Annotated in this window: 36 protein-coding genes and 4 pseudogenes; 23 read left to right on the forward strand and 17 right to left on the reverse strand. The window is 53.9% G+C overall.

Translation table 11 applies throughout. The features are described from left to right. Positions 1–269 (forward strand): annotated as a pseudogene (locus B157_RS39110) (IS701 family transposase); the annotation flags it as partial. Positions 270–563: 294 nt separating this feature from the next. On the opposite strand, the gene B157_RS0124020 reads toward B157_RS39110, so the two are convergent. From B157_RS0124020 to B157_RS0124035, 4 genes and pseudogenes are all read right to left on the reverse strand, one after another. Next, positions 564–1,580 (reverse strand): DUF1259 domain-containing protein, encoded by a 1,017-nt coding sequence (locus B157_RS0124020; RefSeq protein ID WP_020605860.1) that lies wholly within the window; start codon positions 1,578–1,580, stop codon positions 564–566. Between the two features lie 159 nt (positions 1,581–1,739). Then, a complete protein-coding gene (locus B157_RS0124025; RefSeq protein WP_020605861.1) occupies positions 1,740–2,993 on the reverse strand; it encodes an MFS transporter in 1,254 nt (417 codons plus the stop codon). 52 nt (positions 2,994–3,045) lie between these two features. After that, positions 3,046–6,189 (reverse strand): annotated as a pseudogene (locus B157_RS35940) (efflux RND transporter permease subunit); the annotation flags it as partial. A gap of 78 nt (positions 6,190–6,267) precedes the next feature. Beyond that, positions 6,268–6,693: a hypothetical protein gene (locus B157_RS0124035; protein WP_245565230.1), complete on the reverse strand. Its 426-nt coding sequence runs from the start codon at positions 6,691–6,693 to the stop codon at positions 6,268–6,270. 296 nt (positions 6,694–6,989) lie between these two features. Here B157_RS0124035 and B157_RS0124040 point away from each other — a divergent pair, with 296 nt between their 5' ends. The 4 genes from B157_RS0124040 to B157_RS40685 all read left to right on the forward strand — a co-directional run bounded on the left by B157_RS0124040 (position 6,990) and on the right by B157_RS40685 (position 11,385). After that, positions 6,990–8,042: a sialidase family protein gene (locus B157_RS0124040; protein WP_026308938.1), complete on the forward strand. Its 1,053-nt coding sequence runs from the start codon at positions 6,990–6,992 to the stop codon at positions 8,040–8,042. A 490-nt stretch (positions 8,043–8,532) separates the two neighbouring features. Then, the gene (locus B157_RS0124045; RefSeq protein ID WP_020605865.1) at positions 8,533–8,835 is read left to right on the forward strand and encodes an HU family DNA-binding protein; all 303 of its coding nucleotides are present in this window, start codon (positions 8,533–8,535) and stop codon (positions 8,833–8,835) included. 411 nt (positions 8,836–9,246) lie between these two features. Beyond that, on the forward strand, positions 9,247–10,782 hold the full coding sequence (locus B157_RS0124050) for a hypothetical protein (protein WP_020605866.1): 1,536 nt from the start codon (positions 9,247–9,249) through the stop codon (positions 10,780–10,782). 405 nt (positions 10,783–11,187) lie between these two features. Next, entirely contained in the window at positions 11,188–11,385 is a 198-nt protein-coding gene (locus B157_RS40685; protein WP_342664712.1) for a transposase, read from the forward strand. Between the two features lie 188 nt (positions 11,386–11,573). Here the strand turns inward: B157_RS40685 and B157_RS0124055 are convergent, their stop codons facing one another. From B157_RS0124055 to B157_RS0124070, 4 genes are all read right to left on the reverse strand, one after another. Then, positions 11,574–13,832, reverse strand: coding sequence for a PAS domain-containing sensor histidine kinase (locus B157_RS0124055; protein WP_020605867.1), 2,259 nt, complete (start codon positions 13,830–13,832; stop codon positions 11,574–11,576). Between the two features lie 704 nt (positions 13,833–14,536). After that, positions 14,537–14,725: a hypothetical protein gene (locus B157_RS0124060; RefSeq protein ID WP_020605868.1), complete on the reverse strand. Its 189-nt coding sequence runs from the start codon at positions 14,723–14,725 to the stop codon at positions 14,537–14,539. Between the two features lie 38 nt (positions 14,726–14,763). Further along, on the reverse strand, positions 14,764–15,456 hold the full coding sequence (locus tag B157_RS0124065; RefSeq protein ID WP_026308939.1) for a Crp/Fnr family transcriptional regulator: 693 nt from the start codon (positions 15,454–15,456) through the stop codon (positions 14,764–14,766). Further along, complete coding sequence (locus tag B157_RS0124070) at positions 15,453–16,103, reverse strand: HPP family protein (RefSeq protein WP_020605870.1); 651 nt, start codon at positions 16,101–16,103, stop codon at positions 15,453–15,455. The genes B157_RS0124065 and B157_RS0124070 overlap by 4 nt, the downstream gene beginning before the upstream one ends. A gap of 99 nt (positions 16,104–16,202) precedes the next feature. On the opposite strand from B157_RS0124070, the gene B157_RS0124075 reads away from it, so the two are divergent. From B157_RS0124075 to B157_RS0124090, 4 genes are all read left to right on the forward strand, one after another. Next, entirely contained in the window at positions 16,203–18,065 is a 1,863-nt protein-coding gene (locus B157_RS0124075; RefSeq protein WP_026308940.1) for a chloride channel protein, read from the forward strand. Between the two features lie 254 nt (positions 18,066–18,319). Further along, on the forward strand, positions 18,320–20,080 hold the full coding sequence (locus B157_RS0124080) for a DUF4091 domain-containing protein (RefSeq protein WP_020605872.1): 1,761 nt from the start codon (positions 18,320–18,322) through the stop codon (positions 20,078–20,080). Between the two features lie 454 nt (positions 20,081–20,534). Next, positions 20,535–21,566 (forward strand): metal-dependent hydrolase, encoded by a 1,032-nt coding sequence (locus B157_RS0124085; RefSeq protein ID WP_020605873.1) that lies wholly within the window; start codon positions 20,535–20,537, stop codon positions 21,564–21,566. A gap of 8 nt (positions 21,567–21,574) precedes the next feature. Next, positions 21,575–23,170, forward strand: coding sequence for a phospholipase D-like domain-containing protein (locus B157_RS0124090; RefSeq protein WP_020605874.1), 1,596 nt, complete (start codon positions 21,575–21,577; stop codon positions 23,168–23,170). A gap of 34 nt (positions 23,171–23,204) precedes the next feature. Here the strand turns inward: B157_RS0124090 and B157_RS0124095 are convergent, their stop codons facing one another. The 5 genes and pseudogenes from B157_RS0124095 to B157_RS37675 form a co-directional block, all read right to left on the reverse strand. Further along, positions 23,205–23,432 (reverse strand): hypothetical protein, encoded by a 228-nt coding sequence (locus tag B157_RS0124095; RefSeq protein ID WP_020605875.1) that lies wholly within the window; start codon positions 23,430–23,432, stop codon positions 23,205–23,207. Positions 23,433–23,476: 44 nt separating this feature from the next. Then, positions 23,477–23,623, reverse strand: a complete 147-nt coding sequence (locus B157_RS38510; RefSeq protein ID WP_020605876.1) for a hypothetical protein — start codon at positions 23,621–23,623, stop codon at positions 23,477–23,479. Positions 23,624–23,647: 24 nt separating this feature from the next. Next, positions 23,648–23,986 carry a hypothetical protein gene (locus B157_RS0124105; protein WP_020605877.1) on the reverse strand — a complete coding sequence of 113 codons (339 nt, stop codon included), beginning with the start codon at positions 23,984–23,986 and terminating at the stop codon, positions 23,648–23,650. 81 nt (positions 23,987–24,067) lie between these two features. Beyond that, positions 24,068–24,445: a thioredoxin family protein gene (locus B157_RS0124110; protein WP_084761868.1), complete on the reverse strand. Its 378-nt coding sequence runs from the start codon at positions 24,443–24,445 to the stop codon at positions 24,068–24,070. A 7-nt stretch (positions 24,446–24,452) separates the two neighbouring features. Then, positions 24,453–24,602 (reverse strand): annotated as a pseudogene (locus B157_RS37675) (transposase); the annotation flags it as partial. A 714-nt stretch (positions 24,603–25,316) separates the two neighbouring features. Here B157_RS37675 and parS point away from each other — a divergent pair. Both parS and B157_RS0124120 read left to right on the forward strand, forming a co-directional pair. Then, positions 25,317–25,727: a type II RES/Xre toxin-antitoxin system antitoxin gene (gene parS, locus B157_RS0124115; protein ID WP_020605879.1), complete on the forward strand. Its 411-nt coding sequence runs from the start codon at positions 25,317–25,319 to the stop codon at positions 25,725–25,727. Between the two features lie 16 nt (positions 25,728–25,743). After that, a complete protein-coding gene (locus B157_RS0124120; protein WP_020605880.1) occupies positions 25,744–26,220 on the forward strand; it encodes an RES family NAD+ phosphorylase in 477 nt (158 codons plus the stop codon). Between the two features lie 245 nt (positions 26,221–26,465). Here the strand turns inward: B157_RS0124120 and B157_RS36980 are convergent, their stop codons facing one another. Both B157_RS36980 and B157_RS0124130 read right to left on the reverse strand, forming a co-directional pair. Beyond that, positions 26,466–31,967, reverse strand: coding sequence for a beta strand repeat-containing protein (locus B157_RS36980; protein ID WP_157618568.1), 5,502 nt, complete (start codon positions 31,965–31,967; stop codon positions 26,466–26,468). Between the two features lie 19 nt (positions 31,968–31,986). Next, the gene (locus tag B157_RS0124130; protein WP_020605882.1) at positions 31,987–35,391 is read right to left on the reverse strand and encodes a beta strand repeat-containing protein; all 3,405 of its coding nucleotides are present in this window, start codon (positions 35,389–35,391) and stop codon (positions 31,987–31,989) included. Positions 35,392–35,649: 258 nt separating this feature from the next. Between B157_RS0124130 and B157_RS0124135 the strand changes: the two genes are divergently transcribed. The 11 genes from B157_RS0124135 to B157_RS0124190 all read left to right on the forward strand — a co-directional run bounded on the left by B157_RS0124135 (position 35,650) and on the right by B157_RS0124190 (position 47,060). Beyond that, positions 35,650–36,039: a hypothetical protein gene (locus B157_RS0124135; protein WP_157618569.1), complete on the forward strand. Its 390-nt coding sequence runs from the start codon at positions 35,650–35,652 to the stop codon at positions 36,037–36,039. Between the two features lie 324 nt (positions 36,040–36,363). Further along, positions 36,364–37,101 carry a LytR/AlgR family response regulator transcription factor gene (locus B157_RS0124140; protein WP_020605884.1) on the forward strand — a complete coding sequence of 246 codons (738 nt, stop codon included), beginning with the start codon at positions 36,364–36,366 and terminating at the stop codon, positions 37,099–37,101. Between the two features lie 516 nt (positions 37,102–37,617). Continuing rightward, complete coding sequence (locus B157_RS0124150; protein WP_020605886.1) at positions 37,618–38,559, forward strand: NAD-dependent epimerase/dehydratase family protein; 942 nt, start codon at positions 37,618–37,620, stop codon at positions 38,557–38,559. 80 nt (positions 38,560–38,639) lie between these two features. Beyond that, entirely contained in the window at positions 38,640–39,134 is a 495-nt protein-coding gene (locus tag B157_RS0124155) for a YybH family protein (protein ID WP_020605887.1), read from the forward strand. Positions 39,135–39,190: 56 nt separating this feature from the next. Continuing rightward, positions 39,191–39,730 (forward strand): nuclear transport factor 2 family protein, encoded by a 540-nt coding sequence (locus B157_RS0124160; protein ID WP_026308942.1) that lies wholly within the window; start codon positions 39,191–39,193, stop codon positions 39,728–39,730. 89 nt (positions 39,731–39,819) lie between these two features. Continuing rightward, positions 39,820–40,725 carry an alpha/beta hydrolase gene (locus B157_RS0124165; protein WP_169521784.1) on the forward strand — a complete coding sequence of 302 codons (906 nt, stop codon included), beginning with the start codon at positions 39,820–39,822 and terminating at the stop codon, positions 40,723–40,725. Between the two features lie 130 nt (positions 40,726–40,855). Further along, the gene (locus tag B157_RS0124170) at positions 40,856–42,100 is read left to right on the forward strand and encodes an acetyltransferase domain-containing protein (RefSeq protein ID WP_020605890.1); all 1,245 of its coding nucleotides are present in this window, start codon (positions 40,856–40,858) and stop codon (positions 42,098–42,100) included. Between the two features lie 98 nt (positions 42,101–42,198). Beyond that, entirely contained in the window at positions 42,199–42,735 is a 537-nt protein-coding gene (locus tag B157_RS0124175) for a GNAT family N-acetyltransferase (RefSeq protein WP_020605891.1), read from the forward strand. A 79-nt stretch (positions 42,736–42,814) separates the two neighbouring features. Then, positions 42,815–43,219, forward strand: coding sequence for a hypothetical protein (locus tag B157_RS0124180; RefSeq protein ID WP_020605892.1), 405 nt, complete (start codon positions 42,815–42,817; stop codon positions 43,217–43,219). Positions 43,220–43,237: 18 nt separating this feature from the next. After that, positions 43,238–43,750: a YybH family protein gene (locus tag B157_RS0124185; RefSeq protein ID WP_020605893.1), complete on the forward strand. Its 513-nt coding sequence runs from the start codon at positions 43,238–43,240 to the stop codon at positions 43,748–43,750. Positions 43,751–43,778: 28 nt separating this feature from the next. After that, positions 43,779–47,060 (forward strand): histidine kinase dimerization/phosphoacceptor domain -containing protein, encoded by a 3,282-nt coding sequence (locus B157_RS0124190; RefSeq protein ID WP_020605894.1) that lies wholly within the window; start codon positions 43,779–43,781, stop codon positions 47,058–47,060. Positions 47,061–47,381: 321 nt separating this feature from the next. Here B157_RS0124190 and B157_RS39860 read toward each other — a convergent pair whose 3' ends face one another. Beyond that, positions 47,382–54,356 (reverse strand): putative Ig domain-containing protein, encoded by a 6,975-nt coding sequence (locus B157_RS39860; protein WP_245565236.1) that lies wholly within the window; start codon positions 54,354–54,356, stop codon positions 47,382–47,384. Positions 54,357–54,479: 123 nt separating this feature from the next. Continuing rightward, the gene (locus B157_RS0124200) at positions 54,480–54,800 is read right to left on the reverse strand and encodes a hypothetical protein (RefSeq protein WP_020605896.1); all 321 of its coding nucleotides are present in this window, start codon (positions 54,798–54,800) and stop codon (positions 54,480–54,482) included. Positions 54,801–55,412: 612 nt separating this feature from the next. Between B157_RS0124200 and B157_RS38515 the strand changes: the two are divergent. Then, positions 55,413–55,643: pseudogene (locus B157_RS38515) on the forward strand (IS701 family transposase); the annotation flags it as partial.

Consider the following 55,643-nt stretch of genomic DNA (forward strand, 5'->3'; position numbering starts at 1 on the left):
ATGCCCGCCGTTGGAAGGTCGAGGAATTTCACAAATCCATCAAGTCGAACACGGGCTACGGGGCATCCCCGGCGCACACGGTTCGTAGTCAAAGCAACCATTTGTTTTTGGTGATGCTGGCCTTTGTTAAGTGGGAAGCCTTACGGCTGTCCACATCAAAAAATCATTTTGCTTTAAAGAAATTGCTGACGCTAAATGCAACTAAGTTGGCTTTGCAGGAACTCAACAGCCTCAAAAGTCAATCTACTCTATTGGCCAAGGCTGCGTAACATCAGTTAATTAATAATTTGCATTAAGATTGGTCGCGCATAAAAAGCGTTCAAGAAAACGTCGGTATTCACTTCAAAGGCTGAAATGAAGAAGCAGTGGGTGAGCTCAACAATAAACGAGCCTAAGCACCATAGCTCACTAGCAAACCTATCACGGCGGCTCCGCCAATGATACTTAGTTCTGGTAATTTTTTAAAGCGATAGAGCAGCCTTAGAGTGGCCAGGGCGATCAAGATGGTAGACACCATTCAATGAATAAGAAGCGTGTTGCATTGGTGCAGAGGCCGTTAAAAACTAATGTTTCATAGGGGTAGCTTTCCCCAATTGATCGAGTGCTGCCCAGAAACCTTTGGCCAATTCAGGTGCCGGGCCACGGCCATAATAATGCAGGAAAACGGTTCGCGGCTGTTCGCCCAACATGTGGTGGTGAATAGCGACCACTTCGAGTTTATGGCTTCGCAGGGCACTCACCACGTTGTTCACTTCACCTTCCAGCATGGCGATATCCCCCGCAATGTGCGCGGCATTCTGTTTACCAGCAAAGGAGGCCCAGGAGTTTAACCCAATGGCGGCTGTCATCTCGGCACCCATTGCCACGATCTGCACATCATCCCGCCCAACGGTGTATTTGTAGGTAGGGCCGTTGACGACGCCTTTGTAGTTAACCAGGGCATCGAGCGCGGCTAGGTCGAACAGCTCTTTGCCTGTTTGGGGAGTGCTGGTGGCTGCTGGGGTCACATTGTTGCCCGATTGTGCTGTCGCCGATGCGGTCGGTTGGGGCTGATTGGCCGGAAACAGCTTTGTATTCCCTATGGCCGTGGCATATTTTTTGGCCAGCTCTGCCGTGGTGCCCATGCCGTGCAGATGCATGTAGAAAATGCGGGGCTGTTCGTAGAAAAAATGGTTATGGATGGCCCCCACTTCCAGGCCAGCCGCATGGGTGGCATCAATCAACGGGTTTACTTCGTCTTCGAGTAGCACCGTATCGCTCATCAGGACGGTTTGCTTGCCATCCAATGTCTTCTTGAAGGATACCCAGCCGCCAAAGCCGAACGGAATCGGCACTGGTTCAGGAACGCCTGCTGGACCCTTGATGGTGACTTTCAGATCATTGCGGGGCAGTGGTACAGTGTAAGTAGCTTGGTCTTCGTTATAGGTACCCTTTTTGCCCAAGGCACTGGCAATGCTGTCCTGGTCTTCTACCGGCAGGGCAGGTGTTTTTAGACTGAGTTCGCTCTGGCTCAACGGCCCCCCGCAGAGAGGAATGGTACTAATTGCCGTTGCGGTTTGTATGAAATTTCGTCTTTTCATCGAGTTATTAAAACCGTTTATAGAATGAGCTAACAAGTTAGAAAACAATACCGAACTGAAAGCCAATCGATGCTGAAACGTATCGGAAGAGGCACCACCACAAAATAGGTAAGTGTTTGGCCAGCCGGTCGATTCTTGGGCGTTCTCGCGTGATCCATTTTATAAGGCTAACTTGCTAGTTGGCTTGCCTTTCGGTCGAAAAATTAGGATGGCAGCAAGCAACAAGGCCAGCGTTATCAAGCCCCCATACAGAAAATTGGCATTGGGAAAGTGACTGCCGGTGTAGCCTGCGATAGGGTATGCAATGGCCCACCACAAATGCGAAAATGCGAAATGGGAGCCGTACACTTTGCCTTGTTCGGCATCGGTAATATTTTCACCAATGAGCGTTTCGGAGGGAGTTTCCGCCAGACTTTGCCCTAGCCCGGCGCATAGCCACAGGCCCAACAAGACCGGATAGCTCACCGCGTTTGCGCCCAGAATGGCCACGCCCAGCAAGAGCGCACCAACGATCAGTGACACCCGCCGGGAGGGGGTTTTGTCTAAGCTCCCGGATAGAAACGCGGCCAGTGTCGCCCCAATGCCAAACGCACCCATCACCCAGCCGTAGTAGGTATCGGTCAGATGCAGCCCCTCTTTGACGTGCCCCACGGTATTGACCAGAATTTGCGCCCCCGCCACTGCCGAAACAAATTCAATGGCCAGGGCAAACCGGATCAGCGGCTGACCAAATAGTAATCGCGCCCCCTTGACCACATCGGCCCAGGCAGAGAGTGGTTTGGCGGCTGTGGACTTGGCCGAAGCCTTGTTGAGCAAATCCCCTGGTAACAGCAGGATAAGCACCCCAGCGACGACGAATGAGGCCGCATCCACGAAGAAAATTTCCCGCGCTCCCAGCCATACGGCCAGAATTCCGGCCAGGCCAGGCCCCAGTACCCCCAACAGTTGAAAAGTGGCCGTCGAAAGGCCAATCGCCTGCCGGTAGTAGGCTTTCTCGACCACCTGCGGGATAATGGATTTGTAGGTTGGCGTGAAAAACGCATTGAATATGTTCAGCAGAAAAACCAGGCTGTAAATCTGCCATTCAGCAGTCACAAAGGGCAAACAACCTACAATCGCCATGCGAATGAAGTGGGTTGTATAGGGGATTTTCTTCCGGTCGATCCGGTCGGCCAGCACCCCGGCAAAGGGTGAGAACAGAATAAAGGCCAATACGCGCAGCGTCAGGGCCGCGGATAGAATTACCGCCGATTGCTCCCGGCCAAACTGGTAGGCAAGGAGTGCCAACCCAACCCAGGTAAAAGCATCGCCCAGCAGACTGATGGTTTGGGCAAAATACAGTTTCGCAAAAACCCGGCTGCGTAGGGATTTGAACGGGTCGAGTAGCGCGGATAAGGTGGTTTGAGTTGCCATTTTTGGGGAGTTATAAAGGCTGCGTTTCTGAATTGTCATTCGTACCGGTAGCACGCCTGGGGTCATTTGTCTGAAATCCGCGCTCGAAGTAGGTGTACAGAATTGGCAGCACAAACAGCGTCAACAGGGTAGCTGTTATCAACCCGCCAATGACCACGGTGGCCAGCGGCTTTTGTACTTCGGCCCCAGCGGTGTTGGATAGGGCCATTGGGATGAAACCCAGTGAAGCCACGAGCGCGGTCATGATGACGGGCCGCAACCGCACTTCGGTGCCGCGCCGGATAATTTCCCGAAAATCGGTAATTCCTTCTTCGTGCCGCAATCGGTTGAATTCGGCGATCAGCACAATGCCATTCAGCACCGCCACCCCAAACAGGGCGATGAAGCCCACCCCCGCTGAGATGCTGAAGGGCATTCCCCGCAGCATCAGCGCAAACACCCCGCCGATAGCAGCCATTGGAATGGCCGTAAAAATGAGTAGGCTTTGCCGGATCGAATGGAAGGTAAAATACAGCAGGGCAAAAATCAGACCCAAGGCCACCGGTACTGCAATCGATAGCCGCCGTTTAGCTTCGATCAGATTCTCGAATTGTCCCCCGTAAGTGATCGAATAGCCAGGCGGCAATTTCACCTGCTGCCCTACTTTTTGCTGCAATTCGGCGACAATGCTTTCCACGTCGCGGCCAGACGTGGCACCGCCCCGCACATTGAACCCCAGGGTAATCCGTCGATGGGTGTTATCGCGCTGAATCTGGTTGGGGGCTTGCTCCATCGTTACGTCGGCCAGTTGCTGCAACGGGAGTTGCTGGCCGTTCGGCAGGGGGATAAAGAGACCCTGAATATCGTCCAGGGTCTGCCGATTCTCGGCCGCCAACCGCACCACCAGATCAAACCGCCGTTCCCCCTCATACACTTGCCCGGTGGACTGCCCCGCAAACGCGGTGTTGATAATGCGGTTTACGTCGGTCACATTTAGCCCATATTGGGCGATCCGGTCACGGTTGAGCTTCACCAGAATCTGCGACAACCCTTCCACTTGTTCCACATACAGGTCTTTGGCTCCCTGGATGGTGCGAATCAGATCGGACACGCGATCCGCTTGCCGGGTGAGTTCGCTCAGATCATCCCCGTAAATCTTGACCACCACATCTTGACGCGCCCCGGTCATCAGCTCGTTAAAGCGCATCTGTACGGGTTGCTGAAAACCGAAGGAGACACCCGGAACGACCGACAAGGCCGAGGCCATTTTTTCGGCCAGCTCCTCACGGGTTGTTGCACTGGTCCATTGCTCTTTCGGCTTGAGAATAATCATCAGGTCGGAGGCTTCAATGGGCATTGGGTCGGTGGGAATTTCGCCGGAACCACTTTTGCCAACCACTTGCTCCACTTCGGGGAATTGTTTGAGCAAAATCCGTTGGGCCTTGGTGGTCGCGTCGGTGGATTCGCTCAGCGAACTACCCGTCATGACCCGCGTTTCGACGGCGAAATCGCCTTCGTCCAGGGTTGGTAGAAATTCGCCCCCCATGCCCATGAATAGAAAAACGCTCAGTGCCAACAGTGACACAGCCACCCCCAAGATCAGCACCCGGACACGCAAAGCCCGCATAATAAGCGGCTCGTACTGGCGGTGCAGCCAAGCCATCATCCGGTCGGAAAACGTGTTGCGGTGCTTGATGACTTTGTTGAGCAGCAGAGCCGAAATCATCGGCACATAGGTCAGGGATAGGATGAATGCCCCCCCAATGGCGAAAGCTACGGTGAGGGCCATCGGTCGGAACATTTTGCCCTCAATGCCGCTCAGGGCCAGAATGGGCAGATAAACAATCAAAATAATGATCTCACCGAATGCCGCCGAATTTCGTATCCGACTGGCCGATTCGTACACCTCCTCGTCCATTTGCTTTTGGGAGAGCATCCGGTTTCGATTGCGAAGCAACAAATGATGCAGGGTCGCTTCGACAATAATCACCGCCCCATCCACGATCAGCCCGAAATCAATCGCCCCCAGGCTCATCAGATTACCCGACACGCCAAAGACGTTCATCAGCGAAATGGCGAAAAGCAGGGCCAGCGGAATGACCGAGGCCACAACGAAGCCCGCCCGCCATTCGCCGAGTAACAAAACCAGCACAAAAATGACGATCAACGCCCCTTCCGCCAGGTTGCGGGCGACAGTGCCAATGGCACAATCCACCATTTTTGTCCGATCCAAAAATGGGATGATTTCGACCCCTTCCGGTAGGGTTTTGCGAATCGCCTCAATTTTTGTTTTCACCAGCTTGATGACTTTCGAGGAGTTTTCTCCTTTGAGCATCATCACCAATGCGCCCACGACTTCCCCGTGGCCGTTGCGGGTAACAGCCCCGTAGCGCACCGCGCTGCCGATTCGTACCGTGGCCACGTCCCGAATTAGGATGGGCAGGCCATTGCTGGTCTGACGGATGACCACCTTTTCAATGTCGGCGATGTTGCCGATCAGCCCTTCGCTACGGATGAAATAGGCATAGGGCTTTTTATCAATGTAGGCTCCGCCCGTGTTCTGGTTGTTGCGTTCCAGTGCATTGAATAAATCCGTCGTGGTCAGGTTGGCGGATCGGAGTCGGTTGGGATCGACCGCAATTTCGTATTGCTTGACCAGACCCCCGAAACTGCTCACATCGGCGACCCCAGGGGTTCCCAACAATTGCCGCCGAATGATCCAATCCTGAATGGTGCGCAGTTCGGCCAGTGGGTATTTTTGCTCGTAGCCCTTTTTGGCGACAACGGTGTATTGGAAGATTTCGCCCAGACCCGTGGTGACGGGAGCCATCGTGGGTGTACCCACCCCCGGCGGAATCTGAGCGACGACGTTTTGCAACCGCTCGGTGATTTGTTGCCGCGCCCAATATACGTCCGTCGCGTCCGTGAAAACAACGGTGACAATGGACAACCCAAAGCGCGAAAAGGAGCGCAGTTCGATCAGGCCCGGAACGTTAGCCAGGCTGATTTCAACGGGCACGGTCACCAGTCGCTCAATGTCGGGAGCGGCCAGCGCGGGGCTGGTGGTGATAATTTGTACCTGGTTGTTGGTAATATCAGGAACGGCGTCGATGGGCAGTTGAGTAACCGACCAGCCGCCCCAAACCATTAGGGCCAGCGTAAAAATGCCCACGATGAGTTTGTTCCGAATGGAAAACAGAATAATTTGATTGAGCATTGGGGATCAATTAACGGATAGACAAAGCCGCTCACCCCAGCTCGTCAGGAGCCAGAGGAGTGGAACAAAGCAAAGCCATCAACTGAGTTTGGGCGGTTGCCAGAAGGCAAGCAGCGGCTCCAGGGGAGAGCCTAACGCATAGTGAAATCCCGCTTGCCGAGGGGCCACGGTCAAACCGGGTGTATTTATCCAATACATTTCCCCCAATAGCCAAACTACCTGCCAGCTTGCGCCCGTGCTGGCATGGGGGCATTTAAACGGAATTTTGGTGTGGTCATGTTGCTGGGTATGATGAGTGCCTTCATCCCCATAATGTTCGGCCAAAAAATCGAATAACGAGTGATTCGGCTCCTCATGGCGGTGGCATTGATAATGCTGATAGAGATCAGGTAATTTGGCGCACTCCTCCCATACCATCGTCGGCAGCACGCTGAACAACGACAGATAGAGACTGATTCCAAGAGAGAGCAGGCGCATCACTGAGAACAAAGATAGGCGATTCATGGGCAATCCCTATCTAAGTGTTCTGGTATAAACGAGCGTTTACTTGGGACCACTTGTCAGACTTTGATCTTTATATAAATGGCCTATTAATTTTAGAACATGGCATATGACCGACGTACCGGACCGGTCGGAAATTTGTCGGCACGGCCCACCCGGCTCTTTGTTTAGTTATGCCCTTTAGGCTAAAATCACCTGTTTTGACGTATCTAAAAAGTGACAGTACTGCGTTTCAATTATATACGTAGCTAAATTCGCTTTATCATTTTCATAAACTCAGTTTCTTATTCCTCTCTGTTATGCGCTATCTGTTCTTTGTTCTATTGCAGCTATGGGTTATTTCGGCAAAAGCTCAGTCCTCAACATCTCCTCAAAAAGTCGCGTCTGGGCATTTGCCTGTTGTTATTGCTGATGCTACTGGAACAGTACATTTGGTATATGGTCAGGATTCAACAATCTATTACACTACGGCCAAAAACCAAACTGCGTCTTTTTCCTCACCAAGCAAGGTAGCCATCCTGCCGAATTTGGTGGCCGGGGCTAAACGTGGGCCTCAGATAGCGGTTACTACCCAATTTATTGTCATTACCGCTGTGAATCGACAAGGGGATATAGTTGCTTACTCCCTCAACCGGGCCACCAATCAGTGGTCACCGGCCGTGCGAATCAACGATGTGCCACAAATAGCGAAAGAGGGGTTTCAGGCTGTGGCGGGCACGGGCAGCGGTACCTTCCATGCGGCCTGGCTGGACTTGCGTGACGATAAGAAGAATAAAATTGTCGGAGCTACATCCCGCGATGGCGGGCGTACCTGGTCCACCAATCAGGTTATCTACCACTCACCGGATGGCACGGTTTGCGAATGCTGTAAAGTGTCGATTGCCGCAAGCGACAACAATGTCTATATTCAGTTTCGTAACTGGCTCGATGGATCCCGAAATTTATACCTGGCTCACTCGGCTGATGGGGGCAAGACCTACGCAGCTGCCCAAAAGTTGGGCACGGGTAACTGGAAACTAACGGCTTGCCCAATGGATGGGGGAGCGGTCGTATTGTCGGCAAGCGGTCAGCCCCTAACCACCTGGCGACGCGAAAACACGTTGTACACCTGTTTGCCGGGCGAGACGGAAAAACCCATTACAACGGGTCGTAACGTAACGCTCGCTTCAGGAACAGCCAGACCTGTGCTGGCTTGGGATGAAGGTGGCATCGTTTGGATTAAGTCAGACAAGAATTCAGCCATTTCAGTAGGAAAAGGCCAGATGCCCAGCATCGCCATAACTGGCAAAACGGCGTTATGCGTTTGGGAAATAGACGGGCAGGTTATGATGAATTCTGTTACGATTAATTGAGCCCAGCCAAATTGGACTTGCAACACAATACTGGACGCGGTCCCCGGGACAAATTTTTAAGCAACATGTTTGAGAGCATCAAAAAGTGTAGGGTATTTCTTCCTAACGGGCCGCTCCGGCGTACCGGGATTTATACGGTAAGCAACTATGTAATTAAGTGAAGCTTGATTATCAATGATTTAACTCAACATCTATCAATAAGGATTTCCTTGTTGATAGATTATAATACCCTACTGGATTGGTCAGAATGGCTCTTTTTACGGTAGGTTTTCATGTACCGCCCGGCGGCCCGGCCTTTTTGATAAGGTACTGATTATCAAAAGGTAGTCATTTTGAACTATAAAACCCTTTGCTTACCGTATAAATCCCGGTACGCCGGAGCCGCCCGTTTAGCTAAAGAACCCCTAGTATAAAGCAGTAGGGTGACTGTAACAACTAGTTTCCTCATGGTCCACTTATTCCCAGTCTCCTCAAAACCAGTTAGGTAGGTATGACAAAACAAGATGTAATTAACCAAGTCAGTGAGCGAACCGGTCTTGATAGCCTGACCAGCCGTTCCATCATTGAATCCTTTTTCGAGGTCGTTAAAGAATCGCTCACCGAGGGAGAGCCTATCTACATTCGCACCTTTGGCAGTTTCATTCTGAAACGACGAGCCCCCAAAGTAGGGCGTAATATTAACCAAAACACGGCCGTCACGATTGCGGCTCATGTGGTGCCCTCTTTCAAACCCAGTCGTGATTTTACCGACCAGGTAAGGGCACAAGGAATTACTGTTGAAACGAAAAAGTGAACGAATGACCGCATAAAAAATGGGTGGTGACATCGTATGTCACCACCCATTTTTCTACCCTTTTCACCCCTTTCTTTGCCCCGCTATAAGTTGTACTTTTTGGAGAAATTTTGTATAATTATTCTTATTTTATGTGAATATTCTCAGATCAACCACCCTAGACAAGCCCTAAAAACAGGCCCAATTGCACGTTGGAAAGGGCGGCCGCCGCGCGGGAAGAGAAAGGTCAGTATTATGTTAATGGAAAATGCATAGGTCAAGACTAAACTTACTACCAGTCATAACTAAATGTGCAGCTTCCAGTTAATAGGGCAAGCCCTGCTTGCTGTGCCTACGTAGATACTGACTCCATGGAGAATCGCTTCAGGATAATCTTACCCTATTAAGATGACTAACTCCTATTCCTTGCGTATGCCAGCTCTCCTGCTATCAGGCCTGGTTGTTGTTGCAGCGGCTGGCTGCCAGAGTGAAAGCTCAACCAAGACTACCGCCCAAACCACTACCGACTCGGTGGGTGCTGGCCGTATTGAAGCTGGCCGTGAGATCTACCGCAATGAAACATTTGGCGACGAGGGCTTCTGGACCGACGCTGTGCGCATGCCCCAGGGCATGAAGGCTGCCAAGCTTACCGTGCTCGACGCGCTGAAAGCCGGTGTCAGTTTCGATGTGGATGCCCTGCCCACCGACCTGAAAGCTGCCTTCGTTAGTGAGCTCAAGACCGACCACTCGCCTGCCAAAGCACCCAAGCTTAACGATCCCGCCACACTCGAGGCGCTGTTGAAGAACAACGCCGTTATTGGTATGGTACCCAAAGGGGGCAAAGTTGGCGTGAGCTGTGCGCTCTGTCACGCCATCACCGACAAGTCGATGTTTGAGCTTCCGGGTAAGGGTAGCATTGGCAAGCGGATCGACGGCCCCACCCCGCACAGTCTCAATGTGGGCAAGCTGCTGGCCACCGCTGCCAACTCACGCGCGCTCTTTCCCACCCTACAGTTGCAGCAGCCTGACGGAACTACCATCGGCCGTGCGCCTAAGGGGTTGACGGCCAACTCCTCCGAAGCGGAAGTCGATGCCTATTTGAGTAATCCGAAATACTACCCTATCGGCACATTTGATGACTCACCTGACGGTAACGGTAACTCTATTCACATCACGCCCTTTTTTCGCCAGGATCTGGCCGCGCCCTTCGGCTCATCGGGCCAGAATGACAAGCTGAATGATTTTAACAACACGGTCTACACTGCTTTATTCGACCAGAGTAACCTGCTCTCGCCCGGCGGCAAACAGTTTATTCACCTATTGGGTGCGGCAGGCGGTGACTCAATCTTGGCCGGTTATGCCAAGGTATTGGCCGCTACCGGCGTCACGGGCTACCCCTATGTAACGGCTCCAGAGAAAGGCAAGCCCGGTGAGGTGCCTACCCCCACTGGTAAGCGTGTGGACGAGCAAAAGTTGCGCGACTTGGAGGCCTACGTCCGCAGTCTGCAAGCGCCCAAGGGCGTAGTGACCAACGCCACGCAAGTAGCTAGTGGGCGCGCGCTGTTTGTCGCTCAAAATTGCACGTCTTGCCACAATACCAATCAGGGTGTGCCGGTGTCCACGAAGCTCATTCCAATGAAGACCATCTGGCCAGGCTACGCGCCTAAAGTGCTGGCCCAGCGACAGGCTCCCCTATCGCCCATTCAGAACGCCCCTGGTACATTCGACGATAAGATGGTGGTGGTGGACGCCAGTCCCGGTGGGGGCATTCGTGGCAACGCCCTTCCTTTGCTATTGGACCTGGCTCGTAAGCCAGTATTTCTGCACGATGATTCGGTGAGTAGCCTGGATGAACTGTTCAACCCGAAGCGCGGCAAAACGGCTCCGCACCCCTTCTATATAGTCAGAACTGCCCAGCGAAGCGAGCTGGTTGCTTACCTGAAGAGTTTGGACACGGATAGTAAATAGGGTAGCTGCCGCATCGGCACGGTCCGCCGTTGCGGGAAAATGTGTCATCAAATAGGATAATCTACTTGATAATCAGCTATTTATTTAGAGTCTGACCTTCCTCTTGCTACGAATGTTAGGCACTTTACTATTTTCATTGGATTTGTTCAAGTTAGCTGACTGATTAACCGAATAGACTGAACCTTGATTGCTGAACAAGTTCGATTAACTAGTTTGAGCGCCTAAGGACGAGTCTATTAATCCTAGTCCTGCTTGGGGACTGGTATATTCATACGTTCGTTTCGCTTTACTCCCTCATGACGCTCAGAGAAATCCTGCCCGCCAAACTCCTCCTATAACGTACTTAAATTCAGAGTGTTACTACTGGCTGATGAAGCATTTTCCCGGAATGTTGACGGTCCGCCGATGCGGCAACCTCCCGTGGTTCGTAGCTTTGGACTACGCCGTTCACGTTATGTGGGTCTGGCTAAAACGCATTTAGAGCATATTTTTATCGCGACGGCGATCAATCTGTATCGGATAGTGGATTGGCTGAACAAAGTACCCTTAGCCAAAACTCGTCAGGCTGCCTTTATCCGTTTGATGCCTCAAATAGCGACCTAAACTGAATTCGCCAACAGTATCCGTTTGCACAAAGAACCCCGTAATGTCGTACCAGCTTACAATGGCCTTTAACTATAGTTGAGAATTAGCCATACGCAATCAGGTTAAGAACTATACACCAACCAAGGATATGGACCGTAGCACTGTTACGACTATTAAGACCTATCGAAATCTATAGTTTATTCCGATTAGGGACAAGCAGGCAGGTACAAGGTAAATGTAGCCCCTTCACCCGCAACACTATGCGCCCTCACGGCCCCCAGGTGGTTATCCATTACCTGCCGTACGATAGCCAGGCCGATACCTGATCCACCGTAAGGGCTGCTTTTGCTGTGCAACCGCTCAAAGGCACTGAAAATGCGGTCCTGATATTTTTCATCAAAGCCAATGCCATTATCGGCCACCGTAATCTGCCAGTAAGCGGGTGGGTTAAGATTCCAGCCACTAACAGGAAGGACCATAGGTAAATCTTCCCGATTCACCCATTTACTCATCAGGGTTACGCGGGGCTGCTGGCCGGGCCTGGTAAATTTAAGGGCATTACTTAACAGGTTTTGAAATACCTGCCGCAGTTGCAGTGCGTCGCCCGTTATCGTAGGCAGGTCAACCACCTCCACGACTGCATTTTTTTCGCCTATAGCAATTTCCAGATCAACAAGTACTTCACCCAGGATGCGATTTAAATCAATGGACTGATAGTCAACCGGTGAGCCCATCGACAGCCGCGAGTAGGTTAATAAGTCGCGGATAAGCGTCTGCATTCGGCTGGCGGCTGTTTGCATCCGTATCAACAGATTTAGCCCATCGCCCAGGGCCGGGCCGTACTGGTCGATAAGGATATTGCCGAAGGAATTGATTTTGCGCAGCGGCTCCTGCAGGTCGTGCGAAGCCACGGATGCAAACTGATTCAGACGGGCATTGGAATGCTGAAGCTGATCATTGAGCTGCTCAATCTGCTCCTGCGCTTGTTTAATGGCNGTGATGTNGATAGTNGACGTTATGAGCCCATCAGTCCCAAGGCGCGCAGCGGTAGTCAGAAACCAGCGGTTGCGGAAATACCGTTCGAAAGTGAATGGCTGGCCTGTTTGAATCACCCCTATATAGTCGACAAAGGCAGTATTACTCTCGAGCGCCATGCTTAACTCCAGAAGCGTACGAGCCTGTAATTGGGCATGGGTCAGGCTGAGGATCGATAAGGCGGCCTGGTTAGCCAGTTCAAAGCGGAAATCAATAATCTGCCCCTCCTCACCCCGGAGGGGATAATAGGTAACTACCGCCGTGGAAGTTGTATCAAGAACGCTCTGTAGCAGTTGGGCCTGTTGATGCAACAGTTGTTCGGTTTGCTTGTTAGCCGTCAACNGGGTCAGGGAGGCTACATAGCCATCGCCTAGTTTCGCCACCGCAATGTGATACCATTCATTGACGACTTTGTAATGTAACTCAGCCGTGAACGGTTCGCCCGTCTCCACGACCTGTACGTACCGGTTAAAGAGTGCCGGCTGCTCATTGGCTGGATAAAAGTCAGATAACCGGCGTCCTGCCTCGAGGAATTGGTCAGAAGGCACCATAGCGCGGGCTGCCTGGTTTACCAGCGTCAGTCGAAAATCAACTATCCTTCCCTGCGAATCGCGTAAGGCTTCGCAAGCCAACAAACCACTCAGGGATGTGTCCAGAATCCGGGTCAGCAATTCAGCCTGCTGCTGCTGCTGCTTATGGGCTTCCTTAAGCTGGGTAAGGTCGCGAAACAAGGTGAAAAAACCATCACCCAGCGGCTTACACTGCACTTCAAACCAGCGCTGAAGGCGTGGATTATAATACTCCCAGTCAATCGGTTCCCCCTGCTCGACGAGGGCCTGAAAACTGGCAGCGAGCCGACGTGCATCCGGCTGACGCTCAAAAAGACCTAACTCCCGAAGTTCCGTTTCTTCGTACCCGGTTACGTCCAGGACACGAGCGTTATAAAAGATGGTCTGATAATCTACAATGGCCTGTGTAGCCCCATCACGTTTAGCCCGGTAAACGACGATACCATTGGGAGACTGCTGAATAACACCTGCCATCACATCGAACAAGCTAAACTCCTGACCGACCAGAGGAAACGTCAGCGTTAGTTGTTCATCCTGACAGGCAATAGCTACAGACTGCAGAAACCGGTGATCATTCCGATGTTTGAGCCAGATCGGTAGGAAGTGGGTTGAGTTGGAGGCAGATGAACTCGCTAACGACAATGTATTGACTTGCTGTTGATCGACAAGTAGCGTCAGTGGTCGATCTTTTACTAGCATTCGGTTATAACCCGTTACGCGCTCAGCGGCCGTATTGATTAGACGAATCATGTAAGCAGGATTAGCTCCGGGTACGGCCTGACAAATAATGACCCCACAGGCTACCCCATCCAGGAGGGCATCAGCCGACGGCTCATGAGAGAAAGTCCGTTTCGTAAGCATATCAGGTAAAAATTTATAGCCTCTTTCGGTTTAGGTTCTTATTGATGTCCGCTTACGGGGTTCTTTGTGCAAACGGCCGGATTTATACGCTAAGCAACTATATGTCTTGGTGAAAGTTGATTATTAGTACATTAAAATAGTGCTTATCAATTAGGATTTCCTTTTTGATAAACTGTTCTACCCAGGTAGATTAGTCAGAATGGCGGTTTTTTGGTTCATTTTTCAGATACTTTTTTTGATAAGATGCTGATTATCAATAGCCATATCATTTTAACTATAAAACCCACCGTCCGCGGCTGCGCCAGGCCGCTGGAGCGGTTGCTTACCGTATAAATCCGCCCGTTTGCAACGAGAACCCCAGTGTATGGTCATCGCTGGCTGAAAATGCTTTTTCAAGCCAGCGATGACCATACACTGTTAGGCGATCTTTTATATGTCAGAATAGTCCGTTGGATATAAAAATCGGGTATCGTTTTTCGATACGTTTTTTTGATAGTTTGGCATGGCCGCCTGACGATAAACCGGCGATAGACTTGCGGGTTGATGGCGAGTAGATGAATTTTAAGGTAATAGAGACACTCGTGGGGTTTAGCCGGAACAGGTTCAGGTGTCGGCCGTTTTGTCTTTTTCATGGGGTGACGACAGGCTTACCCTAAAGTACGAAAATCGTCGGTTCACCCGCGCGGCGGACCGTCCAGGCTTTTTTATGCTCTCGTACCTGACCCTTCCCACAGGTACGAGAGCAGGTGAAACGAATGCGCATGCGGCTGGTCAATCGTCTCAATTTGCCGAAAGAGGTCGCGCAGCCGAATCATGTAAAATCCACCCTTCGCCGTCGAATTATCGGAGTACTCCTGAAGCTGGTAGGTATGAAATATCGGTTTTTTCATCATACAACAACGTATCCTGGTTCGGTAAGCAGCATCGGGAATTAAGGGTCCGTATGCGTCAGAATAGCCAGTTTCCCGGCATCCAGAAGGATCAGACTCTTGTCGGTCTGCTGAATCAACCCCTCAGTTCTCAGCTCGTTGAGCGTACGGAAAAATGTTTCGTAGGTGGTGCCGGCATAGGCCGCCATATCCTGCCGGGTCAGGTTCATAACGATCTGCCCCGTTTCGTCCGCTCCAAATTTATGCTGCAGCATCAGCAGCGTTTCGGCCACCCGGCCTTTTACATCCATCAGGGCCAGATTACGCATCCGTTTTTCGGCTTCCTGCAAGGCGTTGGCGTAAAACCTCATCAGTGCGTAGGTAAGCGAATGGTTGGACTGGAGGGAGAGTTCAAAAAAAGGCAGGGCCACAAAGCAGAGGGTAACGTCGTCTAAAGCGGTGGCGGTGATGGGCAGAATCTGGTCGTTGCCCAGGGCCCGATAGCCAATCATGTCGCCTTTTCGGGCAAACTTCAGGATCAGTTCTTTTTGCTGGCTCCACGCCTTGTGGATTTTTACGGTCCCCTCATACACAAAGTAGACCCCCGCAACCTGACTCCCCTCCGAAAAAATCACTTCCTTTTTTTTGAAGGACAGCATCTGTCGATTCCCATCGATCAGGGGAAGCCAGCCTGCCAAACTGTTTCTACAGAGGAGGCAACTGCTTAAATCACAAGGCGTCTTATTTGTTTTCATGACAGGGATCGTGCGCGCGCCCGTTTACGGGAAGCTGCCCGGTGGCGCAGGTTTCTCAGCGGCTTATGCCACCGGCTCAGGCGGCTTGTCAGTCGAATAGGCTGGCTGGGATAGGACCGGTTCGGGGGAATATTATTAACGATCAGTGCCATAACGAGCAAAATCACCACCCCCATCAACACGGGTGTCAGTACGTAGTAAAAACCCAGGGCTTTTATTTTATCGGAGCCAATGTTGGCAATCAGCGCCGTAGCGCCCGCCGGTGGATGCATGGTTTTGGTGATTTGCATACCCACAATGGACAGCGAAACGGCCAGGGCGGCTGATAGCCAGAGCTGATCGGGCAGCAGCTTGTAGATGCTCACCCCAATAACCGAAGCCAGCAAATGCCCCCCTACCAGGTTTCGGGGCTGAGCCAGCGGACTATGAGTGGCCCCAAAGATCAACACGCAGGAGGCCCCGAACGACCCAATCAGAAACACACTGTCCTGGGCAAGCAGTTGCAACTGGTTCAGTAACCCAAACGAAGCAATGGCCGTAAAGGCCCCGACGAATGTCCAGAAATGATCGGCGGGTTCAATTAACGTCTGACGATACACCACATACCGAACGATCCGGTATTGCCTTCGTACTACCAGCTTCAGCATAGGCTTATTTATAGTATTATTCAAATCACAAACTTCGGCAAACTATTTTATACTTTAATGAATTAACTATGATATAAATCATACTAGTAATTTTCGCATATGCATCACCACCATATCGGACAAGAACCCATTCCCATTTCAACTTCATTAAGACAGTTTCTCAATGGGGAACCGCTAATACCGAAGCGAACCGGCTCAAAAAAGCGCATTCTATATATAGCCATGCTGGCCGTAGGGCTGGCGGGTGGTGTAGCGCTGATTGCCCGCCTGCTGGTTGGTCTTATCAATTTGGTTACCAACCTTTCCTTTTTTGGGCGGTGGTCATTGGCCGAGAGCAGCCCGGCTGATGCAACGCTGGGCCTGTGGGTCATTGCCTTGCCGGCGGTGGGCGGGATAATAGTAGGCCTTATGGCTTTTTATGGCTCCAAAGCCATAAGGGGACACGGCATCCCTGAAGCCATGGAACAGATTCTGGTCAATAAAAGCCGGATTAAACCCATTATCGCCTTTTTAAAACCCCTCTCTGCGGCCATCTCAATTGGAACAGGGGGACCTTTTGGGGCAGAAGGTCCCATCATTGCAACGGGTGGCGCCCTGGGGTCCACCATCGGCCAGATTCTTACCATCAGCGACAGCGAGCGAAAAACGTTGCTGGCTGCCGGGGCTACGGCCGGGATGGCCACTATTTTTGGTACGCCCTTAGCCGCTATTTTCCTGGCCATCGAGTTGTTGTTATTCGAGTTCTCGGCCCGGTCGATCATTCCCGTTGCGCTGGCCTGTGTTACAGGAGCCGCCGGTCATCACCTGCTGTTTGGCACCGACCCGGTTTTTGCCGTGTCCGAAATTATTCCCGAAGCCAGCAATGCCGCTTTGCTGGCCTACAGTGCTATTGGCCTGCTGATTGGCGTGCTATCGGTAGCTATTACCAAGCTGGTCTATTTTATCGAAGATGGTTTTGAAAAATTACCCCTTCACTGGATGTGGTGGCCCGCGCTGGGTGGGCTGGCGGTAGGCCTTATTGGCTACGTTTCTCCTAAAACCCTGGGAGTAGGCTACCGTAATATTACCGATATTCTGTCGGGGACAATGCCCGTATCCCTTGTGCTGTCGTTGTGTCTGTTCAAACTCCTCTCGTGGTCCATCTCATTGGGTAGCGGCACATCAGGCGGTACCCTTGCCCCGTTGCTTACCATTGGTGGGGCTATCGGAGCGCTGGCGGGTCATGCCGTCGAACTGGTATTCCCTGGTCTTGATATCAATCTGCCCCTGGCCGCTTTGGTCGGTATGTCGGCTTTGTTTGCCGGGGCCAGCCGGGCGGTGCTGACCTCCATTGTTTTCGCCCTGGAGACAACCCGGCAGACCAACAGTCTGCTGCCCCTGCTGGCTGCCTGTGTCGGCTCGTACAGTATTTCGTTCTTATTGATGGAAAACACCATCATGACCGAGAAGATAGCCCGCCGGGGCACAAAAACGCCTGATTCATACGAGCCCGACTGGCTGGAAAAATGGACCGTTGGGGAAGTGTCCATACCCGGTACCGTTATGCTGACCGCTACCAGTACCCTGCCCGAAGTGTATCAATATCTGCGGGATTTGGCCACCAAAAGTCAGCGGTTTGTGGTGGTTGATAGCCATCAGCAGGTTAGTGGCCTGGTAAGTTTGTCCACGCTTGTTGCTCACCCCGATCAGGAAGCTCTACTAAGCGACGTTCTGGCGGGCAGTCGGTACGCGTCCATTTCGCCCGGTAGTTCGTTACAGGCCGCCGTTGACCTGATGACCAGCCAGCAGGTCGATATGCTGGCCGTTGTATCCGCTGATAATCAGATCGTCAGCATTCTGGATTATGACCAGTTATTCTCGGCGTACCAGGCGGGGCAGGACGAGCAAAACCACCGGAAGAAGCATATTTCAGTACGGAGATCGTTGCGAAAACGGGTTATCGCTTACCGGCGGGCAAATTAGACTAAGTAATTGACTATAAATGTTTTACAATCAAATAAAGTTCAAAAAGGGGGTTGTTTGACGCGTAATAAAGCTAGGTGAAGGTGGGATTTATTGTTGTCCCGTATTTACTTGGCTTTGGCTATTTCTGGCCGGTCCGTCATGGTGAGCCTGATGACCGGTGCAGGTGTAGAATTACAGTAGAAACCGTAAATTTCCAGTTACAGAATTCAGGACTGTGTTCCTTTTTAAGTCAATCTCCCGATAAAACCTTTATGAGAGCCTTAGCAATACCTTTCCTTTTACTTCTGTTCCTGACTGGTAAAGTACTGGCCCAGTCGGTAGATTTAGTTTCGTACCGGGAGCTGCCCGACCCAAAACCAGTCGATAAAACCAGTTGGTCTACCATAAAGGCCGGGCCCCATTTCAGCTTTACCACCGCTGACGTGCGGTACGGGAAACACACCACTCCGGATCCGTCAGGGGTGCAGGCAAGCTGGAAGGCAAACGCCTGGAAAGGGGAGAAAGTACACACGCAGGCTCTGCTCTGGAGTACATCTGCGATGCCCCAGGTGACACTAAGCTGGTCGGAACTGAAAAACGACAAAGGCAGTATTATTCCGGCGAGCCAGGTGTCGGCCCGTTTCATCCGGTTCGTCATGACGGACGGGTTAAATCCGGAGGGCAACAACTGCGACAAGCGGCCGGTTGGTAAATATGATTCGTCCCTGGTGGCTGACCCCATCGACTTCGTTTCCGTGCGGGACGTGCCGCAGCAAACCGCTCAACCAGTCTGGCTGAGTGTTGCGGTTCCGGCAACGGCCACGACCGGGAGTTACGCGGGCACCCTGACCGCTACCAGCCCGTCAATTTCCAAACCGATCGTCTTATCGTATAGCATCGACGTCCAGCATCGCACACTGCCCACCCCAACAGACTGGACGTTTCACCTGGATTTATGGCAGAATCCGTACTCGGTGGCGCGGGTGCATGGCGTGAAGGTATGGTCGAGAGAGCACATGGACCTCATGCGGCCGTATATGAAAATGCTGGCCGACGCCGGGCAAAAGTCCATTACGGCTACGATTATTAACGACCCCTGGCAAAGTCAGACGGAGGATGTGTACGGGTCGATGGTGAACTGGACGAAAAAGAAAGACGGCACCTGGGCCTACGATTACACGATTTTCGACCAGTGGGTACGGTACATGATGGATCTGGGCATCGATAAGTTTATCAACTGCTACAGCATGATTCCCTGGAATCTGAAATTCAGTTACTACGACGAGGCTACTCAACGGGATACGTTCCTGATTGCTAAAACGGGTACGCCCGAATACGAAGCGCACTGGCGACCCATGCTGACCGACTTTGCCCGACACCTGAAACAAAAAGGCTGGTTTGACAAAACAACCATCGCGATGGATGAGCGACCGATGAAGGCCATGCAGCAGGCCCTGGCCCTGATCAAAGGCGTCGATAAAAATTTCCGGGTTTCGCTGGCGGGCAACTACCACCCCGAACTGGCACCGGACTTAATTAACTACTCCGTAGCCACCAACCAGACTATAGATGCTCCCACGCGGCAGCGCCGTCAGCAGGCCGGCTTTACCACGACCTACTATACCTGCTGCGTGGAACGCAACCCGAATACGTTCACGTTTTCTCCCCCGGCCGAAGCGACGTTTATCAGCTGGTATGCGGCCAATAAAGGGTACGACGGCTACCTGCGCTGGGCCTACAATTGCTGGGTAAAAGACCCCCTGCTCGATTCGCGTTTCCGGACCTGGGCCGCTGGTGATACGTACATCGTATATCCGGGTCCGCGAACCTCCATCCGCTTTGAGCGGCTCATTGAAGGGATTCAGGATTACGAAAAAATCCGCATTCTACGCAATGAATTTGCTGCGAAGGGTCAGATTAACAAAGCCCGGCAGCTCGAAAAAGCGTTGAGCCATTTCGATATAGCTACCTTAACCAGCAGATCAGCGGCTGACGTGCTGAATCCCGCCAAAGTGCTTCTCAACTCCCTGTAGCCGATTCCTGACGCGCCTGTTTTCAGCCCCGACACGAGAAGATATTTTGATGGCTTACCCGTATTCAATCGGCCTAATCTCGATCAGGCCTGATTAGCAATGTGTTGTGAAGCTGCGTAGTATGTATCCTAACCAACAGCGCTAGTTTTTTATTTTCGGGCAGTTTCAACAGGCCACATAACAGACCGTCTACCCGACGCATTGACATCTGGATCGAAACCTGAACTCAGGCTTAGTTATTTTCAAAATACAATCTTCGGATACCTATCTTCGGCCCATTAAGCGGCTGTTATCTGAACTGTGCCTGCTTGAATAGGTTAGCCTGTATACGTGATCGACACAAACTGGCAGATAAACGGCGCAAACAATCTGGCTACGCCACAACAGGACTCAGCTCACTAGGCAACGTACGCCGGAGCAGCCGGTCATTATACCTTGATGAACGACTTTCGCTATGGATTCATTGACGCATGCCGCCCTGGGTGCCTGCATAGGTAAACTGATGCTGAGCAAACCACTGGGCAAAAATGCGTTGCTGTGGGGAGCCATAGCCCAAAATCTGCCCGACATCGACGGTGTAGCCAATGTATGGTTGCCGGTTTCTGAAAGCTTACTGGCGCACCGGGGCCTGACGCATTCGCTGCCTGTTGCTCTTGTGGCCGCTGCGGGCCTGGCCTGGATAGCCCACCGCTGGCAACGCAGCAGCGGGGTGTCGGTTTGGCAGTGGTTCGTTTTCTTCGCGGTGCAGCTATGTCTCCATGACCTGCTCGACACGACCAATGCCTACGGCACTGGCTTGCTGGAACCGTTCAGTCACGCCCGGTTTTCGGTACATCTGCTGTACGTCATTGATCCATTGTTTACGCTGCCGCTGCTGGTGAGCACGCTGGTACTGATAGGGTACAACCGTCGGTACACTTGGGGGCGGGCATGGGCCATTGCAGGGCTGTGCTGGGCGTTGGCATATGTAGGAGCTGCTTCCGTGAGCAAAGCCATTGCCAGCCGGGGTATCCGGGAATCGCTGTCAGCGGCCAACCTTTCAGGAACACATTTTTTTGCTACGCCTACCCCGTTCAACAGTCTCTTGTGGTACGTGGTGGCAACAAATGAACCGGGGTATGCTATAGGGTACCGGTCGGCGTTTGAAAAGCCGGAACACCGCACGGCGTTTACGTTTTTCCCGCAGCAGAAATCATTGCTGTCGGGAGTTTATACATCGGCAGAAGTAGCCCGGCTGATCGAGTTTGCGGATGGTTATTACACCGTTGAGCGTGACCGGCTGGGGCTTGGAATCAATGTGCTCCGGTTTGGACAGGTGGGGGGCTGGCAACAGCCGACCGCGCCCTTTACCTTCCGGTATCAGCTGGGCAACGAAATCAACAACCGGCTGGTGGTGCAGCGGGGCCGCTTTGAGGGTTGGAGTCAACCGGTTATTGCTGCCTATGTCAGTCGTATTTTTGGCGACAATCACGTCCCCCCTAACTAACCTCTGCCATGCATTATCTTACTGAACTGAACTGGCTGACGGTTGGCCAGGGACTGTACGTTCTGCTTACCATCATCGTTTGTCTGCGTATCGTTTACGATACCCGCACCACTACTAAAACCCTGGCGTATCTGCTGCTTACCATTTTTCTGCCCGTCGTGGGCATGATCGTATACTTTACGGTGGGTACCAACCTCAGGCTCAGGAGTATGTACAGTAAAAAGCTTACCAGCAACGAAACACTGGCCATGCGAATTGACGAGCATATAGTCAAAAGCAGCCGCGAGCAAATGGAGCAGGCTACCGAAAATGTACAGCAAAACAGCAAACTGGCGCGGCTGATGGTACGCGATAACTCCAGCCCTCTGACGGGTAATAACCGGGTTACCCTGCTGCTTAATGGGGAGACTAAATTTCCTGATTTACTCGATGCACTGCAACAGGCCCGGCACCATATCCACATTGAATATTACATCTACGACGACGATCGGATTGGCAATGCCATCAAAGATATTCTGATTCAGAAAGCGAAGGCCGGGGTGCAGGTGCGTTTTATCTACGATGATTTTGGCAGTCGGGCTATTACCAAAAAGCTGGTGCCTGAACTCCAGACCGCCGGGGTGCAGGCGTATCCATTTTATAAACTGACCCTTCCCAATTTTGCTCAGCGACTCAACTACCGCAACCACCGGAAAATTGTTGTTATCGACGGCTGTACGGCCTATGTGGGGGGAATCAACGTGTCTGACCGCTATATCAACCAGCCCCATCAGCACGGCAGGCGCGTCGATTCGCCGGAGCGGGGCAGGGGGCCAATCGGTTCGCGGGGCCGAACACCGACGAACAAGGAAAAACAGATGTTCTGGCGGGATACGCACCTGCGCATCGACGGCGCGGGCTGTTATTATTTGCAGCACTTGTTTCTATGCGACTGGAATTTCTGCGCCGACGAACCCGTAGCCATCGAATCCTCTTTCTTCGGTAACAGCCTCGCCGACCAGCCCGTCAACGGCGAATCCACGCCGGGCGAACCCATCGGAACGACAAACCGGCCGGGAGCCATGGTGCAGATTGGGGCCAGCGGTCCAGACTCCCGGCATCCGGGGTTGCTGTTCGATTTTTTGCAGGCTATCAACTCTGCCGAGGAGGAAATTCTGCTGACTACGCCCTACTTCATTCCCGGCGACAGCCTGCTTGACGCACTGACGGTGGCCGCACTGAGTGGCGTGCGTGTAAAGCTGCTGGTGCCGGGTATATCTGACTCCCGGCTGGTCAACGCGGCTGCCAGCTCATACTACGGCGATTTGATGAGCGTGGGTGTCGAAATTTACCTGTATCAGAAGGGATTCGTTCATGCCAAAACAATGGTGACCGACGAAAAACTGGCCGTAGTGGGTACTGCCAATATGGACTACCGTAGTTTCGACCTGAACTTCGAAGTAGCCGCATTCGTTTACGACACTGACCTGGCCGACCAGCTCAAGCAGGCGTTTATCGATGACCTGTCTTACTCGGAGCGTATTGATTACGACAGGTGGCGGCAGCGGTCACGCATCCGGCGGCTGGGCCAGAAGATTGCCCGGATGGTGGCCCCGCTACTCTGATTGCACAACCGGTTTCCCGAAAATAAATCGCTTCTCAATTACCCCAATATGTTAAGTAGCCATGAGCCGATAGGGCCGTGGTCTGCCACTCAATTGCTTCCTGCCGACGTCCCAGTTTATACAACAGGTGAGCATAGGTATCCCTATTAGCCGTCTGCGGTTGAATGTCCATTGAACGCTTGGCCCAGGCCAAGGCTTTTTCAAGCACCTTTGGGTCATCAACGACCTCGTAGAAAGCCCACGCTCCCTGGTTCAACTGCATGGCTAAGGCCAAGGAGTAGGCCGATTTGTAGTAAGCCTTAGATTCTAAAACGATTCTATATCACCCAAGTCGCGCTCCCCTCGCAAAAACGGCCCCATCAGCTCCTCGTATTGCGCCTGATCACGCTGCTGAATGTCGGCCAAACTAATGCTCATGGGCGTAGCATCCAGATAAGTGTTGGCTACCTTCATCAGTTTAGGTGCATTACCAAGGTGTCAATAAAAATCCATGCGTAAACCAAACGCTTGTTGTTCGTTTGCTTCTTTGGATCGGCTATCATCCTGGCTGCCTGCATGCTCGATCATCAGCCTTATCGCTTGTTCAAACAAATCGGCATCTTTCTGCTGACAGGCCTGCCTCATGGTTTGCATCACGGCTATCGCGATGGGCGGGGGTTGGTTCTCCGGCATGGAGCCCATGAGCTCATGGACGCGGGCCTGATTTGCCTGATACAATTCGTAGGCCATGCAGTTGAGCACCATCAACTTGGGGTAGTCTAACAAAAGTTTAAGTGTTTCGTCGGCCTGTCGCTGTCCGGCTGGCAGGCTAGCCAAATACTCATTAAATACATCTGCATACGGTGTTCCAGCTGTTTGAGCCGCTTCAGATACGCTTTGATGAAAGCTGCATCGCGATTACCCGACTCGTATTCGACCTGGTAAGCAGCCAACGGCTTTTGCGAACGCAACGTCAGCCAACGCAATAAACGCTTCCACCGGGCGCCCTCCCATTGCCACAAAGACGACCTCCTCATCGGCATTGACGAAAAAGTAGGATGGATAACCCTTAACGTTAAACTTTTTGGCCAGTTCTTGGCCTTCTCCCTGCTGGGCATCGGCCTTGTAATTGACAAAAGCCGCGTTGTACTTCTTGCCAACCCTGGCATCGGGGTACACCTCCTTATTCATCCATTTACATGGACCGAACCAGGTTGTGAACAGGTCGAGAAAAATAAGCTTGTTTTCTCCTCTGGCTTTTACCAGCACCGATTGCCAGTCTGCGCTTCTGAACAGTCACCTAGGCTTTCATCTTGATATGAGTTCGTTCAAAGACCCGATCATTAAGGGCTTGACAAGTGGGTTCATTGAAGCGAACTGCATTAAAAGCAGGCATATGCAGAATACGACGAAGACGACTGTTGCCTTTTTTGGAGATGCGCGTTTTGCCTGAGTGCTTATTTGGTAGTGGCTTTGACGGTTACCCGACCGGTAGAGTCGATTACCGATAGGCAGACTTGAAGGGTGTCCTTGCTGATGTCAAGACCAACACAATAGCGCAGATAAGATGTCATAAACAAAGGGGATAAAAAAGTGAAACATGAACCTAACTACTTTCCTGACTCTGGCACATCGATTGCAGATCACAGTGACAAACTCCGTCTATGGGTACTGTCGGAGCTTGTAGAAAGTGACAAGGGTACCAGCGCAGCCAGCGAGTTCAAGATCGGGCTATTCTCCGTCTCAGCCGCGGACCCGAGGTACTGGTAACCCCTGTCAGGTCTTACTCAAAAATTGCACTTTTTATGACAACCTCAAATCAAAACAAAGATATGAGCGGCGGACCGTCAGATCTCGATGTATTCAAACGTCGCCTGTTTAGCCGCTTCTATAGGTTTAACAATTTGCCCTCAAAAGCCGACTTTACATCAAAGCTATTCAAGCTGCTTTGGCAGAGCTAAGGCTTATGCAACAAACAATCTGTGGGCAAACATAATGCCTGCGTAACTTCAGTTCATATCAACTACTGCTGGAAATCGTCCAGAAAAACCTCCAATAGCTTTCGAAAAAAGGTACTGGTGTATACTGCAAAAGCAACTGTGGGTTGCAAAAATGAACGACTCTTGGCATATTGCAGTTATAGTAATGAAAAAAGGCACTGCTTAATATGGCATACGCAACACTTCCTCCACAGACGGCGGTTTACACCCCCTACACTGTCATTGATAAATCCCGGCAGGGCATGCTTCGTACTGAAGCGGATCAGGTAGCCCAGCTAGCCGGATTGACCGATATTGAACTGGCCCGCATTCTGAACATGTCGATCCGGAACCTACACCGGCTCAAAGCCGATGATAAACTGGCCAGAGACGCTTCTGAGCGGCTGCTGTTACTAACCAATCTGTTACAACATGGGCTGGATGTCTTCGATGAGGATGCTCAAACACTAGCCGAATGGCTTCGTTCACCCATTCGTGAACTCAATACACAATCCCCCTTGTCTCTACTCGACACAACAACCGGGTTTGGGCTAGTGGATGATGTGCTGGGGCGCATCGAACACGGCATTGTCGGCTAGTTATCCTGCTATCTTGATGTTAACCGTTTATCGAACCGTCAAAGCAAAATACATCCATGAGCCATTGGCTACCGAAGGAGCACGGTTATTTGGTGGCCGGTGGAACCCAAAAGGATACCCCCTACTTTATACTACCTCCTCGCCTGCTCTGGCCTTAGTCGAATCGCTAGTGCACCAACCCCGGGTTAAGTACGAGAAGTTGCCTAAACTATTTCTGTTTACTCTAGAGGTGCCTGATGACTCATTAACCACTTTGTCACTGGACGACTTGCCTCCTTATTGGAATGACGAAAGCTACGAACGGACCCAGTGGATTTTACGAGATTGGCTGAATGAGCCTACTACACTAGTGGTGGCTGTTCCCTCTGTAGTAGTGCCGATGTCCTACAATTATTTGTTTCATCCGGCTCATTCGGCTTTTAGCCAAATTCGGGTTCGCCATCAGGAGCCTTTTCCCATCGAACGTCGACTTTGGCAGCAGGACAATCCATAATTCATTCAATTAACAAACCTCTACCTCGTCAAATGAAAGTGGACATAAAATGTAACTTATATTGATTGATTTGTATAGACTAGTTCATTTATGATCGTTCACAAAAAGGGCAGTTATCATTATTAATTGAACGAGTCGTCATAAGATGTCAAAACCGTTCAATTAAACGTCCGGTTCACAAAAGAAGCCGCGCTCCCTGGCAGGAACGCGGCTTCTTTTGTGAACCGGTCTGTCGAATATAAGGGCTACTCCGTTTTGATCAGCTTGAGCGTCTGGCTTTGGGTGGACGTGCTCACCCGCAGCAGCAGCACCCCCGCCGGAAGCTGGCCCAGGCGCAGCGTCAGACGCTCCACTTCCCCGGCCTTTCCAACCGACTGCTCACTCACCCGGTGACCCCGTTCGTCGCTCAGTTGCAGGCGCAGAGCCTGTCCCTGGGCGCCCCGTACCTCCACCTCGATGGTTTCACCCACTACCGGGTTGCCCAGCACGATCACCCGCAGGGGCGCTTCCACCAGGGCCGCCTGACGGGCACCCGGGTTGCAGGCCGCCAGCCAGCCGTAGCGGAACTGACTCACTACCCCGCTCTGCACCGCTTCCAGGGTGATGACCGGGTTGTCGGTGTACAGATTCAGCGTGTAGGGACCCGAAGCGGTGGTGGGCAATGTCTCATTGACCACCCGGAAACGCACCGGCGAGCCGTCCAGGCCCGCGTACCGGGGGCTGAACGTCACCCTCCGCTCACCCGCACTTATTACCTCGCAACTCACCGTGGTGACTCCCGTGATACTGAACGGAGCCGTGGGCGGGTTGGTGGGTGGCTGAGGGCTGGCCGGCAGGACCGTGAAACTAAAGACCGTGCTGGTCGATAAGCCGCCCCCGTCCGTCGCCGTTAGGGTCACGCTGCTTACCCCGCTCATACTCGGTGTACCGCTGATGAACTTGCCGCTCACCGTTAGTCCGGCGGGCAAACCGGCGGCCGACAGGCTGATCTGGTCGGGCGTCTCCTGATCGATGAACGTGTTGGTTAGGTTCAGGCTATACCCCTGACCCACCAGGGCTGTCTGAGATGCCACCGGCTCGTTCAGCCGCGGGGGCGTGTTGTCCTGACCCACGCTCTGACAGGCATTCAGCCAGTTGTAGGCGTAGGTGACCGGTCCGGCGCTGCCCGTTTGCGTGGCCCGCAGGGTGATGACCGGGTTGTCGCGGTACAAAGTCAGCGAATAAGGGCCCGGCTCGGTGGTTGAACCCAGCTCGTTGACCACCTCGAAGGCGACGGGCTGCCCGTTCAGGCCCGCGTAGCGGGGAGTAAAGTTGATGTTGATGCGGTCGGCCACCGGCGTGCAACTGATGGTGGTGACCCCCGTGATGGCAAAGGGTGCCGTAGGCGGGGGGGTGCCCATGGCCGGCTGCACGCTCAGCACCAGCGGGGTGCTGGCCGAGAGCCCGCCCGGATCGGTGGCCGTGATGGTGATGGAGACCGGCGAGCCCACCGTGCTGGAGGGGGTGCCCGACAGGGTCGCCCCCGAGAAGTTCAGCCCGCCGGGTAACCCGCTGGCCGACAGCCGCAGGCTGCCCGGCGTTTCGGTATCGGTGAAGGTGCCCTCGGGGATCACGTAGGAAAAGTACTGACCCACGGTAGCCGTCTGGGAGGGGATGCCCCTCACTACCCGGGGGGGCGTGTTGGGGGTGGTGCTGCTGTTACAGGCCGCCAGCCAGTCGTAGGTGTATTTGGTGGTGGCTCCGCCCTGCCGGGCTTCCAGGGTGATAACCGGGTTATCGGTGTAGAGTTGCAGGGTGTAGGGCCCGGGACTCGTGGTGGGAAACAACTCATTGGTCACCGAGAAGCTGAGGGGCGAGCCGTCCAGGCCGCTGTAGCGGGGGGTGAAGCTGACACTAAACCGGTTGGGCAGGACGGGCGTACAGTCGACGGTGGTGACCCCCGTGATGGCAAAGGGAGCGGTCACCACCGGATTGACCGTCAGGGTGACAGAGGCTGTGCCGGTGCAGCCGTTGGCACTGGTGCCGGTGACCGAGTAGGGTCCGGCGGTGCTAACGACGATGGCGGGGGTGTTGGCCCCGTTGTTCCAGGCGTAAGTGACGGCCGGTTGGCCGGCCCCGCCCGACGCGGTCAGGGTAGCGGACTGCCCCTGGGTGATGGTCAGGCTGGGATTGGCCGTTATGCTAACGGAGGGCGCGGTTTGATCGCCGGTGACGGTGGTCTGGGCCACGGCTGAACAGCCATTACCCGACGTCACCGTCACCGAGTAGGTGCCCGCCGTGTTGAGGGTGGCCGTGTTGCCGCTGCCTACTTGAGTGGCTCCGGCACTGAAGCGGTAGGATTGCCCCTGGGGACTGGCTGTCAGGGTGACTGTTCTCATGGTGCAGCTCAGGGGTCCGTCGTTGGTCAGGCTGACCTCGGGCACCGATTGGTCACCCGTCACGGTGGTCTGGGCCACGGCCGAACAGCCGTTTGCCCCGTTGCTCACAGTCACCGAGTAGGTACCCGATGCATTCACGATGGCCTGATTGCCGTTCTGGCTCACCACCCCCGGCCCCGCGAAGGCATAGCTCAATCCATTGGGACTGGCCGTCAGCGTTACGCTGCTCGTCGCACAGGTTATTAGCCCGCTGCTGGTCAGACTGGCCTGGGGTACCGATTTATCCTGACTGATGGTGATGGTCGTGACCGAGAAACAGCCCGTGCTGCTGTTGGTCACCGTCACCGAGTAAACACCTGCGGTGTTGACCAGCGCCTGACTGCCCTCCTGGCTCACAATACCCGGCCCCGTAAACACATATCGGTCTCCGCCCCCCGCGAACAGGGTTATCTGGGTCTGGGTGCAGGTCAGCGTCGTGGATGGACTGGCACTAAGGGTGGCCACCGGTTTGGTGTTGTCCTGCGACACGCTCACACTGGCCACGCCCGTACAGCCATTACCTGAAATCACCGTTACCGAGTACAAGCCCGGTGCGCTCACTGTCGCCTGATTGGTTGAACCGAGTTGGGTAGCTCCCTGGCTGAACTGATAACTCAGCCCGTTTGGATTGGCCGTCAAGGTGACACTCGTCACCGCGCAACTCAACGTACCACTGCTGGCCAGACTGGCTGAGGGGGTCAAGTTGTCCTGACTGATGCCCACGCTGGCTGTCGCCGAGCAACCGGCTCCACTACTAACCGTTACCGAGTAGATTGCGGATGAACTGACCGTCCGAACGGCGTTGATCGAGCCATCCTCCCAGACGTAGTTGCTGCCCCCGGATGCCGTTAAACTCACCGTTGGACTGGTACAGGTCAAGGTCGCCGAACTGGGGCTGATGACCGCCGTGACCGACTGGTTTACCGTCACGCTGACCGATACCGTTTTGGTGCAATTGTTAGTGTTGTCGGTAGCCGAAAAATACAACAGCGTGCTGCTGCCGGGGGCCAGATTGGTGGCCGTGAACGTATTGGTCCCCTGATTGTAGGTTCCCGCCGGTTGGGTCAATGCCTGATCGGAATACCAGGTGGTACCTACCGTAAACTGGTTGCTGTTGTCGCCAAGTTGCAGAGCGGGGTTGATGGTATTGCCACAACTGCTGATGGCGGAAGCAATCACGTCGTTATTGACCACATTGGGAATTGGATTGCCCTGTGGATAGTCGATGATACCGTTGTTGGTCAGCGTCCCAAAGTCGATATGCGTCCGCGTGGTATTAACCGTAAACAAACCCGCGTTGGTGAAGCTGTTGCCGTTGTTGAAGATAGGGGCCAACAGGGTCAGCGTGGCGCAGGCACTGTTAGTGAACATACCTGGGTTGACGATGCCATAGTTCCCAATAGTGCCCAACGACCCAATGGTGATGGTGGAGTAATTGATGAAGGTAGCTGTGAAGGTGTTTGCCAGCCCAAGGACCCCTGTTCTGTCAATGGTGATCGTTCCACCAGTTGCGTTTGTGAAACTGGCTCCGGGGCTGTTGGTCAGCCCATTGCCCGTCACCGAGGCCGATGCCCCGATGGTGATCGTGGCCGAGTTGATAAAATTGCCCGAATTCAACAAACCGTCGCCGGTTATTCGGTCAATCGTTATCGTCCCGCCCGTATTGGTAAAGGTGGCCTGATTCCAGATGCCCTGCGTTCCCATGGTAACAGAGGCCCCAATGGTAATGATGCCCGTGTTGGTGAACGTAGCGGTAGCTCTGTTGTTGATTCCCTGATTAGTGGCTCGGTCAACCTGAAGTGTGCCGGTGTTGGTAAAGGTGCCGGTGTTATGGAGACCGATCAGGCCCACCGGGGCCGTGTTGCCCAGCATCAATGTGCCATTGTTATTGACTGTCCCTTGATTATAGAACGCAGTGGGGAAGCCACCGAGGGTTGCAAAACTGTTGATGGTCAAACTCCCCGCGCTGCTGATACTGAGCGATGCTCCCGTTTGCACGGCCACCGATTTGGCCGTGGCCGTAGTGCTCAGCACGGGCTGGTTAGCCGGCCCCGACGGAATCACCACATCGTCGGTAGCGGTGGGAACGGTGCCCGATGCCCAGTTGCCCGCCGTGTTCCAGTCGGTGCTCACGCAGCCCGTCCAGATCGGACCCGACAGCCCCGCCCCGCAAACCGGCGTGTTGACCGTCAGCGTGACACTCGTTACCGAAGAGCAACTGCCAATGGTGCCCGTTACCGAATACGGCCCTGCCACACTCACCGAAATGGCCGCTGTCGTTTCACCGGTTGACCAACTGTAACTCGTTGCCCCCGACGCGGTGAGCGTGGCGCTCTGCCCCTGGGTAATGGTAAGCGAAGGCGTAGCGGTGATGGTGGGCTGGGAACCCGGCGTGGTGGTCAGCACACCCGTGTTGGTACCGATGGTGAAGGTGCCGCCGTTAAGGTTCTGCACCAGTCCCGCGTTGGTGCTGATGCTGCTGTTACCCGTAGCATTCTCGATGATCGTACCCGTGTTGCTGAAGCTACTGCTGTTGCTGATAACGGCATTGGCGACGATATTGAGCAAGGCTCCACACCCCGCATTGCTGAACGTAGCCCGGTTATCGACCCCGGTTGCCCCCACCGCTGCCGAAGCCCCAATGGTGATGGTGGCCGAATTGGTGAAACTGCCCCTAAAGTTGAGCAAGCCCTCAAGGGTTGCCTGGTCGATGCTGATGGCTCCCCCGGCGTTGTTGGTGAACGTAGCCCGGTTGTCAATACCATAGTTTCCCGCCAAAGCCACCGCCCCAACGCGCATCGTACCCGAATTGGTGAAACTACCAATATTGTTTTCCAAGCCCACAACGGTTGCCCGGTCGATGCTGATGGTTCCCCCGGCGTTGTTGATGAACGTAGCCACGTTGAAAATACCATAGTCTCCCACCGCAGCCGTGTTGCCGACGACAAGCTGCCCGCTGTTGGCCACCGTACCCCCGTTGTGAAAAGCCGTCGCGTTTCCACCCACGCTCTTCGAGCCGTTGATGGTCAGAATACCCGCAGCCGTGATGCTCAGGGAAGCCCCACTCTGCACCTCCACCGATTTGGCCGTGGCCGGAGTACTCAGCACGGGCTGGTTGGCCGGTGTCGACGGAATCACCACGTCATCGGTGGAGAGTGGCACGCGGGTCGGACACCAGTTGCTGGCCGTGTTCCAGTCGGTGCTGGTCGTGCCGGTCCAGGTTAACATGCTGGTTGTGGCATTGACTACGCTGGCCGTTGCCGTGGCCGTGCAGCCGCTGGCGTTGCTGACCGTAACGGTATAGTTGCCGGGCATAGTTATAACAAACATACCCGTCGTGTTGCTTTGGCTATCGGGTATAACTCGTACCGCCCGAAGCCGTCAGTGTAACACTGGTCTGCGAACAGGTGAGCGTACCTGATGTCAGGCTGGCACTGGTGGGCAGGGCATTTACCGTCAGGCTTACTAAACTCGTGCTGACAGGCGAGCCACCCGATGCCGCTACGGTAATGGTGAACGTTTGCACCCCGCTCAGGCCCGCCCCTACGCTGGCAGAGACCGCGCTGGTGCTGGTGGCCGACAGGGTGATGCCTGCTGGTGCCACCCAGGTGTAAGAGTAAGGTGCCGTGCCGCCCGATGCCGTGACCGACAGGGCCACCGTACCGCCCGCACAAACCGGATCGGGACTGGCGGAGGAGGCCAGTGTCAGACTGGTACTACCCTGAAACTCATACGCGCCCATATCCACCGCCGTATTCATGTAGGGACGGGGGTTGCCGACAATATCGGTCGAAGGCGCATTGAGTGTATTCGTACTATTGCCTTGGGTCTGGATTGAACTGACTCCCGAGTTTACGACCGGTGAAGTGGATCTTACCGAAAGGCCATCATCAGCCGTCATCCATTGGTTGTCGGGACCATCGGGATCGTTAGCGTCGGTAAATTGCGGATCCTGGTCAATGCAATTGGTCTTATTTAAAGCCGTTAAGCTGCTAAGATCCTGAAAATCACAGTTGGTAGCGTATATACGATTTACATCCCGCCCTAAACTTTTGATGGTATTGTTACCGATTCTATTGTTCCAAAACACACAGTTTAAAAGATATAATCCGGTAGTGATGTCATTGCTGAACGATATGCCCCCTGCGTCTTCCGGTGCTGTGCCGACAACCGTATTGTTTAAGAACGTTCCGTTGGCGATGTACGCGTTAGTGCCAAAAGTTGAAATCGCTCCACCCCAGCGCTCAGCGGCATTTTCCGAAAAAACAACATTCGATAGCGTGGGTCTTGAGTCAGATAGGAACAACCCCCCTCCTCCAATCCCATTACTACCTGTCGCTGCGTTTTTTGAAAAAACCACATTGTCCAGGGTCATATTAAGGCCAACATATATATACATGCCCCCTCCGGAAGTTGCCTTATTATTGGAGAACGTGCAGTTGGTCACCTTCATGTAGACGACACCCGACGGAGTCTCATTATTGTTGCGATTGTAATACCCGGCATGGTACATGCCACCCCCATTAGTTGCTGCGGTATTACCGGTAAAGACACAGTTGATTACCGTGGGCGATACCATAGACCCATACATACCACCACCACTATTATTGGGAAAATCACTCCCATTGGCATTGCCACCGGTTATGGTGAAGCCGTCCAATCGGGCATCATCCCTCAACCCATTGGTAGGGTTGTAGATCACATGGTAGGAATTGCCGCCATTTCCCGTAATGCTCAGAGTACTTCCGCTGCCCGTTATTACGTCAGGTGTACCGTCAATATCACCGCTCAAAATGGTTGGGTTGGTTGTCCAATTACGCTGTGATACCATGGTTTCGGTACCATTGCCGGAGAAGCCGCCGTAGATGGCAACGCCTTTTTTCATCGAAAAGCTGATGGTGCGGTCCATTGTAGTGGTGGGTTTATACGTCCCAGCCGCTACCCAGACTTGTGCGCCACAGCCAGCCGCCGTGTTGATAGCCGTTTGCAGCGCCGTTCCCGAAAAGGCGTTCGTCCAGCTACTGCCATTCTGGACACCGGCCCCCGCCTGGGTAACGTAAATCACCGCCCCGCAACCCGGCGCGTTGACCGTCACCGTCACCGTAGTCACGCTCGAACAGCCGTTCGTGGTTCCTCGCACCGAGTAGGGCACGGTGGTTCTTGGCGAAACGGTGATGGGGTTGATGGTTTCGGTGGTGCTCCATTGGTAGGTCGTTGCGCCCGATGCCGTCAGGGTGGCACTTTGGCCGCTCGTGATGGTTAGCGACGGGTTGGCCGTGATGCTTACCGTTGGTGGCGTATTGACCGTTAGGCTGAAGGCAGTACTGGTGACACTGTTGCAACCGCCCGTTACCACCACCCAATAACTGCCCGCGTTGCCTGGCTGGACATTGCTCAGGCTCAGGGCCGAGGTGTTCTGGGCCGGACTCACCACCGAGCCATCTTTGTACCACTGGTAGCCGCTGACAGTACCCGTTACGCTCACGCTGGCGGTGACCATCCCCCCCGCGCACACCGCCGAACCTTCCACAGGCTGGGCCGTGATGCCCACAACCCCAGCCGACTGCACTTCATAAGCCCCCCTGTCAATCTGGCAATTAGCCCCCGCAAAGCGGGAATTACCGGCCAGATCGGTTCGTGGTCCGTTGGCGGTGGTGTAGGCTGCGGTGTTGCCTGCGTCGATGGCGGGGGAGCCCGCTCGCAACTCGGTACTGGTACTGCTGGTAAAGGGCGAAGTGTTGATGGTCAGATTGGTGGGGTCGGTGTTGTAGCCGATGCCGGTATCAAAGAGGCTGTACGTGGCCGTAATGCTGGCGAAGGAATTGGCGAAGGTATTATCGCCCCCATTCCCAAACACCACACAGTTGGTCAGCACCGGATTACTGGAGCCACCACCACCACCCCCATCGTTGAAAATCGCCCCGCCGTAGGTAGCGGTATTTTGTTGAAACGAGCAGTTGGTCAGCACCGGGCTGGATGTGCCCCGATTACCAAAGTTGTACATCATCCCGCCGTTGGTAGAAGCGGTATTTTGTTGAAACGAGCAGTTGGTCAGCACCGGGCTACTGGTGCCACCAAAAGACCCATTGTTGAACATTGCCCCGCCGGAGTCAGAAGCCGAATTGCCCACAAACGAGCAGTTTCGAATTGTAGGGCTACAGACCTGGCCACTACCAGACCCATTGTTGAACATACCTCCACCAGAACCACTGGCATTACCGCCGGTGATGACAAACCCGTCCAGAATGGCAGTGGTGGTCAGACCCGCCGAGTTAAAGAAGACGTGGTAACTATTGTCGCCGTTGGTGCCTACCGTGCCAATATCCCCACTCAACGTACTGTTGCCGCTTCCTGTCTGGGGGTTGATGGCGGGCCGCTGGTTCAGGTTTTGTTCGTTACCGACAAAACCCCCGTAGATGGCAACCCCGTTTTTCATGGCGAAGCTGATATTACGGTCGGTGTTGCCACCGGGTTTATACGTCCCGGCGGCTACCCAAACCTGGTCGTTGGCGGCACTGGCGTTAATGGCCCCCTGCAAATCGGTGGTACTGGTGGCCCAACTCGTGGCCCCGGACGGGGTACCGGTGCCGCTGGTGGTTACATAGCGGATCACCGGACTGGGCGGACTGGCAAGGGCAGTGGTCAACAAGGCGGGACACAGCAGGGCTAGCACAAGGACGAAGAAACAGGCAGAAGGTAGCGGCTGGGTCTTCTGGCGGATGAACAGAAACAGGGATGCGTAAAAATGGGTCATAGTTGGTTTTGAAGATAAAAAAATCTGTTGCTGTCAATAGGCATGGAGCCGGGTAATCTGCTGGTCTTCGATGGTGTAACTCTATCAGGGCAAAGGTCTGGGGAATACCCTGAGAAGGCTTTTGGTAGTGTACCAAAAGCGTTGTGTATTGTGCCACCCCTTCGTGTTGTGTTGTACGAGAAGATGTAGAATACCTACCCACCCTGATTCCTTACGGGCAGCCAACAAACGAAGCGGGAGCAAAAAAGCGGCATGGGTATGGATTGGAAAGAGGGGCCGCAGGTGCGCCTGTACGCGTCAAATGTGACGGGCCGCTTTCTTATTTCCTATCCGCCGGGGACGAACGTATCTAAAAACTGTCCGAAGGGGGTATTTTATTTACCGGAGTGCCTGTCAGGTCAAAACGGGTTTTCTGAAGCGCATTTTTACCAGGTTACCATTCTGGTTTTCGTAGGTGAGGATGCCGTCGAGTTGGCGGGTGAGGAGTTCTACGAGCTGCGTACCAAATCCCGTTCCTTTTGGATGCTGGCCGGGTTGTTTGCCAACGCCATTGTCGCCAATCTGAAGCAGAAAGTTGTTGGCATCCGGCTCGGCAAGGCTGATGGGCACGGTTCCCCCCGCCACGGCTACTTTATAATACCGCAGTGATTCTGTATCATTTTTACCCTCGTAGTATGTCGATAAAAACTGACTACTTTTTAAAATACCATTGATATACTTCCAAATAAATCAAGGACAAGACAGGTTATAAAACTTAATCTTTTTGATAGGTTTACTGGATGTCATAAATCCTTCTTATCCTAATGGCTTCGCTTAATCAAGTCATTGGTTTTCATAACTATAAAATTTGAGTTTACTTCGTAGCGGATTTCCAGTGTTGATTCCACTGCCAGCGCTACCGAGGATACGAGGTACCGATTTCAACCTTCGGTACGCGCGTAATAATTACTTGACGAATGATCAACAAATAGAATGGACACCCCTTTGAAGTTGCTCGTCGTGGAGGACGACATGATCATTGCCGCCAACATCGCCCTGCAACTCACTAAACTTGGCTATGAGGTGAGCGGGATTGTGTCTCGGGGCGAAGAAGCCATCCTAAATGCTGAAACCAACCGGCCTGACCTGATTTTGCTCGATATCAGTCTCAAAGGCTCACTCGACGGTATCGACACAGCCCATGCTATCCACCAGCGGTGGAACATCCCGATTATTTACGTCACGGCCAACACTGACGAGGCCACCTTTGCCCGGGCAAAAAAAACGCATCCCTACGCTTACATCGCCAAGCCGATCCGGGCAATTGAGCTACAACGGGCTATCGAGCTGGCCATCAGCCGCCTGGCCGACGAGGCCCCCACCTCTGCCAACCCTGCCCCCGACGCGCCCTTTGTGCTCAGTGACCGGATTTTTGTGCGGCACCGCGAAAAGATCGTCAAGATTTTCATCGCCGATATTCTCTACGTGGAAGCTGACCGCAACTACTGCCACCTCTACACGGCCGACAAAGAATACCTGCTGACAACGACCCTGAAGGTGATGGAAGACAAACTCCCGGTTAACTATTTTGTGCGGGTGCACCGCTCCTATCTGGCAAATCTGACGCAGGTAGATGAGGTAGGCGAAGGCCATATCGGAATCGGGGGTAAAACGATTCCGCTCAGCCACCTCCTGCGCGAGGCACTACTAAAACGAATCCAGACCATTTGAGGCCGCCGGGCAAAACCGGCATTACCGTTCACACATCCGGTAAAAAAATACCCCCTTTCGGACAGTAAAAGGATGCGCTCGTCCGGGCGAACTTGGTTGGGGAATACACTGGCGATAGTTTAGAGCCGTTATCGGCCAAATCACTTTGCCAGGCTGATTGGGCCGCTCCGTTTCAGACCACACCCAAACTATGCTTAACCATGCCGTTCTCGTTTGCCACTATTCGTTCGCCGGCGATTTTTTGCTTCCTGTGGCTCGTGCCAGCGGCCATCTTACTGGCCTACAGAGGCCTACTATGGCTACGATTACCTCTTATACGAACCACAGCATCAGGGTAAGTTATACGCGCGGTTCAAAACGGAAACCCCTCATTTGCCCAATAGAATCGAGAACCGGTCACCTCCTGCCCGATTTGGCCTATTCCGCTGCGAACTAATTACTTCTTCCTCCTTAACCAAGTCCGTCCCCCCTCCATCACCGGGCTATAAACGGCCCGGTGGTTAAAACCAAAACTTTATGCAAACGGTAGGTATCATTGGCGGAGCTGGCTTCATTGGCAGCTACGTCACCCAAAAATTTCTGAACGAGGGCTATACCGTGAAGGTATCCACTACTGACCTCACCAAACCCGAAAAATACCAGCATCTGCATCAGCTTTCTCACGCTGAGAACCTGACCATCAGGGAAGTGGACGTAACCAACGAAGCGGCCCTTGGCGAGTTTTTACGGGATTGCAACATGGTGGTTCATAGCGGCACTCCCTTTCAATTAGCCGCCGAGAATCCGCAGGAAGAGGTGTTCGAGCCGACCGTCCGCGGAACCGAGAACTTTCTGAAGGTGGTAAGCCAAATGCCTTCGGTGCAGAAGGTGGTGTTCGTGGCCTCAGTAGGTGCGCTCAACACCGCCTACCCGATGCCCGTCCCCCACTACCCTGCCGACCACCTGTATACTGAAGCAGACGAGCCGTATCTGGATCCCGAATCCATTCCCTATGCGCAGGCCAAGTACTACGCCGACCAGGCCGTGCGAACATTCGTGGCCACACACCCCCAACCCGGCTTCGAGATCGTGAGTGTGTCGCCCACGGGCGTGATGGGTAAACCGCTGTCGGCCCGTGAGGATTCGACGTCGGTGGGCCTGCAATACCTTATCAAGAATAAAATTGCCCCCAATCCTTTTGTGCAGATGATGTTTGACCACGACGTGGATATGGCTATCGTGTCGGTTTCCGACGTGGCGGAGGGGATTTTTCGGGCCGCAACCACCGCCGGGCTGCATGGCAGGAACTACCTGCTCAGCAGCGAAAGCTATAAAATATCGGACATGACGCTCATGCTGAATGGCAAAGCCCCCGCAAACGCTGCCCGAAACGTGTATAGCAACGCGCTAGCCACTCAGGAGCTGGGAATGCAGTTTCAACCCGCCCACATGCCGCTCAGCGAGTGGGCCGACGTTTGATCCCAATACAGGCTTCTAACGTTCGCCTAAACCCGTTTTTTCAGACAATCCAAATCCCCAAAACCAATCAAACTAAACCAATGAAAATCAACCAAGTACCACTGATGCTGGCTGCACTTGCGGCTACGCTTGTATTCACTGCCAGCTGCAACTCGCCCGCCAAAGAAAGTGCCGTGACGGTCGATAACGCCACACTCAAAAAAGAAATCGAAGCCGCCAATATTGAGTTCGCGGGCTTCATCGCCAAAGGCGACTCGGTGGGCATGGCCAATTTTTATACCGAAGACGCGAAACTGATGTTCTCGAACGCACCAGCCATCGTGGGCCGCAAAAATATTCAGACGGCCATACACAACGTCCTCGGTTCTGGAATCGCCAAAGCTGAGTTCAAGGCAATCGACGTGTGGGGAGCCAGCGATTTCGTGTCGGAGGAGGGCCAGGCAAGCCTGTTCGATAAAGCCGGTACGCAGGTGGTCAAGGACAAATACATCGTCCTCTGGAAAAAAGAGGCCGGCAAATGGAAGCCCTTCCGCGACATATCCAACTCCGATTTGCCCCCGTCCGCGGCTAACTAGGTCAATAAACTTAATCAACCCTGTTTGACAACTCCTTTTTAACCTCACAAACTCCATTGAAAACTAACCCATTACCCCAGATGCTGGTCGTTGTTACGGCCCTGTTCCTGTTTGCCGCCGGTTGTAGTTCACCTGCCAAGGAAACTGACGCAAAAACAACCGCCGTATCGGCAATGACACCTGAACAGAAGCAGGTAATTGAACAGGAAATCTCGGCCCTCACGAAGGCATTCTTTACGGATGTAGAAAAATTAGACATTGAAACGTGCATGACCTACTTTGAAAATACGCCTGATTTTCAGGCCGTCAATCCCGATGGCACCCTGGGCGACTACAACGCGCTAAAAAAATTGAACGCAGACGGGTTTAGCCAGATGAAGACGTTGAGCGTCGTGCCAACTAAGGAAGTGATTCGGGTTTTGACTGACTCGCTGGTGCTTTATACGTTCTCGATGGAACAGAATGCAACGCTCAAAACCGGCCAGAAAATAAAGTACGAACACGTAGCGGGAACGATGCTCTTCACCAAAATCAACGGCGCGTGGAAAGCGACGTTTTACCACGAGTCAGGATCGGCACCGGTAGCAGTCAAGTAGCAAAGTCATACACGGCCCATTGTTGAGTGCTGATACCGCAAGAAAATTAGCCGTACTATTTAATAGACCAACTTCATTAAATGAAGAACATGTATAAGAATAATTCACGTCTAATCATAATTACCTTATTAGTTTTAGTAGCATCGGCAACCGTTCATGAATTAATGGGGCAGGCAAATTCCACACCCGTTATTAATCAAAAAGCAGAACATGTGCTACAGTCAAGGATTAACAAGACTACGTATAATTTATCTATTTCATTACCTCAGCATTATTCTCCAAAAGACACAGTTCATTATCCTGTATTATATATTCTGGACGGAGGATTAGCTTTTCCTATTGCCCATGCTGCCCGAACTTCATTGGACATGTTTGGCGATTTGGATAAAATGATAATTGTCGGAATTGAATACGAATGGAAACAATCATTAACATCTTGGATGACAAACAGATGGAAAGATTACACACCAACAAAAGATGCCGCATTTGATACAAGTCCTACGTACATAAAAGCATTTGGTTTGACTGAAGGCTCTTTATCATCTGGGGGTGCCCCTATCTTTTTAGATGTAATCAAAACAGAAATTATTCCTTTTATTGATAAGAGCTATAAAACCACAACAGAACGCGGCATTTCGGGGCATTCATTTGGCGGATTATTTGTCAGTTATTGTCTTTTCATGGCCCCAGATCTTTTCGGTAGATATGGTATAAATAGCCCATCTTTATGGTGGAACAGTAAAGAAATATTTAAAATTGAAAAAACGTTTTCAGCAAAGAATCAATCATTACCTGTCCGGATTTTTATGTCTGTTGGTAGCATGGAAGGTAAATCAATGACCCCTGTAATGACTGCGTTTGCAGATACGCTAAAGAGCAGAAATTACAAAGGATTAACCCTCACTACGCACATATTTGACGATGAAACGCACATGTCGGTAGTGCCTGCAATGATTAGTCGAACACTCAGGGTGTTGTATGGTCCAAAAAAATAATACACAACAGCTACCATTAATTCAGTTAATCGGCCTCGATGATGAGCCTCATCATTTTTTTACGGATTCCTGCCTGAGGTTAGTCAAAACCTTTCAGAACACATAGACGAGTTTTAGCCGCTATACTAAAATGACCTTTCCGCTCCCCTATTCATCTGCAACCGCAGGCTCCCTCAATCCAGCGCCTTCATTAATCAAAAGCCGCATCGAGTCCGTCGACGTACTGCGGGGCCTGATTATGGTCATTATGGCGCTGGACCATACGCGCGATTTCTTTCACGCCCAGGCCTATACGGACGACCCGCTCAATCTCGATACCACCACGCCGGTCCTGTACGTCACCCGCTGGATTACCCACTTCTGCGCCCCTACGTTTGCCTTGCTATCCGGTACATCCATCTACCTGCAGGGAGTACGAAAATCGCGCAGCGAGTTGAGTCTATTTCTGCTGAAACGGGGCCTATGGCTCCTTGTAGCCGAGGTACTCCTGATTGCGCCGGCGGATACGTTTACCCTGTTTAATCCCATCACGCTGGTCGTTTTCTGGTCGCTGGGCATTAGCATGGTGTTCATGGCGGGGCTGACGTGGCTTCCGTTCCGGGCCATACTGACCATTGGGTTAGCGATCGTTTTAGGCCATAATCTGCTGGATGCGGTGGAACAGGCACCAGGATTTCCATCGGGTTTTTGGTGGGCGTTGTTTCACGGTGGCAGTCACCGTGTGTTTGACTACGTGCCTGGTCGGGTCATTGTGGTACTGTACCCGTTTCTTCCCTGGCTGGGGCTCATGATGCTGGGCTACTGCATGGGCCGTTTGTTTGAGCCAGCGGTTGCCCCCAGGAAGCGTCAACAGTGGCTGGTTTATCTCGGTGCCGGAGCCATTGGGTTATTTGTGGGGCTGCGTTTGCTGAATGAATACGGCGATCCCTTCCCCTGGAGCGTCCAGAAAGATGGCCTAACCACGTTCTTCTCGTTCCTGAAGGTGCATAAATATCCCCCATCGCTTCTTTATATGTGCATTACGGTAGGGCCGGGACTGCTGGGATTGGCGTTGCTGGAGAATGTACACAACCGCGTTACTGGCGTGCTGCGCACCTACGGACGAACGGCCTTTTTTTACTACACGATCCATTTTTATGTGCTGCATACCCTGCGCATGATTGTCTTTTTTGCCGCTGGTCACACCATCGCCGAAGCCGATGAGTCATTTAAAACCATACCGATGCGATTTGTGCTACCCGGCGAGGGAGGCTACAATCTTGGGGTGGTTTACCTGATCTGGATAGCCGTTGTCGCGTCGTTGTATCCCCTGTGTCGCTGGTATGATGCCTACAAGACAACGCATAAAGAGCAGTGGTGGCTGAGCTATCTGTGATCAATCAATTCGGAATGCCCCCCATGGCTGAAAGCGGCAATCGGCGAGTTATCCGCAAGGCTACCCCAGCAAGTAAACAACCAAAACCTATTTAGGAAATGAACACAAGTGAAAAAGTAAAAACAAGAGCTGTTGTCATTCCTGACGACCTGGAAGCTGTTAAAAAATTATGGTTCGACTATTTAGTTTGGGGTAACGACAAAATGCAGGACCTCTACGGCGTCCACCCTCATAATCCCCAGGAAACTGTCGAACAGGACATCCAACAGATTGATAAGTTTCAACCACCTTACGGACAGCTAATCCTGGCTATTTATGAAGGTAAACTATGTGGACTTGGAAGTCTAAAACGTATCGATGCCGATATCGGTGAAATAAAACGAATGTTTGTTCATCCAGCTACCAGGCGAGTTGGGGCTGGACGAGCTATCCTTGACCGACTTTTACTTGAAGCGAAAAAAGTCGGTTATAAAAAAATTCGGCTTGACAGTCCGAAGTTTATGGAAGCCGCTCACGCCTTATACAGACGTTTTGGATTTCGTGACATTGACGCGTATCCGGAAATGGAAATCCCCGCAGAATTTAAAGACTATTTATTATTCATGGAATTGGATTTAACTGACGACACTAAATAAATCCAAAATAATAAGCACAAATAAGCCCAGCCTATACTGCTGTGGGAACGATCTTAAAACAGTCAAACCAATCAAATTCATGAAACAAATCCTGATTTCACTATCTGCACTTTGGCTACTGGTTAGCCTCGGCATGTCGGCCTCTGCACAGGCTCAGCAAACGGCAACGACTCAACTCAAAAGTATCCACCTTTTCGATATGCCAGCCGGTGTAACGGAGGCTCAGCTGTCGGCGGTGATTGGCGAGTTGAACACGATCATTAAACGCCTGGGGTACCCTAACGCCGGATACACACTTTACAAAGTAGCGGGAGAAGGAGCCGACAAATACCGCTACTACTTCGAGGGCAATTGGCCCAATGCCGAAGCGTACCAGAAAATCCACGACGACAAATCGTTTCAGGAAGCAGATAAAAAACTGGGTACAGTGTACGAGAAAATAAAAGCCGTTGAACTCTACCGTCGCTTAGTGAGAGTGCCCTAAATCGTTTAAACCAAAACTATGAAAACCAATCCATTTACCCTGATCCTGGCCATTGTTGCCCTTACGTCTGTCTGCGTTACCGGTTGCAACGCCCCCGCCCAAAAAGCAGAAGCTACTACTGAGCAGGTAGCTACTAAACCCGACATGGCCGCCATCAAAACGGAAATACAAGCCATCGAAACCGAATGGGCCAACGCGACAACAGCCAGGGACATCGACAAAGTAATGGCGCTCTACGCAGACGATGCTGTAGAAATGGCCGACGACGAACCCATGTGCGTAGGGAAGGATGCCATCCGGCAGGTGTTACTCAAAAGTATGAAAGCGCGCAAAGCCGGGACTACGGTTAACTACGAGACGATGGACGTGTACGGCGATGGCAACGTAGTGACCGAAGTCGGGAGGACAACGATCAAAGACACAGCTGGCAACGTAGTGAGTACCGGCAAATACATGGGTATTTTTGAAAAACGCGACGGAAAGTTTATCTGCATCCGCGATATTAACAACGAGGATCAGAAAGACAAGTGAAGTAGTTTGGGCTAACAAACAGGTCAACATGAATGGATACGTTGTTTTTGGGTGGCTCCTCCTGCTATTGTGCCTGTCCGCCCCAAACGGGCAGGCGCAATCCACGGTGCTTTACTTCGACGAACCCCCCAAAGAGACGCTGGGCCGTAACCGAAATCAATTAACCATCAATCGATTCTTTACCGACCGCGACGATTTCCTCTGGTTCGTCACCGGCAGTGGCCTGAGCCGGTACGACGGCCATGAGATCGTAACGGTGCGCTTCAATCCGGCGGATTTGAACTCCCTCTCCTCGGCGCGGGTAGCGGATATGATTCAGGACGAGCAAGGTACGTTCTGGATAACCACCCGCGACGGGGGCCTCAATGCCTACAATCAGCAAACGGGCAACGTGACCCATTTTCAGCACCAGCCTATCAACAAAACCAGTTTATCATCGGATAAGCTCCGATTTCTTCAACGCGATGAATCCGGTTATCTCTGGATCGGGAGCGATTGGGGCATGAATCGGTTCGACCCCAAAACGGGTCGGGCAGTCCGTTTTTTGCCCAAACCAGGCGAGTCAGGGCAGTTGCAGGGCAACCCGCTGTCGCCTATTCTGGTTGAACCGCCGGGCCGGGCCAAGCCGGGCCACGCCAGGCCGGGCTATGTGTACGTTTGCACAACAGCCGGGTTCGAGCAGTTTGACCGGACCCGAAACCGTTGGCGGTGCTTTCCGACTGTAACTAAATCAGGTGTGCCCATCATCAACGCCAATGATGGTCTCAATGTGATTAACGGCCTCTGCAAAGATCGTCGGGGCCTGATCTGGATGAGTGTTCCAGACCAAACCGGGCTGCGGGTTTTTAACCCTGAAACAGGGGAAATCAATCGGTTCGATAGGCGAACGCCCGATGGCAAACCCATTCCGTTTCCGAACGTGATTCTGGAAGATCGCGCGGGGCGGCTTTGGCTCTGTTGTGATAACGACATCTTCCGCATTTCAGCCGACCGGACCGTCGTGGAGCAATGCACACCCGTAGCCATCAGCAATGGGGAGCAACTCAAGGAATTTGTAACCCTCTATGAAGATAGGCAGGGGTTAATCTGGCTGGAGAGGGCGAGCGACAAAAATCCGCTTTTTTTCGACCCCCGTCAGGAACGCCACCCCAACATTCCACTGCCAACATTTACGAACACCGCCGGTGCGATACCGACCCGACCCGTAACGGAGTCCCTCATGCCCGACTCGGAAGGCTTCCTTTGGATCAGTACCGATCTGGGCCTGATTCGATACAAGCCGGGCCAATCCAGGCCGAGTCAATCCAGACCGGGGCAGAATGAGATGAAGGTGGTCCTGAAACAACCCCTCACCTATTTCACCCTCACGCTGCCAGATGCGACCGGGGCCAGCCACGATCCATACCTGCTGGTTGGTGCGGAAGCTGGCCTGTTCGTTTACCACAAAAAAACGAGCCGACTCACACCCGTCCGTTTAGATAAGACGGGGAGTAAGACGATCCCGAATGCTATCGCTTCGGTTATTGACGGGGATGGCGACCTCTGGATATCAACCTGGGGGAAAGGGCTTTTCCGCATTCCCAAAGGCAGCTTATCGGTCGAGACGGGGCTGGTGAGTACCTATGAACAGTGGAAAAACGATCCCACCAACGCCAACAGCCTATTGTCGAACACGCTGCAAAAGATTGCGGTCGATGCGCAGAACACGGTGTGGGTATGCGGAGCCGCTCATGGCCTTAGTCGGGTGAACAAACGAACCCGACACGTGCAGCGATTTGTACTCCGGCAAGGCGACCCCAATGGACTGGCCAGCAACTACACCTTTGCGCCCGTAATTGATAAGCAGGGTGATGTATGGATAACGAGTGGGTATTCGGCCCCCTTACAGAAGCTGTCGGTCAAAACGGGGCGATTCAAAAAATATGGCATCACCAACGGGTTTACGGACGATTATTTTGCCCACGCTACCCTCGACCGAACCGGCAAAATCTGGTTCAACCAGCATCAGGTGGTATCCTGTATCGACCCCCTTACGGAGCGCGTAACCACGTTTCCGCAGTTTGTCGGCAACTCGGTTTACTCAACGCCCATTACAGCACTGGCTACTACCGGCGAGATTTATTTCGGTTGCCAGAACAACTTACGGCGGTTTGGGCCAAATGATACCATCCACAACATTCCTAAAGCCGCATCACCGCTGCGGTTGGTGGGCGTTTCCTGCTTCGACACCGATGGAACGCAAACCATGCAGCCCATGCCCCCGGATCGCTGGCGAGCCAACGAGCTGGCCTTGTCGCACCGGGAAAACACGGTAGAACTAAAATTTGCGCTGCTGGATTACCGCAACACCAGCAGTCGTGCCTATGCCTATTCCCTGACCGGACCGAATGACAAGCCACAATGGATAAGCATTGGTTCAAAAAACACCGTCGATTTTGCCCAGATGAAGCCGGGAACGTACCGGTTTCACCTGAAAGCCCGCAACAGCGATGGAATATGGACAAATCTAGCCCCCCTTCGCCTACACATTAGCCCACCCTGGTGGCAAACCCTTTGGGCTTATGCGGCTTATGGGCTGCTGCTGCTACTGGGCTTTTGGTACCTATTGAAGGTCCGTCTGCGTGAACAAGCCCGCGAACTGGCCCTGCAGGAAGCCGTCATCATTAAACAACAGCGCGACGAGATTGCTCAGAAAAACGCCCAGAACGAACTCCTGCTGAAAGAGATTCATCACCGGGTCAAGAATAATCTGTCCGTGGTGTCAGGGCTGCTGGCCTTGCAGTCGGCAAAAGTGACTGACCCCAACGTACAGGAAGCCATACAGGCCAGTCAAAACCGGGTGCAGAGTATGGGCATCATTCACCAGAAACTGTACCAGGGCAAGCATTTAGGGGCTATTGAAATGCGCGATTATTTTCTCAATCTGGGCGAAAGCATTCTCGATTCGTTCGATGCAGCCAGTCGCGTCACCATTGTCTGTTCGATGCCCGAGCTAGTACTGGATATTGACACAGCGATTTCGGTAGGTTTGCTAACCAACGAGTTGCTGACCAATTCGCTAAAATATGCGTTTGTCGGCAAGGACAACGGCACCATTCGTATCAGCCTGACGCGAATGGGCGACGATTCGTTGCTGTTGATGGTAGCCGACAATGGTATTGGTAAACAGCCTGTAGAAGCCGTCAATGAAACGGGCTTCGGCACCCAATTAGTAGAACTGCTTGCCCGCCAGCTTGAAGGGGTTTTAACCTACAAGAATCAGAACGGAACGCTCGTCAAACTCCATTTTAACCGAGCAGTTATTACCTAAGTCCAGGCAAAATCAGGCCCCTTTATTTGATCGTTTGCTTATCTGGTAATCAATTTACGACTTTCGCTGGGGGGCATTTTTGTTTTGTAACGAACCTGTTGATTACCGTACCTTTTCGTCTCCCCCTTCTGGCCGTTTTCGACTATTAAAAAGGGTAATTTTTTGTACTTGTTAGATATCTAATCTAATATCAGTGAATGGTTTGTGTTAACTATAGGCATAAGCAAAAATCGTCCACGAATACGTCCGAATCACAAAAGAAGCCGCGCTCCCTGGCAGGAACGCGGCTTCTTTTGTAAACCAGTCTGTCGAAGATAAGGGCTACTCCGTTTTGAGCAGCTTGACGGTCTGGCTTTGCGTGGACGTACTCACCCGCAGTAGCAGCACTCCTGCTGGAACCTGGCCCAAGCTGAGCGTCTGCCGCTCAACTTCCTCGGCCCGGCCAATGGATTGCTCACTCAGGAAGTGACCCCGCTCGTCGGTCAGTTGCAGGCGCAGCGATTGACCCTCGGCACCCCGCACCTCCACGGACACCGTTTTGCCCAATACCGGGTTACCCAATACGGTGACCGTCAGCGGCACTTCTGAACCCGTGCCCAGCCGGGCACCCGGGTTGCAGGCTGCCAGCCAGCCATAGCTGAAACTAGCACTTACCCCACTCTGAACTGCTCGTAAACCGATGACCGGGTTGTCGCTGTACAAATCCAGCGTGTAGGGTCCCGGATTGGTGGTAGGAACCAACTCGTTGACCACCGAGAAACTCACCGGTGCTCCGTTCAGCCCCGCATACCGGGGGTTGAACGTCAGTCGGCGCTGACCCGCTGAGAGCACTTCGCAGCTGATGGTCTGCACGCTGGTGATGCTGAAGGTACCCGTTGGTGGGGGTGGAGTACCCCCCGCCGGATTCACCGTGATGCTGAAGCTGGTGCTGGCACTCATACTCCCCGGATCGGTCGCCGTTACGGTTACCGTAGATACCCCCGACATGGAGGGCGTACCCGAGATGGTCGAAGGAGCCACGAAGTTCAGCCCCGCTGGCAGACCATTCACTGACAGCGTTAGGCCGTTGGGTGTTTCGGCATCGGTAAACACATTGGCCAAAGAGAGCGTATAGCCCACGCCCACTGTGGCCGACTGAGGTGGTACGGGGTTCGCCACCGTCGGAGCGGTGTTGGCCGTTGTACTGCTACACACAATCAGCCAGTTGTAGGCAAAACTACTCGCTATCCCGCTCTGCACCGCCCGGAGCGTCACCACCGAATTGTCGGTGTACAGATTCAGCGTGTAGGGACCCGGTGCCGTGGTGGGGGCCAGTTCGTTGACCACCGAGAAACTCACCGGTGCTCCGTTCAGCCCCGCATACTGGGGGTTGAACGTCAGTCGGCGCTGACCCGCTGAGAGCACTTCGCAGCTGATGGTCTGCACGCTGGTGATACTGAACGTACCCGTTGGTGGGGGTGGAGTACCGGCGGCCGGATTCACCGTGAGGGTGAAGCTGGTGCTGGCACTCATACTCCCCGGATCGGTAGCCGTCACGGTTACCGTAGATACCCCCGACATGGAGGGCGTACCCGAGATGGTCGAAGGAGCCACAAAGTTCAGCCCCGCTGGCAGACCACTCACTGACAGCGTTAGGCCGTTGGGTGTTTCGGTATCGGTAAACACACCCGCTAATGAGAGTGTGTAACCGATGTTCACTGTGGCTGACTGGGGCGAAACAGGATTCGCCACCGTGGGGGGCGTGTTGGCCGTCGAGGAGCTACAGGCCGAGAGCCAGTTATAGGCAAAGCTGGTGGCAGCTCCACTTTGCAGAGCCCGAAGCGTGATGACCGGATTATCGGTGTACAGGTTCAGCGTGTAAGGCCCCGGACTGGTGGTAGGAGCTAGTTCATTCACTACCGAGAAGCTCACCGGTGAGCCATCCAGTCCCTCGTAGCGGGGGTTGAAGGTCACCCGGCGCTGGCCCGGTGAGAGCACCTGGCAACCCACGGTCGTCACGCCCGTAATGCTGAAGACCGGCGTTGGTGGAACCGGACTAACCGTAATGGTGAAGCTGGTGTTGGCCGACAGGCTACCCGGATCGGTGGCCGTGACGGTCACGCTGCTCACCCCCGACATCGACGGTGTACCCGAGATGATGCGCGTGTTAGGATCGAAACTAAACCCATTGGCCGGATTAATGCTGGCCGTGTAGGTGAGCTGATTGGGCGTTTCGCTGTCGGTGAAGGCGTTGACCGTGTAGGAGAAGGGTACGCCCACGGTGGCCGTCTGGTTGGTATTGGCCGTGGCCATCGGGGCCGAGTTGACCGTGCTGACGGTCACGCTGGTGGAACTGCTACAGCCGCTGGCATTAGTGACGGTGACCGAGTAGGCGCCCGCCATAACGGTGATGCTGGTGGTAGTTTGTCCGGTAGACCAGGTCTGGGAGGTGCCCCCCGAAACAGTGAGCGTGGTCGAGCCACCGCTGGTGACGGTCGTGTTGCCGCTGATGGTCGCCGTGGGCAGAACCGTACTGGAACTGACGCTGGTGCTGGTCACGCCCGAACACCCGTTGCCAGCATTGGTGACGGTGACCGAGTAGAGGCCGCCGATGGTGACGGTGGCCTGATTACTTGACCCAATCTGGCTGGCCCCGCTGCTGAAGCGGTAGCTGGTGCCCCCCGAAGCGGTCAAGGTCACACTGCTCATCGAGCAGGTGATGGGGCCGTTGTTAGTCAGAGTTGCCGTGGGCGCGCTTTGGTCCCCCGTCACGGTGGTCTGGGCGGTGGCTGAGCAGCCGTTAGCCCCCGTTACCGTCACCGAGTAGGTGCCCGACACACCCACCGTAGCCTGATTGGAAGTGCCGATCTGGGTAGCCCCGCTACTGAAGCGGTACGTATTCCCGCCACTAGCCGTTAGTGTCACACTGGTCATGGTACAGGAGAGCGGCCCATTGTTGGTCAGCCCCGGCGTGGGTGCGGTCTGATCCCCTACCACGGTGGTGCTGGCGGTGGCCGAACAGCCGTTGGCCGAGGTCACTGTCACTGAGTAGGTACCCGCCGTGTTCACACTGGCCGTGTTACCTCCGTTGAGCTGGGTAGCCCCCGGACTGAACTGGTAAGTACCTCCGCCACTAGCCGTCAGCGTTACAGAGGTCATGGTGCAGCTCAGCGGGCCGTCATTGGTCAGGGTGGCCAATGGCAATGCATTGACCGTCACCGGCGTGGTGGCCATGGCGCGTTGTCCACTGCTGCTGACCGTCAGGGTAAAACTCTGTCCCCCCGTTCCGCTGCTGGTCAGCGTTTCCCGAAAGGCACTACTGGCCAGGGTACCCGTACGGACACTACTGCCGTTGGTCAGCGTGTAGGTATCGCTGCCAGTCAGGTTGCCCACCGTGGCGGTAAAGGTGAGGGGGCTATCCACGCATACCGAGGCGGGGTCGGCGGCAAAGCCCGCGATGGTCGGCGTGGCCGAGTAGGTGATGGTGTAGGGGCTGCTGGCGGCCGTGTTGGGGTTGCCGGCCGCGTCCTGGGCCACGTTGGTGGGCACATTCACCGTTACTACTCCATTGGCCGAGGGCGTCACGTTGAAGGTGTAGGTCGCGCCCGAGCCCACAAAGCCTGAAATCGTGCCGTTGGTCACGGTCACGTCGCCGGTTACGAAGCCGGTCACCGACTCCGAGAACGTAATCGTAAAGGGAATGGGCGAGGTGTTGGTCGTGCTGCCCGAAGCCCCGACAGAGCTGGTAATAGCTACCGTAGGTTGCACCGAGTCGACGGTGAAGTTGTTGGTGGTCGAGTTGGCACTCATGGCCGAGCCGCTGGTCTGGGCCGTGGCGTACACCGTGTGGCTGCCCTGGGCCAGGGCCGAGGGCTGCACCAGGCTGAAGCTGCCGCCGGCCGTGGCCGTGGTCGTGCCGATGCTGCTGCCGTCCACATAAACCGTCACCGTTGAGTTGGCCACGGCCGTGCCCGAATAGGTCGGCGTATTCGTGTTCAGGGCGCTGCCATTGGCCGGCACCGTTACCACCGGCGCAGCCGTTACCGGCTGCACGTACTGCACGCTCACGGCGTTGCTGGCCGTGTTCTGCGTGTTGTTGGCGTCGTTAGCCACGTTGGCCGCCAGGCTCACCGATACGGTGCCCGTGCCGCTGGGCGTCACGGTGAAGGTGTAGGAGCCCGCGCCGCTGCCCGCGAAGCTGCCGCCGGTAATGGTGCCGCCCGTTACCGTCACATCCGAGGCGACGAACGTAGTGCCCGTGCTCTGCGAGAAGCTCACCGAGAAGGGAATGGGCGACGTGCTGGTGGGGCTGCCGGAGGTCGTGCTCACGGTGGCCGTCAGGGCCGGGGCCGTCACGGCGAAGGTCGCCGAGGTGAAGGTGCTGTACAAGCTGCTGTTCGGCTGAATGGTGCCGAGGTACACGCCATTGAGGAACACGTTCAGCGACTGGTCCAGCGTGGTGCAGCACACACGCTGGGCGGCCTGGAAGCTCACCTGGTAGTTGCTGCCCGTGGGCACGGCCAGATTCTGTTGGAGCTGGCCGTTGCCACCGCCGTTGCTCTGCACAAAGGCCACGGCAATGCCGTTGGGAATGGGCGTAGTTGGCGTGAAGGCGCTGCCGCTTTCGGCAATGCCGGACTGGGCGTTGAACGTCCAGCTAGCGCCCGTGGGGTTATAGCCGAAGTCGCCGTTGCTCAGCGCGTTGTGGATTTCAAAGCTGCCATTCTGCAGGGCATTGGTAAACGGCGAGCCTCCGCTGAGTACCTGCGCCACGTCCACGAAGGCCGTCACGTCGGAGCCCGAACCACCCGTGCCGACAATCGTCAGCTGCGGCGCGGCCGCGAAGCTCTTGGTGATGGTGTACACCTCACCTATCGTGTAAGGCACGTTCGTCACCGAGGGCGTGATACCCGTGCTGTTTTGCACGTTCAGGCGCAGGGTACCGTCGCCGGTACCCGTGTTCACCGTTACGGTGTAGGTCGTACCCGAGCCGCTCGCGCTGCTCACCGATGCGCCGCTTACGGTGCCAGCAGTCGTAACTGAGAAGTTAGTAGTCGAGATGCCTGTCACACTGGCCGCAAAAATTACGCGGTAGCTCACTTGGCCCGTGGCCGTGGGCGAAGGCGTCAGGCGCGTCACCGAAGCGACCGTGGTCGAGGGGGTGTTATAGGTAATGCTGTAGGGGGCGGGCGTACCGGCGGTGTTGAAGTTGCCAGCCGCGTCCTGGGCCACGTTGGCCGGCACAGTCACGCTCACCACGCCGTTGGCCGTCGGGGTCACGTTGAAGGTGAAGGTCGTGCCCGGAACAACGGTGGTGAAGCCCGAAATCGTGCCGTTGGTTACGGTCACGTCGCCGGCCACAAAGCTTGCGTTCACGTTCTCCGAGAAGGTCACCGTGTAGGCGAACGGGGTGTTGCTGCTGGTGCCGCCATTGGGGGCTGTAGCCGAGCTGATGGCCACCGTAGGTCTGACCGTGTCGACCGAGAAGGTGTTAGTATTGGAGTTAGCGCTCACCGCGCTGCCCGTCACCTGGGCCGTGGCCCGCACCGTGTGGCTACCCTGTGTTAGGGACGCGGGCTGGGCCAGGGACCAGTTCCCGCCCGGAGCGGTGGTGCTGATGGACGAGCCGTCCACATAGACCGTCACCGTACTGCCCGCTGGGGCCGTGCCAGTGTAAGTGGGGGTATCCGTGCTGAGCAGGCTGCCGTTGGCCGGGCTATCCACTACCGGAGCATTGGGCGTAGTGGTGAAGGAAATGGAACTACCGTAGCTGGTGCCCGCGCTGTTAATGGCGTAAGCCCGCACGTAGTAGGTGGTGCCGGGCGTCAAGGTGCTTATTGTGGCTGAGAACGTGCCGGTACCAGTACCGTTGGTGGCTTTGGCATCGGCCGTGGTGGGGGTGTTGTTGCTGGTGCTGTACACCACGCCGCGCTCGGTTACGTTATCGCCGCCGTCGGCCGTTACGTTACCGCCCAGTACAGCGCTGGTCGTCGCTACGCTGCCGGGGGCAGCGGTTGATACGGTTGGTGCCACGGCGGGCGAGTAGCCCACGCTACGGAACGCCGCATTGCTTTGAGTACCCGAAGGGTCGGTGGTTGCAAACAGAATGGCGCGCTCCTGGCTGCCCGATGGCAGGGCGGTATTCGTCTGGAATGTAACCAGGCGCAGGGCGGCCTGCCATTGGGCCAGCGTCGCCGTCGAGCCAGCCGAAATGAGCGTCAGCACCCCGGTCGAGGCGTTGTAGGTCCCGGTGATGTTGCCCGTGGCAGCCGTGCCCGTGAAGGCCAGCACGTCGTTGGCGGGATCCCAGCCAGTGGTGATGCGAACTATCGCGCTGGTTTGCGTGGCGTTGTCGGCATCGGCCAGGGTGATGGTGTTGGTAATTTGCACGGCCGCGTTAGCCGTCGGATAATTTTTTATAGTCGATTCACTATTGGCCAGCACCGGGGCCGCATTCGCGGTGGGAGTGCCCAGCACCCGAATATTATCGAAGGAAAACTCTTCGCTGAGCCCCGCCTGGGATGCTACAAATCGGGTTTGCAGCGTCGTGGCCGTGCTGGGCAGCTCAAACGTGAAGTCCTGCATGGTCGCGGTAACCAGCGGGTCTGCGGTCGTGGCCTTGCCATCCAGGTTCACATCCTGCCGCAACTGCCCGGCGTAAACGTCAGGACCTGTTTGTACCAAAACTGATGCATCGCTGGTAAACTGACCGACTGTAACCCAGGGGCTCGTCCCGTTGAAGCGAACCTGTACTTTGAGCGTATCATTCGTCTCCCAATTCAGGGAAGTGGCTGTGTATCGTCCATCCTGGAGGCCTACCTTCACTTGTAGGTTGCGGTAGCCGGTCGTATTAATCGAGTTCAGGGTAACGGTGCCCGGCTGCCGGTCTGGTGCCGCTGGAGCAACGGGGGTCGCACCTCGTACGCCTTCTCCGGCCCAGTAGTATGTGCCATCCAGCGTGCCGCCCGCCGTGTGGGTGCCGCGGTGGTCCGCCAGGTTGCCGGTGCAGGGCGTAGTGGTACCGTTGCACATATTGGCTTCCGATGCCCGGAAGAAATACTGGTTCCGGGTAGGAGCTCCCGCCGGCACCGTATTGGGCAGGATGGTGTAATTCGATACGTACCGGGTGCCTTCGCCGTCGGTTTCGAATGATTCCTTTTGGAGTTGGACTTGTGCCCGCGCACCCCAGGAAGCCAGGAGCAGCAACAGGAACAATGGCAACCGGCCATACAAAGCCCGCTGGTTTAGGAGGCCCGACCGGAAGAGAATCCGGCTAAGCCGGGTACTTGAACAGAGCATTCGTAGAATTGTATTCATTGAGATGAGCATGAAGTAAAAAAATGAGTAAACTACTTGAATTGAGCGGAGCTGCCCCCGGCGTATCCACCCCGAACCCCATAAACGGGATTATTCTGCCACTATGGTCTGGTTAATGGAGGGTCACGAAGAAACCTGGTAGGGAGTCATCAAACGAATGGCTACGATCCCGGGCGTATTGTTGCGCACCCTGGCAACCAGACTACGGTTGTTGGCCAGATTGACGGCCAGCGGGCCGGGGGAATTAACGAGTTTGTTGGTCAGCGTCGTTTCCCAAGCAGCACCTAATATAAGTCGTGGTTCGTCCAGCGTAGTCTCAAGCGCCCCATCATTCAACAGGTAGTGCGATTGAGCAATTCCTTTGTGGGGTAACAGGGCCAGCAGGCAGCGCGGCACCAGGGCCAGTCCTGGCAGCGGGGGTTGATTGAGTAGTTGTTGGTTCATTCGGTTTGAGGAAAATAAGGGGTGCATAAGTGGCCACTTTTGACACGGTGTTGTTGACTGGCTAAAAAGGGGCTTACGATGGATCAGCCATTAGGCTTCCTCCCCGCCCCTGGCATCAGCGTAGCTATTGAGCTGGTAACGTTCAGCAAAGCGGACTCTATCCGGTAGCTAAAGGATAAGGCATCAATATGGTCAATATGGGTGTCGGCAGGTAGGCTGGACGGGCTCAAAAAGACGCGAGAATCACCGCTGGCTATAACCGTCCGTTGAGGTACAATGGCTACCTCTCCCCGGGAGCCAAATTCACGGACTTCGTTGGGCGTGTCAGGGCCTGAGGGTAGCAGAAAAAGGCGGCTCCAACCACCATGCGCCCCAGCGGCTGACGGGTTAATCGGACCAGCCGGAAAAGAAGTGAAGCCGTAGCCGCGTTTGGGCCCGGGTGCTCAGGGATAACACAAGAAAGAAGAGCAGTAAAAGTTTGTAATTCATAGGTTGATCAAAGAAGAGAGTTAATTAACTAGTAGCCACAATAGTACTAGCTAATCAGTGAACTAATGAACCTTATTTACTGAAGTTACGCAAAGTGGTTAAGTGGACAAATTATCTTTGGTAATGCAAACGAACCTTGATTTATATACAGACTATCTGCTCAGTTCATTCGGCCAAACTTCAGCTACCAACATGGCCCGCCTGATGGATGACCAGCTTAGCCATGATGATGTTACTCGATTTTTAAGCCATCCTCATCAACTTGGCCAAACGCTCTGGAAAACGGTTAAGCCATTAGTTCGAAAGCATCAAGTTGAAGACGGCGTGCTGATCGTTGATGACTCGCTGGTCCAC

It is taken from the genome of Spirosoma spitsbergense DSM 19989, from assembly GCF_000374085.1.
GTDB classification, from domain to species: Bacteria; Bacteroidota; Bacteroidia; order Cytophagales; family Spirosomataceae; genus Spirosoma; species Spirosoma spitsbergense.

What these genes read in the sequence shown, in the direction of transcription:
- B157_RS0124020 (WP_020605860.1), bottom strand. Translation starts at nt 1,580, where the DNA reads ATGAAAAGACGAAATTTCATACAAACCGCAACGGCAATTAGTACCATT.
- B157_RS0124025 (WP_020605861.1), bottom strand. Translation starts at nt 2,993, where the DNA reads ATGGCAACTCAAACCACCTTATCCGCGCTACTCGACCCGTTCAAATCC.
- B157_RS0124035 (WP_245565230.1), bottom strand. Translation starts at nt 6,693, where the DNA reads ATGAATCGCCTATCTTTGTTCTCAGTGATGCGCCTGCTCTCTCTTGGA.
- B157_RS0124040 (WP_026308938.1), top strand. Translation starts at nt 6,990, where the DNA reads ATGCGCTATCTGTTCTTTGTTCTATTGCAGCTATGGGTTATTTCGGCA.
- B157_RS0124045 (WP_020605865.1), top strand. Translation starts at nt 8,533, where the DNA reads ATGACAAAACAAGATGTAATTAACCAAGTCAGTGAGCGAACCGGTCTT.
- B157_RS0124050 (WP_020605866.1), top strand. Translation starts at nt 9,247, where the DNA reads ATGCCAGCTCTCCTGCTATCAGGCCTGGTTGTTGTTGCAGCGGCTGGC.
- B157_RS40685 (WP_342664712.1), top strand. Translation starts at nt 11,188, where the DNA reads ATGCGGCAACCTCCCGTGGTTCGTAGCTTTGGACTACGCCGTTCACGT.
- B157_RS0124060 (WP_020605868.1), bottom strand. Translation starts at nt 14,725, where the DNA reads ATGATGAAAAAACCGATATTTCATACCTACCAGCTTCAGGAGTACTCC.
- B157_RS0124065 (WP_026308939.1), bottom strand. Translation starts at nt 15,456, where the DNA reads ATGAAAACAAATAAGACGCCTTGTGATTTAAGCAGTTGCCTCCTCTGT.
- B157_RS0124070 (WP_020605870.1), bottom strand. Translation starts at nt 16,103, where the DNA reads ATGCTGAAGCTGGTAGTACGAAGGCAATACCGGATCGTTCGGTATGTG.
- B157_RS0124075 (WP_026308940.1), top strand. Translation starts at nt 16,203, where the DNA reads ATGCATCACCACCATATCGGACAAGAACCCATTCCCATTTCAACTTCA.
- B157_RS0124080 (WP_020605872.1), top strand. Translation starts at nt 18,320, where the DNA reads ATGAGAGCCTTAGCAATACCTTTCCTTTTACTTCTGTTCCTGACTGGT.
- B157_RS0124085 (WP_020605873.1), top strand. Translation starts at nt 20,535, where the DNA reads ATGGATTCATTGACGCATGCCGCCCTGGGTGCCTGCATAGGTAAACTG.
- B157_RS0124090 (WP_020605874.1), top strand. Translation starts at nt 21,575, where the DNA reads ATGCATTATCTTACTGAACTGAACTGGCTGACGGTTGGCCAGGGACTG.
- B157_RS0124095 (WP_020605875.1), bottom strand. Translation starts at nt 23,432, where the DNA reads ATGCAGTTGAACCAGGGAGCGTGGGCTTTCTACGAGGTCGTTGATGAC.
- B157_RS38510 (WP_020605876.1), bottom strand. Translation starts at nt 23,623, where the DNA reads ATGAAGGTAGCCAACACTTATCTGGATGCTACGCCCATGAGCATTAGT.
- parS (WP_020605879.1), top strand. Translation starts at nt 25,317, where the DNA reads ATGGCATACGCAACACTTCCTCCACAGACGGCGGTTTACACCCCCTAC.
- B157_RS0124120 (WP_020605880.1), top strand. Translation starts at nt 25,744, where the DNA reads ATGTTAACCGTTTATCGAACCGTCAAAGCAAAATACATCCATGAGCCA.
- B157_RS36980 (WP_157618568.1), bottom strand. Translation starts at nt 31,967, where the DNA reads ATGTTTGTTATAACTATGCCCGGCAACTATACCGTTACGGTCAGCAAC.
- B157_RS0124130 (WP_020605882.1), bottom strand. Translation starts at nt 35,391, where the DNA reads ATGACCCATTTTTACGCATCCCTGTTTCTGTTCATCCGCCAGAAGACC.
- B157_RS0124135 (WP_157618569.1), top strand. Translation starts at nt 35,650, where the DNA reads ATGGATTGGAAAGAGGGGCCGCAGGTGCGCCTGTACGCGTCAAATGTG.
- B157_RS0124140 (WP_020605884.1), top strand. Translation starts at nt 36,364, where the DNA reads ATGGACACCCCTTTGAAGTTGCTCGTCGTGGAGGACGACATGATCATT.
- B157_RS0124150 (WP_020605886.1), top strand. Translation starts at nt 37,618, where the DNA reads ATGCAAACGGTAGGTATCATTGGCGGAGCTGGCTTCATTGGCAGCTAC.
- B157_RS0124155 (WP_020605887.1), top strand. Translation starts at nt 38,640, where the DNA reads ATGAAAATCAACCAAGTACCACTGATGCTGGCTGCACTTGCGGCTACG.
- B157_RS0124165 (WP_169521784.1), top strand. Translation starts at nt 39,820, where the DNA reads ATGTATAAGAATAATTCACGTCTAATCATAATTACCTTATTAGTTTTA.
- B157_RS0124170 (WP_020605890.1), top strand. Translation starts at nt 40,856, where the DNA reads ATGACCTTTCCGCTCCCCTATTCATCTGCAACCGCAGGCTCCCTCAAT.
- B157_RS0124175 (WP_020605891.1), top strand. Translation starts at nt 42,199, where the DNA reads ATGAACACAAGTGAAAAAGTAAAAACAAGAGCTGTTGTCATTCCTGAC.
- B157_RS0124180 (WP_020605892.1), top strand. Translation starts at nt 42,815, where the DNA reads ATGAAACAAATCCTGATTTCACTATCTGCACTTTGGCTACTGGTTAGC.
- B157_RS0124185 (WP_020605893.1), top strand. Translation starts at nt 43,238, where the DNA reads ATGAAAACCAATCCATTTACCCTGATCCTGGCCATTGTTGCCCTTACG.
- B157_RS0124190 (WP_020605894.1), top strand. Translation starts at nt 43,779, where the DNA reads ATGAATGGATACGTTGTTTTTGGGTGGCTCCTCCTGCTATTGTGCCTG.
- B157_RS39860 (WP_245565236.1), bottom strand. Translation starts at nt 54,356, where the DNA reads ATGAATACAATTCTACGAATGCTCTGTTCAAGTACCCGGCTTAGCCGG.
- B157_RS0124200 (WP_020605896.1), bottom strand. Translation starts at nt 54,800, where the DNA reads ATGAACCAACAACTACTCAATCAACCCCCGCTGCCAGGACTGGCCCTG.